Genomic DNA, 57,671 nt, shown 5'->3' with positions numbered 1-57,671 from the left:
CTCGTTGTTGTTGACCACCTGATAGTTTGGAAGGATATACATCTTCTTTTTCCTGCAACCCAACACGTTTCAACAATTGTGAAGCCATTGCTCTAGATTGTTGTTTTGTTTGGTTTTTCACGACAATTAATGCTTCCATTACATTTTCTATCACTGTTTTATGCGGATACAGATTAAATTGTTGAAAGACCATACCTGTATCTTGGCGAATCGCATGAATTGTTTTTTGACGAACCTTTTTCTTATCTGTCGCTTGTAGTAGATGATCATTGACAGAAACAGATCCACCAGTAATTGTTTCAAGTCCGTTTAAACAGCGCAAAAAAGTACTTTTTCCTGAGCCACTTGGACCAATGACAGCGACAACTTGGTGGGCAGGAATCGTCAATGAAATATGTTTTAATACCTCATGCTGATCATAGCTTTTAGATAAATCATTTGCTTGAATCACAACGTTCCCCCCTTTAGTAAACTGATAATCTTTTCTCTATTTTGTTTAATATAAATGTAAATGCTGTACTCATAATCCAGTACATCACAGCGATTGATATATAAAACGGCATATACACGTAGTATTGTGCTACTAATAACTGTGCCGAGCGCATTAATTCTGTAACAGCAATAACCGATACTAATGATGTTTCCTTTAACATACCTACAAATGTATTTCCAAGTGGTGGGATTGCGATACGAATTGCTTGTGGAATGACAATCCGTCGAATAGCCTGAGCCTCTGTCATACCTGTCGCAAGTGCTGCTTCTGTTTGACCAGATGGTACTGCTTGGATAGCCCCACGAAATACTTCCGATACATATGCACCAATATTAATACTTAATGCGATATATGCTGCTGTAAGTGCCTCCAACTCAATCCCATAATCTACAAGACCAAAATATACAATTACAATTTGCACAAGTGGCGGTGTTCCCCGAATAATCGATACATAAACTCTCGCGATTGCACGAAAGAAACGATTGCCCTTTAATCGAGCAATCGCTGTGATCAAACCGATAATCAAGCCGAAAAACATAGATACCACTGTAATTAATAAAGTATAATACGCCCCTTTCAATAAAAAGGGCAAATTATCAATGATAATATCCATTTAAACTTCCAACCTTCTTTACTCAGCATGTGGCTCTTCATCAAACCATTTTACAAAAATCTCTTTATACGTACCGTCTTCTTTCATTTCAGCGAGCGCTTTGTTTAATGCATCAACTAATTCAGTCTCCCCTTTTTTAACCGCTACTGCCGCTTTATCTGATTTAATTGGTTCTCCAACTGATTTCACTTTAAAACCATTTTCTTCGATAATTGGCTTTAATGCGTATACATTATTAATCGTTGCATCTACTCGACCAGCATCTAAATCTTTTAATGTGGTGATGACATCATCGTACGTGTTGATTTGGAAGTCTCCTACCTTTGGCATCAACTCTTTACGTAAGTACACTTCATCGTTCGTACCTAATCCAACACCGATTTTTTTGCCTTTGAAATCTTCTACAGATTGTATAGATGTATTATCTGCATTTACGACAACTTTTACTTCATTTGTAATATACGGTTCCGTAAAATCAATTTGTTTCTTTCTATCTTCTGTAATAGTTACTTGGCTTACCAAAATATCTAATTTATCTTTTTGCAAACTAGGTATTAATCCAGCGAAGTCTTGTGCGACAAATTTTGCTTTAACATCTAATCTTTTTGCTAATTCTTTTGCAATGTCTACATCAAAGCCATCGTATTCTTTATCAGCATTCATAAAATTATAAGGAGCATATGTCCCCATAATACCAACCGTTAATTCCCCTTTGTCTTGAATAGCTTCTAGAGAATTTTGAGCTTTTTCTACGTTGGAATCCTTACCACAAGCACTTAATAGTAACGCTGCTGATGTTAAAATTGCGACGATAAACTTACCTTTTTTCATGTTATTTTCCTCCTTAAATTACACTCCAAAAAAACCAAAAAATTCAAATTGCACGTTTTTTTCAACAAGCTCATCAATTTCCAATTGACGCCACTCATCGTCTATAGATTGAAATAACCATCGTGATAATACTCCCTCTAACAAACTCAAAACAAATACCGATTGTAATTCAGGGTCTATAGGGCGTGGCATCATATTCAGTTCTGAAGCTCTTTGAATATTTTGTGCAAAAGCTTCTTGCATATCTTTTTTATCGTTTCAACTTGTTGCTGTAAAGACGGTTGATGGTTCTCCATCGTACATATTCTCCCTAGACTGATTCATTAGTCAATCAAATCCTATAAGATTACTATAGATTAGTCAAATACTCTAACTTATTCAGATTTTTCAACCTTTTTGAGTTTTAAGGGAATGATTATAAATATAATTTCTCACATTAAGTTATACTGAATAACTCTACCTTAATTATTCCCCAGAACAATTTAAAATATCATCATTTTGTATCAAAATCTTTTCTTCATATGTACGTTTCTCTTTTATCTGAACAAACGTACAAAAAAAGACCTATCCAAAGAGGATAAGTCAATTTCTCAAACTAACAACGCAACGAAGAAAATGGTTTTATGCATCGAGGATAGACTCGTTCCTTTTGACACAAAATGTTAACTTCTAAAAAATTAACAAGAAAAAATAAAACGAAAAAAGAACACCTTATGGGATGCTATTCATTGTTATTTTCCTATTAAACTCACTTATCTTTACACGAAGAAAAGGCAAATCAAGAAAGTATTAAAAGTATGATACTAGCTGCAAAACAATAGTAAGCAAAATATTTTAAATTACCATCTCTCATAATCCCCATAAACCACTTCATCGCAATATACGTCATGATGATTGTAACAATAAAGGACATGATATACGGTAAAACCAAAGTACTTTCTACGGGTTCATTCATCAAATCTGAAATACCAAGAACTAATCCGCCTAAACTGATTGGAATGTATAGCATAAATGAATACCGTAATGCTGTTTCTTGTTTCATCCCTAATGCAACGGAGGCTATAACGGTAGCACCTGAACGACTAATACCTGGTACAAGTGCAATCGCTTGTGCTAACCCAACAATAAAAGCATCCTTTACTCCAATATCTTTGTCTCGTTTTACGCCCCTAAAGTTTCGAATGACCCATAAGGCTATACCGGTCACAAACAAGGTGAAGGCAATTGTTTTTATATTAGTAAGGAGATCTGAAATAACTTCGTTAAAAAGTACTCCTAAAACAGCTGCAGGAATTGTTCCAATGATGATATAAATAATAAATAGAAAATCACTTTTATACTTGCCATTTTTTGTTTGAACATATAACAAACAGTTCACTATTAAACGTACTAAATCCTTCCTATAGATAAAGCAAATAGCTAATAAGGAAGCGGTATTCGTTAATATGGCAAAGGTTAGACCACTTTCATCTAGCCCGAGTAAATGATTTGCAATAATGACATGACCACTAGATGATACAGGAATCGGCTCCGTAAAACCCTGTACTAACCCTAATACGACATATTTGAACAACAAGATTAATTCGCTTGTTTCCATCTCTTCCTCCCATACACCCTATTTTTCTTATTCTATCATCTGGTTATTTTATTTATGATTAATTCAAGTAAAGAAAAGTAAGAGAGAAATGAATCCCCTTTACACTCAACCTATCTTTCCATTAACCAGCAATTTTCATAAAAAAAACACCTCGTCAGAGATGCTTCATACTATTTTTATTGCCTTTTATTCAGAGTCGCTAGAACTTTGAAACCTATGATATGAAGAAAATTTGCAAACTAGGAGAAATTGAATCAAAGCATATCAGTTGGTTATTATATACTACTTTTAATTTGCAAAAACAAAATAATATTAATTTTGCTAACTTTGTTCATATATTCCTAAATATATAATGTTTATATGTGATAGAATAGAATTCGTTTGGTCGTTATGTTAGGGAACATTTCAGCTACAACATTTCAAGATATAAAACAACAAGGAGCATTTGTTTATGAGACCTACGAAATTATCGTATAGCATTATATTTATAATTTGCATCTTCTCAATTGGTTATTTTTTTATAAACCTAAAGGAAAATACTAAGGCAGATGTAAATCAAGAAGAGAAAACCAATGGAACAATAATAGAGTATTCTAAGTATCCTGGAGTAGATTTAATTACAGATATAACCGATAAAGAAAATTATCACATTGCCATGCATTACCCAAAGTTTAAAAGTAACAAATTGAACGCAGTTATAGAAGAATATGTGTCTACTACTAAAAAAGACTTCTTAATTTCTGTTAAAGATAATAAAGAGTTTATTAAAAATCATGTGGCCAATTTATCCTTAACTATGGATATCTATCTAACTGCTAATAATACATATTCTATTGTATTTTCTGAAGGAAGTTATGTGGTAGGAGCAAATGGTCAAGAAAAAGCAAAGATTTATCTGGTAGATGTAGAAAAAGGAACATTTATTCCACAAACTAAAATCTTTAAGGATACAAAACAGAATAGGGAACAACTATATAGGCTATTAAATGAAAGATTCAAAGAATCGGCAGAATATGCCCCATTATTATTTGAAGAAGATTTAAAGGAATGGACAATGAATGAAGAAAACAATTTTTCAAACCTGTATTTCACTGAAGAGTCAGCTGTATTTAAATTTGATAAATATGAAGTAACTGCTGGAGCAGCAGGCATGCCAGAAATCTCTGTCCCAATAGAAGAGATGCGAGATTTACTTACGGATGAATGGAAGGATAAATTACTACTGGATCATAAGGAAAAAGACGACAATGATGATGCAAATGAAAAACCGATAGCAAAAGAGGAAAAACCGGATGCTTCAACAAGTGGTAAACGAGTGGCACTTACATTTGATGATGGTCCACATCCAAAGAACACATTGAAAATTATTGATCTATTGGATAAATATGATGCAAAAGCAACCTTCTTTATGCTGGGAAACAGAGTTGATTTCTATCCAGAGATTGCAAAAAAAGTTGCAGATGAAGGACATGAATTAGGTAATCACACTTGGAATCATAAGGACCTTACTACCTTAAGTAAGGAAGAAGGAATTCAAGAAGTTGAAAAAACAAATGAAACTATAAAGAGTGCTACTGGGAGAGAACCGACTGCGTTTCGCCCACCGTATGGGGCTGTTAACGAACAAATCCAGAACTCCATCGGCAGCCCAACATATTTATGGACAATAGATACATTGGACTGGAAGTCGCATAATCCAAATGAAATATTAAAAATTGTTAAAGAAAATGTTAAAGACGGTTCCATCATTCTCATGCATGATATCCATGACACAAGCGTACAAGCAGTAGAACCTATCTTAAAATATTTAAAAGCAGAAGGGTATGAAATCGTGCCAGTTTCTGAACTATAAGTTCTAGTTTAAATGAACGGACAAATTCTTTAACGACAGATACTTTGCAAGTTCTCTTTCTTTTCTTGTATAAAGGTGCTTTATATATAAAATAAATATACTAAAAAAGCCCTTCTCGATTATGAGAAGGGCTTAATTTTATTACTTAAAATATTCTTTGGCTTGCTCCAGTAATGCTTTAGCATGTGTTTCATATTGAATATGAGTAGGTATCATATTAACCCACATGCCACCACCAAAATATTGATAATAGTTATCTTGCCTATCTGTCCATGACGTAATTCTTTTTTCCACATGATTCTTTCGTCGGTCTTTACAACAGAAGCAACTTTTTTTAGAGGAGGGAATACAGGTCTGTGTCCATCATGTAATTGAGCAGGCAGACTGTACGATGTTTTCAAATAATATTTTTTCTATTTTTGGGTGTGAAAATGGGTTGCGACTAATTTGGTAGAGGGCATCATTCCGCCCTGTAGTTCAACTTCTACCCAATCTATAATTTTACACAATCTGTTTGATCTTTAAAATCGGATTCAGACAAATTATCTAGCCATTCTAAATACCCAATCGCTTCTTCACGCGGACGTGTTTTTAACAACTTATTAATCAAAACTTCTAATTCAATTTCTGCTTTAGACTTTTCCATAAATAATATCACCCTTATTCCACAATTGTTACATCAACTATTTCCTCTAAAGTTATTGACAACAAACAAAATGGATCCTGTAATTCGATAGTTCTTCTAGTAAAATCCACACTCTCTATAGTGCCCCTATTATAATAAAACTCTCCATCCTTCCACAATTTTATTTTTGTATCTGCTTTACTTTTCAAGGCATTTTCCAGGCTTATTTGTAAGATTTCTAAATCCCATTCGTTTAGCTCTGGACGAGGTACTTTCTTTTGTTCATCATAATAATTCCTTAGCATCTCAACATGCTCTGGCAACATCATCGACATGCCCCACTTGTCATCACGATGTTTTAACTTTGCGGATTCGTATACCGCTGCAAATCGTTCATTAAATTCTGTGTTGCTCATCATATTACTGCACGCTCCTTCTTAATTACAGGAACAAATGCGAGTACGTTATCTATTTTAAAAGTCCGCTTTGTACAACGTAAAAAACAGTAAGCCTTGAATGAATCCTCTGTTACGCTTAATACTTTTATTCGCCTTTTAGTAATTTCACCATTGTTTTTCATATAGATCATTTCAGCAATTTGATCATGTTCTAATATTTTCAAAATACTTATACGCACATTTGTTTCCTCCTTTTAATTTCATTATACGAACATTAGTTTGTCTTTATAACTAGAAAATTACTCCAATTTCTTTCCTTCAGTTCTTTACAAAACAAAAAGAACGCCCGTGTGGACGTTCCCCTATTGTTACATTTATTCTTCCTTACTAATAACGTTCATTCCAATTAATAATGTAATCGCATCGGCATTTAAATAATGACGTATATCTCTTCTCACCAAAAGTTCAGGATTATTTTTAATTGACAGTTTTAATCCTCGAATATCAAAATTTGAAGCATATGAATTTATGGAATAAATTACGTTCATTTCTTTACGATTTAACGTGTTAATTACTGATTTCGTATTGTTATTAAGTATTTCAAATAATGACCTTGAGTTACTTTTAAGTAGATGCCTGTTCTGCCTTATTAACTCAATATTATCTTCAATTAATCTTCTGGCTGAAACCAAATCCATTTTATCCATATTTCCATTAATTTTTTTCATCAATTCACTTATATCCATAAGAAACTCCTTAATTCTTTTTATAATATAGTTATCGGTTCTAGAACATAATTATAAATATTAAAGTTTGCGATTTATAGATAAAAAGCATAGTTGTCACGCTTCAATGCTTGCTCACTTAATCCATTTATACCTGTTCATACTTCAAATTTATAGAACTTCTTCTTTTGTTCTTCTGTTCTGTATTCAACCATTCAATCAGTCCTTTCACGTTAACCATACGAGATATCGGATCATCTTACCCTTTCTCGATTCTGGGACCTGAGTCATCTAAGGAATATCATTCTTACTTTTATTTCTTACATTAAATATACCTTTCAAACTTTTGTAATACCCTTTATAATTTACAAGAATCAATTTCTATAAGGGAGTCATTAACTTGAAACGAATATTATCTATACTTATATGTACTTTGATCCTGGCTAGCTGTACAAATGGGAACAGTAACAATGAAATAGAAAGTACAGAAAAGACTCTAGAAGATCAAATGAAAGATGCCATCGTCTCCTATTTCGGCCATCGGGTTGAAACACCAGAGCAAGCTGTTGAAACTATAGAATTTAATGAAGAAAATGGAAAATTGAAATTAACAGTAACGACCTTGGTTTTTATGGATGAAACATTGGAAGAATTCAAAGCTGATATACTTTCTAGTTGTGTGCTCCTATTGCAAGAAATACAATTACAAGATGATGTACAGGAACTTTCGCTAGTAGTTGAAGTACCCTACGAAAAAGAAAATGGTGATGTAATCGATTATGGAATTTATATTATTGATTTCACACAGGACAACCTTTCAAAAATCAATTTCGAAGAATTAGATCCTCGGGACCTAAAAAAGAAAGCTGACTTTTATTTTGAAGCACCAATTTACTAATAAAAACTAGGCCATTTAATTGGTCTTGTTTTTTTTCATATACTGGCTGTGTCAAATATGCATTGCCAAAGTGACCACATCCTTTCGTGAATAATAAAAAGCCACACCCGATTGGATGTGACAATTTTGTAACAGTTATTCGTAAATGATATCCTCAAAATAATAAACATAACGTTCTCATACTACAGGTTTAAACCTTATACGTGCCCGCCTATAAATTTATCGACTGAACAGTGCATTCTTCATTGCAATCTTCTTGCGTCGTCACAATTGACGCAATATGCTGATTCGTGCTATCGGACAAAACGACTTTGTATTCATGATCTTCATCCGTTAACGTAAACTTAACTTTCCCTTAGTCTCCTTCTTGATATCCAAATAAATATTCAACATCTTCTGTAGCCTGTGCTTCTAATCATGCAACTCTTGAATATTCACAAACGAAGCAATAATCCCAAAGTCTTCTTTACCAGATCTAGTAAATGGTAATTAACCTTTTCCGAACCAGTATTTTAAGTCAATGTCAACCTGTAATAACTGCGTTTCGATAATATCTATCTTTCTACATAAATCAACATAGTTTTTGATTATTTCCATCCACTTCACCCCTTTTATTTGGCTCTGTTATCGTTTAATGTTGATTTTTTACCAAAAGGAAAACTCGACAAGATAAGAAAATAAATTATTATCCAATAAATTGTATTAGTAGCTGGTTGAACTTGTCTCGTTCTTCATAGAAAGGAGCATGGCCACTGTATTGAAATGGGACGAGCTGTGAATTTCTTATTAATTTGTTTGTTTCTTGTGCTTTATTAAAAGGAACAACTTTATCATGTATGCCGTGAATAATTAGCGTAGGAACTAATATTTTGCCAAGATCATTGTACACATTTTCATCTCTCAATGACATCATGACCGCAGCAGTCGACCAACCCGCTGCTTGTAAGCCTAGCTGAAAGAACCAGTCAGATAATGGCACAGTTATATACTGGAAGAAAAAAACATCCGTTAGTCCCCTCAACATTTTAGGGCGATCATTAAGTGTGTCTGTAATGAACGTATTTGCTACTTCTTCTTGTACACTAGACGGAGATTGAGCGTCTATTAGGACAAGTTTTGAAACGCCATAACCTTGATATCGAGCCATATATCGAATCGAGATAGCCCCTCCTGTGGAGTGCCCTGCAAGTGTGAGATCTTTTAACTGCAATGTACTTATTACTGCATGAACATCATCTGCCAATCTGTCAAAATTGTAGCCACTGATTGGTTTATCGGAATTACCGTAACCCCTCCAGTCAATGGCAATACAACGATATCCCATTGCTGGAAGAACATTAAACTGATATTCAAACTGATTATGATTTAATGGCCAACCATGTATAAATAGTATTGTTTTCTTTCCCTCTGGGTTTACATCCTCTACATATACTTTTACTCCCTGTTCTACTGTAACAAAGTATCCCATGTTATCCCCTCCAGTTATTTAAAGTGTTATCAACTATAAGATACTCTTCTAGGGAAACATAGGTGAATGCCTATACTATGGTTCAAACGCGATGCCGGGCGAAGAATTTTTAACAGGGACTTCTATTTATAACATCTGAATGTATCGTTAAAAGAGCTGAAATTAAAACCTTGCCAATCCATCATTACGTCATACTTATGTATTTTTATTAATGGAAGCAGATACCGATATGAAGTATATCCAAAAACAATTGGGCCATGGTAGCTACCAAATAACGGCTGACGTTTATGCCCATGTTTCAAGCAAAATAAAAAAGAAAAACACCGAACGAGTCAACTCACGAATGGACGATGTTTCAACTAATATTTTCACTCTATTTCGGGTGTAAAATGGGGGTACAAATAATTTTCGTGGTAGAAATGTGGTAGTGTTCAAAAGTCTTACCACGAATATCTGTTTTGAGTAAAAGAAAAGCGTTGGAAGCTTAGAGCCCCAACGCTTTACTATTAATACATTTTTAGATATTGTTCGCGTTCCCATGGGTGAACAGTTGTGCGGATTCTATACCTACACATTTTAACCCGTATTTAAACGTCATAAACCTCATTAAATAGTTAAATTGGTAATCTCATTGTCACTATTATTCACTACATATTAGACAAAAATGGGCAAAAATTGGGCAACTCCTTTTGTATGAGTTGGGCACCTTAAAAACTTTCGGTGGTCAATTAAATTGTAACTGATATTAATATATGTCTTTTTATCTTTATAATAGAAGGAACTAATACAATAAAAAAACCACCTTCCAAATCACTGGTTGGTGGTTTTTTTATTATTTACTATCTACATCTACATGGAGGATTCATCTTCTAATTTAGTTAGGGATATAGACATTTGTCTAACTGGTCTTTATTTTAGTATTTAAACCACACTTCAACTGTAGTAAGACAAACATAATTGAAATTAATCTGCTCCAAAATTTATTTAAAACAATAATTTTAATAAAAGATTGTCCACTGAGCATCAACCGCTTCCAAATGTCATAGGTTAGTTTAAAGGAGGATGTCATTTGGATCATTCGAAATTTAGAGGTAGTTATAAGCCTTATGTGTCGCCACGTGACCCTTGCCCACCCATTTTAGAAAAATTCTTTGTTTTACCTCCACAAATTTTTTCGAATTTCCAAAAACCTCCAATCTAAAGGTGACCCTATTGCCGATTTGTATGAAGATATCGCGGCAGAAGAAAAGGCACGCGCAACATATCAATGGTTAATCGACATTTCAGACGACCCAGGTATTAATGATGCTTTAGCTTTTTTAAGAGAAAGAGAAAATATCCACTCTCTTCGCTTCCGAGAAGCAGTTGAACTACTAAAGGATGAACGAGATCGAAAAAAAATATTTTAACCTCCCCCTCTAAGAACGTTAGTTTGATTTTACAACTAAAATAATTAATAATTTTTGGACAAATAAAAAAGCACCCATTCCAAAAATAGGGTGCTTTTTCCTTAGCTATTAAAGTAAGTAGAAACAAATTAATAAAAAAGTAACCAATCCATAAAATGAACAGCAGAAGCTACAAATACTCTAATTTCTCTCAATCCAGTATAGGGCGTGATATAATATCCTATTGCTCTAACTAACATTGCGATAATTATGTACTTAGCTAATGAATATATATGTGCTTTTATTAGCTCTATACTTGGTTCAAGCACACTAAAAAATAGATTATTCATTCAACCAGCTCCTTTTTTTACTACAATTCGACATCGATTTGTACAACTCCTTTTGGGCAAATAAAAAAACGACCAATCTAATTAAGAAGAGGTCGTTTTTTTATCATATTACTTACTTAATTTCTTCTCTTCTGCGTAATCCTAACAAACCCACTAACCCTAATAAACCTATCCAGCCCCAATCAGTATCATCGTCGTCATCCATATCGGAAGTTGTGTTAGTGTTAGTGTTAGTGTTAGTGTTAGTGTCAGTGTCAGGAATATTGTTTGTAGTGGTATTGGGTGTAGCAGAGGTAGATTCAGTAAATGAAAAAGCGATCAAGAATACAAGAAAAAGTCCAAGTAATTTTTTCATATTGTAGTTCCTCCTTTTTCCTTTTGAGTTGTTATTACAATCTAGTTATTGTCATAATCTAATCTAACTATACATTATGATTTTTTTACTAAAATAAAAAAGCCCCACCAACAATTAAGTGAGTAGGGCAATTAATTATTGTTTGTTTACCGCAATTGTATACTTAACCGCTAATCCTAATACATCAGCGTCTGTAATCTTCTTTTTTCTAGTTTGTCAGCCCATTCTTTATTTGCTCCTTCTTTTACAGCTGCATCTACAATAATTTGACGATGTGCTTTACTGAGCAAGGATGTTTCGGTTTCTTTTTTTAATGTCGGACTTGAAAATTCCAATTTGAAATCCTCTTTCTTTTCGATAGATACCGATTTCAAATCCATTTACACTAACTGTTGCAGCTGCTGTGCTTCTGCATTAATTGTTAAAACTAAGCCCATACCATTTTCATATTCAATTGGTGCAAGGTCTAATGTGACGGCATAAGCATTACCTGTATTTTTCGTAGTCGCTACGTCTGGATGCTTTACATAATCCGCCTTATGTGTCGCAAGAGCATTGGTACTAGCATTGATTAAATTGAGTAAATTACCTGCAACATCTCCACTTGTCTTTTATATCAACCTGATTGGTATTTCAAATTGAATCCGCATAGCCTATATGCTTATTCCATTACAGAGACGGCAGCAGTATTTACAGATATGTATGCACGTGGACTCGCTCCTGGAAATGAAGTTCGCGACAAACTAGGAATGTCTTCAATGGAAGGCTTGAATGAGTGTAATGTTAGAGAACTACATTCCAGCAGCAACTATAGGGCTTCAAAAGAAATTAATACAAGGGGGGATAAAGATGAGTGAAGTTCGCCTCCTCTTATACTTTTCTTGTCAGAGACAGGAAAAATCTTGTCTTTTTTTAATATCCATTGATTCCGAGTCTTCCTGGATCTATAAACCCAGTTTCGGCTCTATCCATTGCAAGTAAATCCAATTTCAATGGAGTTCGATTAGATTGATAAGATGCTATAACCATCCTCCCACATTTCTATGAGCCTCTCTATTCCGGCCGCTTCAAAGACTTTGGTCGAACTATGACGTTACAATATTAATACTATCTAAATCAACATAGTCAGAGACGTCTCATAATACAGACTTTCCTCTGTAACTGTTCCGTCTTCATGTAGTGTACCTTAACATATTTGACCTTGGGAGAAAACCACTACAAGCCTTCCCCAATTGGCCCAGGGAATATTTTCAGTAACTTCAAACGGAATGGTCTTGTCCATTTTAGAGCCTCCTTATCGCATCAAACTTAAGCAATACTTGAAATTTCCCATAGTCTTCTTTTATGTCACTTATTTGCTTCCATCCTCTTGTTTCATTTTCTGCAATCTTGTCCTCAATTTCTTTACGAGTTTGGCCTTTTTCAATTTTCTTATCACAGAAAATTCGCTGCATTCACTCTCACCCTTTTACAAGTATTAAAAAGCTCCGATTTGATAATGATTAGCTTGATAATAAAAGTGGTGAGATATCCAATTTAATTTTTATCTATATATACAATTTCAAAATTGCAGTTCGCATTATGGTCGTACTGTTAATCACTTCACTACTTGAGTCTTTGAAATACCTGTTTATTTACTTCATTTGCTCGATTAAAATGTAAGTGATACATCTCTTGTCGCACTTCTTCTCCAGATTCCTCACTACATACATTTTCAATAGTAAATTTTCCACATTCATTTATGACTTTAATTCAGTGAATTTCTTTACATCCATTATCACATTGGTAACATTTTTCCATTCCCCAAATTAACTCCTTTACTTCGATTAATGTGCATACGAATTACGAATTTAAACTTTGCTGTTTCTTAAATTTTCCATACAAATGCATAATCTTTTATACTCTGCACATCCTAGTACCTGTATGAAAAAAATTATGAGTAGCTAGGGAGGCCGATTATGGGAATATTAAGTGGAAATCCAAATGATGAACCTTTACATTATGGTGAAGTGTTCGGGATCTGGACAAATCTGGCAACAAACAATGGATTGATTGCTGCATATCAAACTTTTTTTAATCACACTGGTGACCAAGATTTACAAAAACTAATTGAAGAATTTATTTACAGTATGAAAGACGAAAATAAGCAATTAGAAAAGATATTAAAAGTAAATGGCGTCGGGCTTCCTCCTGCACCACCTGAACGTCCGGAAGCAAGATTAGAGGACATTCCACCTGGTGCAAGATTTTACGATCCTGAAATCAGCGCTTCACTTTCAATGAATGTAGCTGCAGGTTTAGTTGCTTGCAGCAAAGCTATGGGAATGTCCATTAGAGAAGATATCGGTTTAATGTATGGTCAATTCCATCTGAATAAAGCTCAACTAGGTGCCAAATTGTTACGATTGAATAAAAGTAAAGGTTGGCTTGTTCCTCCACCACTACATGTAGATTTTCCAGATAAATAATAATAATTCTACGGGCAATCTATATTTGATTGCCCTTTTTAATTTTCTTAGTACATAATATGTGTCTACGGCAACGTTTGGTCGTACTGTGACTTAAACCATATATATTGAAAAAAATATCGAGTATACTTATTTTTATGTATCAGGAAAAATATTCCAGTGGTTTTGACTTTAAAAATACACACTCTTAAAGCTGCTATGGAGCATCTAGGTGTCGAATCTTTGCCAATCCATTCAACACGTCATACACATGCAGTCATGTTGTTAGAGGCTGGTTGGTCCATGAAAGTGATACAAGAACGTCTTGGGCATGAATCTATGAAAACAACTTCTGATATTTACTCACATATTTCGGAAAGCTATGAACAAAAATCAATGGATCAATTTAATGATTTTATGAAATCTCTTGTAAAATAATTGGGCAAATCTAAATACTTGCCCAAAAATGAGAAAAAGAAACGAAAGAAAAAGCGTTGGAAGTCTAGAGCCCCAACGCTTTACTATTAATACATTTTTAGATATTGTTCGCGTTCCCATGGGTGAACAGTTGTGCGGATGATATACCGACCTGTTTTTGGGTGTCATTCAGTACAAATAAACCTATATATAGGTTATCGTAAATTTAGTTTATTATATGATTTCATGTTTTGTCTTAGCAAACGGGGTATTCATGGGGTGTTTGTGGGGTGAAAATTATACTCTTGATTCCATATAAAATATAGCGCCTGAAGAACTCTGTCATTACCTAGTAGCTGTAAATGAAGTAATTGTTAATTAACAATAAAACACATAAGGAGGGCCGCTTACAAAGAGTGGTCTTCTTTATGTGTTTTGCATTTGTATTAGACCCACTAGTTCAAATCATGGTAGCGATTAGTTTTCCAATAGCAAGTGTCATTATGATAGGTGGCGCATTCTTTTTCATGCTAGGAAACTCCGAAAAAGCATGGAAAACCATATTCAACGCTGGTTTAGGATATGTAATTATACAAATGTCACCTTAATTAACTTTTTGCGTTTGAATCCGTCAAAGGCTCAATATTAAACTGATAATCAATCTTAATTTCCATCTTCTCGAAAATTTTAATCCATTTTTTTTCATCCATTGGTTTTGAGAATGGTTTTAATGTATGAATGCCTAGCTGTAATGGATCCACATTCAATTCTTGCATCTTTTTTACTAGTTCTTGTGTTTGTTTTTCAAGATTGGATTGGATATCTTTTTTCAAATCTTCTAAATCCTTTGGGTCAAATAATTGCTTTTCTCCCCGGTATTCTTCAATTCTTGAGTCTATATTCACTGTATAGGTCATAGTAGACAAGCTTTTATTGATATCCACTTTCGTTTTAGACCTAACATGACCTAGAACAACTTCTAATTCTGGGATCGGTAAAACTGCTAAGTAGTGATTGTTGTTTAACAGCTGGAAGATACGATCATAAAAAGTTGTTATTATTTCAACTAGTTTATCATTTTGAAACAGGGCTGTACCTTCATAGCTGATAGCGTCATTTTCTATTTTGAATACAGGTAAGAAAGGATCTGAATAAGGAGTATATAACAAATTTTTAAATTCATGTAGATTAACGACACTTAATTCTCCCTGATTTTTTTCCTCATAGTGCTTCAGCATTCGGTAAAAAGAGTAATCAAGATTTTCTTGTTTGTCCAATTGATTTTCCAAGTATTCTTCAAAATTTCCTTTTACGATAACTAAATAGATTCTCAAAGAAATATCCGGATCAGTCAATAACACATTAATAATGGACATAATCCCCTCTTTTCCGAGGTCTTCATTAATTATCAGCATTCGCATTTGCCCAGATTTCATTTCCTGGTAGAAGTTTAAATTAAAATTCCTTAATCCCTCCTTTATTAAGCTTACTTCTTGCGTCATTACACTCTTTTTTTCTTTGCTTAGAGGAGCCAAAATCGTACTGATTTTTATTTTACCTTCATCCCCTTTACTAAGTGATAAAAATGTGACTGGAGCAAGCTCTTCAATAATGTTATTTTCAGTAAAAGGGGCACATCCAGTTAACCATAATGCCATAAATATGATTGACAATTTTTTAGCCATCTTCTTTCGTAGTCTCATGTTTATTAACCCCCTTTATCTTCATCACTACGATAATAATAATTGGAACCACTAAGTAACTTAAGCTTCCTGCTAAAATTTGAAGATTAAGTAAAATAACCTGCTTTTCATCTGACTTCCAAATCCATTCATTCACAAGAATCATTCCAATTAAAATAATGAATACACTGAATAAAAAGCCTACTCGACTGGGTGGTCTCTCCATTTTCCCATTAGCTATTTTAGATGCTCCATAAAACAACAGTAGAAAAATTGAAACCGCAAAGACGATGTTAAATAATTCCAAAGAAAGCATGACCATATCAATACGTTCAATTATTGGATTTTGAAAATAACGGGCCATAGTGACAATTGGAAATTGACCTTTGCTTAAATAATTGGAACCGAAATAGAATAAGGACGCCATATATAAGGATACATACTCTATAACGGTTAGAGCATTGCCATAAGACAAATAGCGAAATGTCTTATTATTTGTTTTAAACCACGGTCCCAAAAATACCAGAAATTCAGGCCCTGAAAATGAAGATAAAATTAAAAATATTCCTTTCCAGGAATCCCCGCTTAATTCCATTGGAATAATCGGATACAAATCGGTGAGTTGAGCTATTGGAGGAAAGAAGAAAAAAGCAAAGAATAAGAACATCCAAAATGTACACAAAAATGAAATCACGACAAAACGTATAGTTTTTTCAACGCCCTTCCATGCTACATACAAACAAGACAACAGAATAAAAAAGATAAGCCAATTTGAATCTGTAGCTGGAAACATAAATATTTGAATCATTTCCGAGAATCCTAACATAATCACGAAAAGTTTAAGCAGTATAAAGAACAACCCAATGAATGAGAGGAGACGTACAAGTTTTTTTCCGAATAATTGGACAAATCCGTTGTATCCTTCGCTAGAAAACCGGGTTAAAAACCATTTGGATATAAGAAGAATGTTTAGTTGAGACAATATGCCGACCGCTATAATCACCCAAATCATATATGAATGGATCAAAAACCTTGGCATAATCAAAAAAAAGTAAAGCATTTGGAGGCGATTTACCATCAACATGACATAGAACCCATTATAGGTTTCATTCTTATTAAATAATTGAAGGGCTACCATCAGTTCATCTCCTAGTTGGATATCTCTTCATCTTCAGCGGTTTAAGATGTTCTGGACGCTCTTTCATTTTGACTAAAGGCCCTCGAATGAATAGGTCAAGCCAATCTTTACCGTAGAAAGGGGCAACAGGGGATAAATATGGCTGCTTGAGTGAAGACAAGCCATTAAGGTGGGCTAAAATGATAATCATTGCCAGAACAATCCCTACTATCCCAAGAAACGAAGAAAATACAAGTAGAATGAATTGAATCAATGAATTCGCCTTTGTCACAAGGTAATTAGGAACAAGAAAGGATCCGATAGTTGAAATCCCTACCATGACAATTAACACCTTACTTGCCAAACCAGCCTCAACTGCTGCTTGACCAATTACAATGCCCCCAATAACCCCAAGCGTTTGACCAGTCTTTGTTGGCATCCTTAAACTTGCTTCTTTTATAATTTCAATAAAAATCAACATGATAAATGCTTCCCAAAAAGGAGTGAACGGAAGCTTGCTCCTTGACTCCACCAAGACGAAAAGTGTTTGTAAAGGAATCATTTGATAGTGATGAGTTGTTAATGCCACGTAGAATGGGATCAATGTGATAGACAGAATAAAACTTACATATCGGATGATGCGCAAAAAACTGGCAACTACCCATCGATTAATATAATCCTCTGGTGATTGGAACAAATGAAAAATAGTAATTGGGGCAACGAGAGCAAAAGGTGTATTGTCTACCAGAATCGTAATTTTTCCTAATCCCAGAGAATAAGCAACAACATCAGGTCGGTCAGTTTGCTGAAACTGAGGAAAAATACTATCTTGATGTTCCTCCATGAATGCCGCTACTTGAGAAGAATCAAAGAAGAGATCATAATTAATTTCCGAAATCTTCTTTTTGGCGGTTGAAACAAATTCTGGATTGGTCAGCCCTTCTATGTACAATAAGACCACATTTGTCTCACTTAAAGAACCAACGGTGAACTTCTCTGTTTTCAGATCATGTGTTGGAAGACGTCTACGAATGAGCGTAATATTTTGTTCTAGCTGTTCACTGAAGCTGTCTTTTGCTCCTAAAAGGATGGTTTCAGTATCGGATGGTTCAATTGCACGTCCAAGTGGATTTTTTAAAGGGATAGCGAACCAAAGGTTTGATGAAGAGTCAAATAACAAGACTGATCCTTTAAACAGCTGCTTTTTTGCCTCTTTAAAAGTGGAAATGGAGTTTATTGTTGAGTGAACATTGCATTCCTGAATGGATTGTTTGGAACAGTTAGATAAAGGTTTTACAATGCTTTCATTTAATCTTTCTTGGTCAATCAGGGTTCTTACGTAGATAAGATCAACATTTTGATTTTCAGAAATGTTGATTTCCACAAATTCCGCATCATCCATTTGAACGAGGGCTTTTTTTAGAGCTTCTATTGATAATTCTGATTCTGCGTTTGATTGAGAAACAGGCTTATTTTCATTTGATTGTTTTTTCCCAAACATGTACATCCCTCACCTCTATATGTAAAAAAGCATTTTTGGAAGAACGGTAAAATTCCATATTAATTCCATTGTTCTCTTTTTAAGTTTAAAATATACGAAATTAAATTAATAAGATGCAGAGGCACACCCTTAACCACCCAAGAAATCAAAGGCGATCCATAAAACAAATGGAAGGACAAAATTTAAATTTGCTCACTATCTCAAGCAGGATTCACTCCCTTACGTACCCATAATTTTGAAGAAGAATGAGTGTTTTAGCATCTAAAAGGATAATCGCATAAAAAAACGGTCATCTCTAAAATGAACTGAGCCCTTATATTAGGACAGTTTAATAAAAGAAACCTTGCAGCTTACGTTGCGATAAGATGACTTCGGTACTGTGCCGGAGTCATCTTTTTTAAATTCCACTGTTTACATGTTGTATTATCACCCTGACTATCAAAAACGTGTGAAACCAATGGCTTTTATCCAGTGCATGTCACGACATGGAAACTCCCATTATTAATTCAATAGGAAAGCATCACCTCCTAAGAGATGATGCTTTTTTGCACATCCCTTTCAATTAGAAAGGGATTATTGCATTCATTTTGAAATAGCACGAGAAGGGGTAAATATTGCGATAACCACAAACGAATCTCCTCAATGTGAAAAAGGTGATTTGCGTAATAAAGCCTTACCTATACATTCTTTACGCCACACATATGTAGTTTTATTGATGGAAGCAGAGACAGATATCAAGTATATCCAAAAGCAGTTGGGTCATGGTAGTTATCAAATAACAGCAGACGTATACGCCCATGTTTCCAAGAAAATAAAAAAGAAAAACACCGATCGAGTCAACTCACGACTGAACGATGTTTTCAAGTAATATTTTTTACCTATTTTTTGGGGTGAAATTGGGGTGCGAATAATTTTTAAGAATTCTTCCACTTATAACACCCCATAAAACTGGTGCATAAACCCTGTTAAATCAAGATTAATACATTTTCAAGTATTGTTCACGTTCCCATGGGTGAACAGTTGTGCGGAACATATCCCATTCGATCTCTTTTGCTTCTACAAAGTTAGCATAGATATGCTCCCCTAGTGATTCGCGGATTATTGGGCTCTTACCAAGCTCTTGAATAGCTGCATATAATGTTGGTGGTAAGTTGTAAATACCATTTTCATTACGTTCTTCTTCTGTCATCACATAAATGTTGCGATCAACTGCTGGTGGTGGTGTTAATTTATTTTTGATACCATCTAGACCAGCTTGTAGAATTACAGCCATTGCAAGGTATGGATTTGCAGCTGGGTCAACAGAACGAACTTCGATACGTGTACTTAATCCTCTTGAAGAAGGAATTCGAATTAATGGACTTCTGTTTTGACCAGACCAAGCAACGTAGCAAGGTGCTTCATAACCAGGAACAAGGCGTTTGTATGAATTTACTAAAGGATTTGTAATTGCTGTAAAGCTTTGAACATGTTTTAATACTCCAGCCATAAATTGCATAGCTGTTTCGCTTAATTGTAGGTCAGCTGATTCGTCGAAGAATGCATTTTCTTTTCCATTAAATAAAGAAACGTTAAAGTGCATTCCTGAACCATTTACGCCAAACAGTGGCTTTGGCATGAATGTTGCGTGTAAACCATGTTTACGAGCAATTGTTTTTACTACTAATTTGAATGTTTGGATGTTGTCACAAGCAGTGATTGCATCCGCATATTTAAAGTCGATTTCGTGTTGACCTGGAGCTACTTCATGGTGAGATGCTTCAATTTCAAAGCCCATTTCTTCTAGCTCAAGCACGATATCACGACGACAGTTTTCACCAAGATCGACTGGTGCTAAGTCAAAATAACCACCGTGGTCATTTAGTTCAAGCGTTGGTTCACCTTGTGCATCTAATTTAAATAAGAAGAATTCAGGCTCTGGCCCTAAGTTGAAGCTTGTAAATCCTAATTCTTCCATTTGTTTTAACACACGTTTCAAGTTACTGCGTGGATCTCCTGCAAATGGAGTTCCGTCCGCTTTATTTACGTCACAGATTAGACGAGCAACCTTCCCTTTACCTGTAATCCAAGGGAATACAACCCAAGTATTTAAATCTGGAACTAAGTACATATCAGATTCTTCAATTCGAACAAATCCTTCAATAGAAGATCCGTCGAACATCATTTTATTATCGAGAGCTTTGTCGAGCTGACTCACTGGAATTTCTACGTTTTTAATCGTCCCTAGTATGTCTGTAAACTGAAGACGAATAAAATTCACCTCGTGTTCTTGAACGAACTTTTTAATATCTTCTTTTGTATACTTGCCCATTTTATTCACTCTCCCAAAAATTTTATTTTATATGAACCTCGTTCTAACGATAGAATCGAGATAGGTCCCCTTGTCGTAAAGATGCTCGTTGTTGTCTCTGCGCGAGTTGCATCTCTTCTTTTACAATTGCACGCAATTCTTTGTCGGAAATCACTTGTCGTACATCTTTAGAAGCTGCGGGATTATTTTTCATTTCAAAAATTTGCTTTATACCAGCAATATTCACTCCTGTTTTAAGCAAATCTTTTATTTCTAATAATACATCGATGTCATCTAACGAAAACATACGCTGTTTACCTTCCGTACGTGCAGGCTGAACTAAATCTTGCTCTTCATAATACCGAATTTGTCTAGCAGTTAAACCGGTTAGCTGCATGACAATATTCATTGATAGCAGTGGCATGGAACGTCTCCATTCCTTTTCCATCGCTGCACCTCCTAGTTGGTTATAAAAGTAGTATATGTCATGTTAGCTAACATGTCAACTCCATGTTATATAAACTTACATGTAAATTATTAGAATAGGAAAGCCACTTTCTTTTTAATTAGAAAGTGGCTCTACGTCTATCTTTTTAATGATTGTACTGCTCCTAAAATGGCATATTTCACATGCTCATACGTTAATCCACCTTGAATAAAAGCGGTAAAAGGGGGACGAATTGGTCCATCCGCTGTTAGCTCCATACTTGATCCTTGTATAAATGTCCCTGCAGCCATAATCACGTCATCCTCATACCCAGGCATATACGCGGGCTCTGGAGCAAATTGAGCGTTTACAGGAGAATGCATTTGAATCGCCTTACAGAACTGAATCATTTGTTCAGCTGTTGAAAAGGAAACCGATTGAATAAGATCTGTTCTTTTTTCCGAAAAATGCGGTTCAGTCGTCATACCAACTTCCTCTAAAACAGCGGATGTAAAAATAGCACCTTTAACAGCTTGTGATACCACATGAGGAGCTAGGAAAAACCCTTGATACATATCCATGAGCGTGTTTAATGAAGCACCAGCCTCCGCTCCAATACCAGGTGATGTCATACGATAAGCACATTTTGTAACGAATTCGCTTTTCCCTGCAATATAGCCTCCTGTTTTAGCAAGACCGCCACCTGGATTTTTAATAAGCGAACCAGCCATTAAGTCGACTCCTACAATGGTCGGCTCTAATTCTTCTACAAACTCTCCGTAGCAATTATCAACAAATATAATGGCATCTTCTTTAATGCCTCTTATTTTTTGGACCATTTCCTGGATTTGATTGATCGTAAAGGAAGGTCGCACAGCGTAACCCTTCGAACGTTGAATAGCAATTACTTTTGTATTACTTTTCACTGCCTGTTCCACAGCATCCCAGTTAACCGCTCCAGTCTCCAGTAAATCTATATGCTTATACGATATCCCGAAGTCTGCAAGTGAGCCAGTATCTTCTTCTCCACCACTTACAATCGATTGAAGTGTATCATATGGTTTTCCAGTTATGTATAGTAGCTCATCATTTGGTCGTAAAACGCCAAATAAACTAATGGAAATTGCATGCGTTCCTGAAATAATTTGCGGGCGTACTAGTGCAGCTTCTGCACCGAAAGTTGTTGCATAGACTTTTTCTAACGTATCGCGGCCTTCATCGTCATATCCGTATCCAGTGGATGTTTGGAAATGATGATCGCTTACATGATGCTCTTTAAAAGCGTGTATTACTTTTTGTTGGTTATAGAAAGCGATTTTTTCTACTTCCTTATGGTAACTAGCGATTTTAGTCTCTGCTTTCATAGCTAGATCTAATACCTCGTCGGATAATGTTGTTGTAAAATTCATGTCATACTCTCCTAATCCATTGTTTCCAAATTGCAAATAGAAAAGACTAATCTCAAATGAATGAAATTAGCCCTTCTCTATTAAAATTGTAACTCGCCTTCCCAGCTCATCATTCCACCAGCAACGTTTGTTACATTATAGCCATTTTCCTCTAAAATTTCGCAAGCCATTGCACTTCGACCACCGGCTTTACAAATGATGTAATGAGGAACGGATTTATCCAGTTGATCCATACTTGCTTCTACTTGACCTAGTGCAATATGTTTTGCTCCTGGAACTATACCAGTTGCTACTTCATCACTTTCACGTACATCGATGATGCTAATATCTTCTCCAGCATCTATTTTTTGCAAAAGTTCATCTGTTGTTATAACATTCATTTTTTAACTCTCCACTTCATGTTTAGTCCTTCAAAGCATAATAGGAGCTAGTTAATCTGTCAATTTATCGAACTTATTCTTCTGTTAATTTTACTGGTTTTGATGGAGCAAATGTGGAAATTGCATGCTTGTATATTAACTGTTGCTTTCCATCTGACTCAAAAAGTACTGTAAAATTATCGTATGACTTCACACACCCTTTTAACTGGAAGCCATTTAATAAATATACCGTTACAAAAATGTCATTCTTTCTTAACTGATTTAAATAATTGTCTTGAATATTCATAGGTTTCATCCCAATACCCCCAATATACATTTTGCCTGTAAAAAAATATCTCTACCTCTTTACTATTCGCTATAATTATTTATTATCCTGCAAAAATCCAATAATTTCTTTTATAATTCTTTCCGAATCTAAAAATGGATTGTACCAATGAATGTCCATTTTATTGCGGAAATAAGTTAGTTGACGTTTGGCATATCTTCTAGAATTTTGTTTTAGATTTTCAATAGCCGTTTCTAAAGAGATGAGACCATCTAAATATGCATAAATTTCCTTATATCCAATTGCTTGAATAGCTTGAACGTCACGTATCCCATTTGCATGAAGTCGCTTCACTTCGTCTAGCAACCCTATTTCCATCATGAGGTCGACCCGTTTATTAATACGCTCGTATAAAAGGTCCCGATCGATGGAAAGCCCGATGATATAATGCGGGTAAACCCTTTCATGCCCTTGATTCTGTTCGATTTCATTTTTTTGTTTACCAGTAAGCTCCACCCGTTCAATTGCACGTATAATACGTTGCACATTGTTGGGGTGAATTTCTTGTGCAGCCTCTGGATCGCTCTTTTCCAATCGAGCATATAGTTCTTCAGGAGATAGTTTCTCCAGTTCTTCGATGATTTTGTCATCCGTTTTTTGCTGCTCTGTAAAACGAAAGTCATATAATACCGATTGAATGTAGAGACCTGTTCCACCGACAATAATCGGCAGTTTTCCTCTTGAAGCGATGTCTTCGATTTTATCACGTACGAGCTTTTGGTACTCCGCAACCGAAAAACTATCTGTAGGATCTTTAATGTCTAATAAATGATGAGGAATTCCATCCATTTCTTCCTCCATTATTTTAGCTGTTCCTATGGAGAGCTCCCGATAGATTTGCATAGAATCTCCATTAATAATTTCTCCGTTACATGCTTTTGCAAGCTCAATACTTAATGCAGTTTTTCCAACAGCGGTTGGTCCTACAATCGCTATTACTGAAGGCTTGTTATTCATCTTTCATCATCCAATTTGCGATTATATCAAATGTTTGCTGCTTATTTACTTCATTTAAGATTTCATGCCTTGCATCTTCTATTAATTGTACGGTTACATTTTTCATTCCTGCTTTTTTCAAACCCTTCGCTACTTTAAAAATATCTTTTCCATCTTTTCCGACTGGATCTATTAATCCACTTATCAGGAAGACAGGTAAATCTTTTCTAACTTTATTTATTTCCACTTTTTGATGAATTGTTTTTAAACCACCAAACAAATCGATGTAAAACCTATTGGAAGGTACAAAGCCACACTTCGGATCGTCTATATATTTCTTCACTACTTCTTCATCGCTACTCAGCCAATCAAATTCTGTTTTAGCATCTTTAAACTTTTTATTGAATCCTCCAAAAGCAAGCTGATTTAATAAGGCACTCTCGGCTTGAGGAGTTTGTAATCTAGTAGCAATTTTTCCAATAAGCGTACCCGCATCCCCCATCAGTCCAGGGCTAAATGTTGTACCGCATATTACCGCCTTCGAGAGGGAGTCACTGTATTTTTGCATATATCTTCGAGCAATAAAGGATCCCATGCTATGACCAAATAAAATAAGCGGAATATCATGCATATTTTCTCGAACTTGCCCTAATACTTCTCGAACATCCTCCGTTACTCGATTAAATCCATCTTCGTCAGCAAAATAGCCTAATTGTCCGTTTTTCTCGGCAGTTTTTCCATGACCACGATGATCATGACCACTTACTAAAAATCCTTTTCCAACTAAAAACTGTGCAAATTCATCGTATCGATCGATATGCTCGGCCATTCCATGCAAGAGATGTACATGCCCGATCGGTGCTTGTTCCGGTTCATACTGTACGATATGAATAAGGTGACTATCAGACATTTTGCCTTCTAAGATTATTTTCAAAGAATGTCCCCGCTTTCAGATAAAGTAGCATCCACTAAACATATATCCAGTTGTTTTTGATGGGAAGCTGTTTCTTCTTCCGTATAGTTTAGTAGTTGCTTCATAACTTTTAACACATCGTCTTTATACAGTTTAAATTGATCAATCTGGAAATAAAGCATTCCTGTTCTTCTAACTAAGAAGTCGACAGGAGAATAGGTCATCTCATCATGAACCGCGTAATAAATTTGCGCTAGCAGACTTAACGGTAAATTTGATGGAACCGTTCCTAGGATATGCGCGTATTGAAATACTTTATCTACATTTGTTCCATAAAATTTAACTAATCTTCTGCCTTCTTCTCTTGTTAATCCGTAAGAAGGTGCAATCTGTTCTTTCATTGCTATAAAAGCTTCGAATTGATTGGATCCACCTAATTCTCCACCAGATAGAGTTAAATGCTTTGTCACGCAAGGTCCATACTTTTCCTCGCCTAATTGTTTGGAGATTTTATCTACAATTGTCTCGGCCATTTTACGATAGCCCGTTAATTTACCACCAGCTATTGTAAATAAACCTGCTTCAGACTGCCAAATTTCGTCCTTCCGAGAAATTTCCGATGGATCTTTGCCCTCTTCAAAAATTAATGGACGAACACCTGCCCAAGTAGACTCCACATGTTCTTTCGACACTTGAACTTGTGGGAACATATAGTGAATTGCATCTAATAAGTAATCTACGTCCTTATGTGTTGCTACAGGGTTTTTAATATTCCCCTCGAAAAAAGTATCTGTCGTTCCAATATATGCTTTTCCATCGCGAGGAATAGCAAATACCATGCGTTTATCTGGTGTATCGAAATAAATAGCTTGTCTAAGCGGGAAGACAGCCTGATCTAGTACAATATGTACACCTTTTGTTAGTTTTAATTTTTTCTTATTTTCAATTGAATCTAATGCACGTACTCCATCCACCCATGGCCCAGTTGCATTGACAACTTTTTTAGCATGAATGTTAATCCGTTTATTGTTGATAGTATCTACAACTTCTGCGCCAATCACTTTATTTTGGTCGTTATACATAAAGGATCTTGCTCTCGCATAATTCAAACATACCGCGCCTTTTTCAATTGCTTTTTTAATTATTTCAATCGTCAGCCTTGCATCATCGGTCCGATATTCTACGTAGTAGCCTCCTCCTAAGAGGTCTTTCGTTTTTACAAGCGGCTCTTTTTGGCTTGTTTCTTCTGGAGAAAGCATATGACGACGTTCTTCTTTTTTTACACCAGCAAGAAAATCATAAATCTTCAAACCTGCTGATGTGCTTAATTTTCCAAATGTACCCTTTTTGTGAAAAGGTAGTAGCATCCACATCGGCTCCGTCACATGAACTGCATTTTCATACACAAGTTCTCGTTCTTTCCCAACTTCGGCTACCACTTTAACATCGAATTGCTTTAAATAACGAAGTCCACCATGCACAAGCTTTGTCGACCTACTGGAAGTCCCTGCAGCAAAATCCTGCATCTCCACCAATGCTACTGACATCCCTCGAGTAGCTGCATCTAGTGCTATACCTGCACCAGTAATACCTCCGCCAATTACTAGGACATCAAACTCATAATAATTTAACGTATTTAAGATTTGTTCTCTTTCCACAGAAGACTTCATTTACTCCACCTCTTCATCTATAAGTTTGAATACTCTAGTTGCTTCTACTGCTTTCGTCCAACCTTTGTATAATTTATTTCGATTATGGACATCCATCTTTGGTTCATACAGTTTTTGACTTTCTCGCATATCGGAAAGCTCTTGTTCATCTTTCCAAAAGCCAGTTGCGAGACCTGCTAAAAAAGCTGCTCCTAACGCTGTTGTTTCGTTGAGCTTTGCAAGTTCTATAGGTAAATGAAGCATATCACTTTGAAATTGCATAAGAAATTCATTGCTCACTGCTCCACCGTCCACACGAAGGACTTCTACATGAACTCCTGAATCCTCCACCATCGTATCAAGAACATCTTTCGTTTGATAGGCAAGTGATTCTAATGTGGCACGAATGAAATGTTCTTTAGTAGTCCCACGAGACAAGCCGAATACAGCTCCTCTTGCATCTGAATCCCAATAAGGTGTTCCGAGTCCTACGAATGCTGGGACGATATATACACCTTCCGTAGTCTCCACTTTTTTTGCATAGTTCTCAGATTCGGCTGCATTCTTTACCATACGCAGCCCATCTCGTAACCACTGGATGGCAGACCCTGCAACAAAAACACTACCTTCTAGTGCGTACGTCACTTTTCCATTCAAGCCCCATGCAATCGTTGTCAATAAACCAGAGGGCGATGTAATGGCCTCTTCCCCGGTGTTGAGCAGCATAAAGCAGCCCGTTCCATACGTATTTTTAGCCATCCCTTTTTCAAAACAACACTGACCAAAAAGTGCCGCTTGCTGATCACCAGCTGCACCTGCAATATCTATTTCTTTCCCGAAAAAGACGGAAGGGTCCGTTTGCGCATATACTTCGGAAGAGGAAGCAACTTTTGGCAGCATGTTCATAGGAATGTTGAGCTTGTCACAAATTTCTTTGTCCCATTGCTGATCATATATATTATAAAGCATGGTTCTCGAAGCATTAGAATAATCCGTTACATGTGCCTTCCCATTAGATAATTTCCAAATTAGCCAAGTGTCGATCGTACCAAAAAGTAATTCACCCGCCTCGGCTTGCTTTTGAGCACCTTTCACATTGTCTAAGATCCACTTTACCTTTGTAGCAGAAAAGTATGGATCAAGCATTAACCCTGTCTTTTCCTTAAAAAAGGTTTCTAGTTTTTCTTTTTTCAGTTCTTCAATGATAGATTGCGTCTGCCTAGACTGCCAGACGATAGCGTTATATACCGGTTTCCCTGTTTTTTTGTTCCATACAACCGTTGTTTCACGCTGATTTGTAATTCCAATGGCATGCACATTCTCTGGCTGATTCCCACTTTCCGTTAACACAGAAGCTAAAACGGATAACACAGATCCCCAAATTTCCATTGCATCATGCTCCACCCAGCCTGATTTTGGGAAATATTGTTTGAATTCTTTTTGCGCCGAATGAACAATATTGCCAGCCTTATCAAATAAAATAGCCCGTGAACTGGTCGTACCTTGATCGATCGATAAAATATATTCTCCCATAAGACCCCTCCTACATAACTCGTTTAAACATCTTCTCTACTTCATATGAAGAAAAATGAACGATAACTGGTCGACCATGTGGACAAGTTAATGGATGCTTTGCATTTTTTAAGCTCTCTAGTAGCTGCTCCATATCCCTTGTTGTCAAATAGTGATTAGCTTTTATGGATAGTTTACAGCTCATCATAATAGCCGCTTCTTCTCTTAGCTTTTTAATGTCTGTTTTTCGGTTCGTTAGTACTTGTTCGATTAAACTTTCAATAATTTTTGTTTCATGCCCTTTTGGAAACCAAGTTGGATACTCTCTTACTACGAAACTGGAGGAGCCAAACTCCTCTAAAAATATACCGACATCTGTTAATTCTTCGATCGATTCTTTGATTCGGTACGCTTCGTCTAACGAATAGTGGAACGTAAGTGGAAGTAATAGAGCCTGTCGTTCACTTGCATTCACTTCGCCTACTTTTTCTTTATAAAATTCATATTTTATGCGTTCTTGTGCTGCATGCTGGTCAATGAGATAAAAACCATCATTGCTTTGCGCAACAATATATGTTCCATGAATTTGTCCTACTACATGTAAATCCGGAAATGGCTTTTTTTCCTCCACAATTTCTTCCACATATTCTACATAATCTTCAACAAGCACTTCTTCTTGAAGGGGTTCTCTCTCCTCGTATACAATCGTTGATTCCACAGGTTCTACCATATTTGGAATACTCGGCGGCTCTGGCACCTGATAGGTTTGTTTAAAGAAATCAAATTGCACACTTGGTTGTTTTTTTTCTACAGGTTTTTCGGTAACTTTAGGAGGTTGTTGCACCCGGTGCATAATGGAACGAATGGTTTGTCTTACAAGTTCCATTAGCTCCTTTTCTTTGCTTAACCTAATTTGATGCTTCGCCGGATGCACATTCACATCCGTCAACATTGGATCTGTTTCAATGTTTAAAACAACGATCGGATATCTGCCAATTGGAAGTAATGTGTGATAAGCATCCACAATCGCATTATTTAATCCATAATGTTTAACCCAGCGTCCATTGACAAGTATCGTCATATAATTTTTCGAAGCACGCGTAATCTCTGGTAGTGTCGCAAATCCTGAAATATGAAAATCAGAGGACTCTTTTTCGAAGGCTACCATTTTTTTCACATTGGATACGCCATAAATAGAAGCTAGAACCTGTCTTAAATCTCCTCTTCCACTTGTTTGAATAATGGTTTGGTTATTGTGCGTAAGCTTAAATGCAATAGACGGAAAACTAAGTGCCAATCTGTTAATCAAATCAATTGTATGACCTAGTTCTGTTTGGATTGTTTTTAAATACTTTAAGCGTGCAGGTGTATTAAAAAACAACTGCTTTACGACAATATCGGTTCCTCTTCGAATAGGAGCAGGTGTACAAGAAAGTACTCTCCCACCTTCCAGTTCCACTTTCGTTCCCATATTTTTTCCGTCTGATGTCCATAAACTGATCTTGGAAACAGAAGCAATAGACGCAAGAGCCTCCCCGCGGAATCCTAAAGAACGGATTCTAAATAGATCATGCTCGGTAGTGATTTTCGATGTGGCATGTCTAGCAAAGGATTGGACAGCATCATCCTCGTCCATTCCTTTTCCATTATCGGTCACTTGTATTTTTGCTAAACCAGCTTCTTCTAATATAATTTCAATTGATGTACTTTCCGCATCAATTGCATTTTCTACTAGCTCTTTTACGACAGAGGCCGGGCGCTCTACTACTTCTCCCGCCGCAATTTTATTGGATAGAAGCTCGTCCATTACGATGATTTGTCCCATTGTTGTTCACCTGCCTTTTAGGTTATTCAAGTTCATTTTGCAACTCATATAAAAGCTGTAATGCTTCGAGTGGAGTTGTTCCTGATATATTTATTTTTTTTAGCTTTTTCACTATTTTGTCAGCAGACTTGTTTACCTCTACTTTAGGTTCGACTGGCTGTACCATCTGTTCATCAAAGAATGACAATTGTGTATCATTTACTTGATCTTGGCTTGGTTCTTTTTTCTCTTGCAGTTCAAACGTCTCTAGTATTTCTCGCGCTCTTGTAATAATTTCTTCTGGAAGTTGGGCAAGCTCAGCAACATGTATCCCATAGCTTTTATCTGCTGGGCCATCCTTTAATTTGTGAAGGAATACGACTTTACCATCTTTTTCTGTAGCGGAAACATGTACATTACGTAATTTAGATAGCGTTTGTTCCAAATCAGTTAACTCATGATAATGAGTAGAGAATAGGGTGTTTGCCCCAATATTGTCATGAATATATTCCATCATGGCCTGCGCTAAGCTCATCCCATCATACGTAGAAGTTCCACGCCCAATTTCATCGAAAAGAAGCAAACTTTTACTTGTTGCATTTGTAATTGCATGTTGTGATTCCATCATTTCAATCATGAACGTACTTTGCCCACCAGCTAAATCATCGGCAGCACCGATTCGAGTAAATATTTTATCGACAATTGGTAAAGTTGCAGATTCTGCTGGTACATAGCAACCAATTTGAGCCATGATAACTGTTATCGCGACTTGTCTCATGAAAGTACTTTTACCTGACATATTAGGTCCAGTAATAAGAAGCATATTTTCCTCTTCTGTTAAAACGCAGTCATTTGGTACGTATAGCTGATTGTTCATCATCTTTTCAACTACAGGATGTCTTCCTTCTTTAATAATCATCGCATTTGTTTCATGGAATACAGGTTTTGTAAGCCTGTGGTTTTCCGAGACTTGTGCAAATGCTATATACACATCTAGCTCACTTATTTGTTTAGCTAATCGTTGCACACGAGGAATATAGGCTTTAATTTCTTCTCTTAATTGAGTAAACAACTCATATTCTAATACTAAACTTTCGTCTTCAGCAGAAAGAATAAGTGATTCTTTTTCTTTTAATTCGTCTGTAATATAGCGTTCCGCATTTGCAAGTGTTTGTTTTCTCACATATCTTGCTTCATCCGCAAAATGGATATTGGATTTTGTTAACTCTATATAATAGCCGAATACTCTGTTATACCCTATTTTTAAGTTTTTCGATCCTGTAAGCTCTCTTTCCTTTTGTTCCAGTTCCGCAATCCACTTTTTCCCGTTGACTGATGCATCTCGAAGTTGATCTAAGCGAGCATGATAACCATTATTAATCACTCCACCATCTTTTACTGCTATTGGGGGATTTTCACTAATCGCTTCTTCTAACTTTCTCCAAATATCTGCACAATCTTCTATCACTTCGCCTAATGCTCTTAATGCGTCATTCGTCGACTCCAATAAAAGCTGTTTAATCAATGGAATTTTAGATAGTGATTGTCTAAGTTGTGCAAGGTCTCTTCCCCCTGCACTACCAAATCCAATTCTCCCGACTAATCGTTCTAAGTCGTACACTTCTTTAAATGATTCTTTTATTTCTTCTCTTAACATAAAATCATCTAAAAAACTGGTGACGATTTCTAAGCGTGCTTCAATCGCTTTTTTATTTGCTAGCGGTTGGTGAATCCATTGCTTTAGCTTTCGTCCTCCCATGGCAGTTACTGTTTCATCGAGTAACCATAACAATGTACCTTTTTGATCGGCATTTCGAATGGAAGAAATCAGCTCTAAATTTCTTTTGGAATGATAGTCCATTGCTAAAAAGGAATCTCTTTGTTGAAATGTAAAAGGCTGTATATGCAACAAAGAACGTTTTTGCGTTTTTTGAATGTATTGTAATAAGCGTTTTACTGTTCGATGCGTTTCAATCGGATGATTTTCCACATATTTTGCCGTCTCATGATCACTTAACTCTTCTTGTTCAATTGATAATGTAAAATCATGCATGGCAGATGTATCATTAATCAATACATACATTTGTTCACTTACTATTAATTCCTTTGCCTGTAGGGACAATAATTCCTGCACGACCTCTTTCTCGTCTCCATTTATTATCGTAGTAAAACCATCTCCTGTTGAAACATCTAAATAGGAAAAAGCCACTTCATTGGGAGATATTAAATCGGCAGAAGCAATATAGTAATTGGTTTTATTGTGCATTGCTTTTCCTTCTATTAGCGTTCCAGGCGTTACGAGACGTACTACTTCCCTTTTCACAACACCTTTAGCTTGCTTTGGATCCTCCACTTGCTCACAAATGGCCACTTTATGTCCCTTACTAATAAGTGTTTCAATGTAGTTCTGTGCAGCATGGTGCGGTACACCACACATAGGAATGTTATCCTTTCTGCTCGTTAAGGTTATTTCCAATATAGCAGCCGCTTTTACAGCATCATCATGGAATAACTCATAAAAATCACCTAAACGGAAAAATAAAAAAGCATCTATGTAGTCTTTTTTAATATTTAAGTATTGTTGCATCATTGGAGTATGTGTTGTCATGTTCTATCCTTCTCTCTTCTTTACTCTATAGCTATTATAACAAATTTACATAAAAAAAAAGCCGGAAGAACTGGCCGGCTTTGTTAAAGTGATGAGGAACCGTGTTGATCGCTAGAGGAGCTTGATGAACTGGAGGAACTAGAAGAACTAGAAGAGCTTTCTTCATTAATTGCCCATTCTTCTTCAAAATCCGTATCATGCACTTGAATAACTACGGTTGTTTCGCCAACTACTTCTGCAAGTAGCTCTCTTTCTACTGTTACCTGGAATTGCGTTCCATGGGCAATAATAATTGCTTCTGTACAATTTGGCTGTTGAATAACACGCACATGTACTTCTCCACCAGTAGAATCTTTGTCGCGGTAATGTAATCTTATTCTGTCTTTGTAATTAATAGTTTCCGTAAAAACAGATGTTTTGGAATGGTCATGATGTGCGTACCAAACGTTGATATCAAATTTTCCGGTTACTTCTACATATTTCCCAACTTTCTTGGACGAACAAGTGTGATTAATCACCCAGCAGCCTAAAATACTGGATGGCGCATTTGGTGGTCGAAGAATTTCACAGGATTCCGTTCTCTTTTTCCCTTTAGCCACAACAGCTTTCGTCACTATTTGTCGTAAGTGTTTCATTTTTTTCCTCCTTGTATTCAAGTCATAACATCATATGCACCATTAGCCCAATCGGTTCATCTCTTAAAAAAATTCTTTGCGTACTCAGCGTTTGCAGGTTACACGAATCGAATAAAAGGATATTTTACTTAATTTGTCGTTTTCTGTTTGTATTTCATGTACCGATTGTGTGGTTCAGGTATTGTTTTGTCTTGTACAGGATTATTTTTCCATAACAAAAGAGCTATCTTAATTGAGATACCTCTTTCCTGTTATTATTTATGAAATTTACTTTTGAGTACATATACCACATCATATTCTTTGATTTCATTTAAGTGCTTATCCAAATCTGTATAAAAATCGGAAGAAAGTGAACTCCTTCCATGTCCGTTTGCATACGAAATACTGGCTAAAGTCGCAGTCTCCTCTAACGGAATATTTTCCATCGGATTACTTCCCCATGTACTTTGTTCTGTTGATTTTAACTTTTGCACCACTCTACTACTACTTGACCCTTTATCACTTGAAACGATTATAGTAAAAATCGTCTCAATTCGTTCATCTGGTATAGGAGAATTTGTAAAAATAATCGTTCCATTATGTTCAATATCCGTTGTCATCTCGCTAATTTTCTCATCCACGAGTTCTCCGAATTCATATTTATCCACCCATATAGTGATTTGTTTATATTCCTCTCCAGTCTGAAAATCAAATACAAAGGATTGATCACTTACACTAGAAATTAATACTTGTTCTCGTTCTGATAACTCAGTTTCTGCAAGTGTATTTTCCTCATTACAAGCAGATAAAGATAAAAATAGTAGGCTTAAAGTAAATAAAATCAAAATTCGTTTCATTTATTCACCCCATCTATAAAGTTAATTTTAAGCTTTGTCCAAATAGATGCCCAATTCTTTTTTAAAATTCGTTCCTTGTAAATAGCTGTTAATTCTTTGTTCATCCGAAATCTAGGTGTTGGGTTTACATGTAAATGTATGACATCCTCTATTCCATGTGGGGCAGTCAATAGTAGATTGTCTTCTTTGTCTAACTTCACCCCTAGCGCTGTCACCGTCTCTGGGAAATTAGCTATGCCATCAACTGCAGAGGAATAGGCTGGGAGATTGTTTATTACATGCATCCTTGCTTGATTTTTCACAGACCAAGGAATTTTTGGCATCCTTCTTTGTAGCTGTTCTTCTAATTTCTTGTCCACTAATTCATTTGTGTTAGTAGGATCAAAATAAATCACATCAATATCTGCTATTTGGGTTCTCTCATCAATATCATGTAACACATCCCAAATTTTCGAACGGACAAACCCGGCGCAAATCCACCAATCCGGGAGATCTAATGTTTTTGCAGCCTTTAATATGTCCATCATCCATTCATCTGCTTTTATCCATCTACATATATCATCTTCTGTATGGGTTTTCATACTTCCATCTCCTTCCTCAACTTTTCGAAAAAGTCACTTTCCACCCGATAATAAGTCCAAGAAGAAGGATTATTGCATATCCAACTAGTCCGTATGGGAGTATCGAAGCCACAAAATGCAACCCCGCCAATAAACCAACTATTAACATACTTCCAAAAACCTTTAAAGTGCTACCATCTTGCGTATGCTCGTGTGAATTAGTAAAAGGATAATCGTCTTTATCAAATATCAAATAGGAAATAAGCGTCAGAACTATTGCGACAAGCAATATAACAAACAAATCAAGTAAAATTCGAACAGAAAACATCCAAAGAAATATCACACTTAATAAGAGTAAAATCGGAATGAAGAAATTAATTATACTTGCTTTTAAAGTTGCGCTATATACAAGTCCTTTATGTCGAATAGGAGCCGCATAGAAAATCCATTGTCCTTTATAGTTACCAGAAAACTGGAGCATTTGAACAACAGAAGGAATCATTATCAAGCCAAAATAGATAACCATATAAGAATTTCCTTTTATCACTTCTTCATATGAATCCATTCTTACGTTATTATATAAAAATATGAATGGAAAGATAAACGCAAAGCCTAACAGTGGATACATTTTTAGTTTTATCTCTCTCTCTTCCTTCAACATGAGAGAAGAAAACTTATAAAAAGTTCGTTCTTCTTTCGTTCTACATAAAATCTTCGCCCAAAACTCCTCGATTTTACGATTCCTCTTTTTCTTTCTATTAGCATCACTTTGCAATTTCGATAGATTTCTTTCAAAAGCTGGCATCAGTCGAATATAAAGTACAATTGCAATAATTGGAATTAACAAAGCAAGCAGTGATAACACAATAATATGAGTAGAGAAATCTTTATTTAGAATCAATTCAAACGGGGCAGCAAACCAAATAGGAGGTAATGCAGTATGCCACCATGCAAAGGTGTATGAAATCTCTATATTAATAATTTCAAATACACGACCTATTAGTTGATAACTAATAGCCATTCCGATTGCTAATATAATTTGCACATAGTTGATAATGTCCTTTAGCTTTTCTCCACTAAAGAAACGAAGTATAAATAAATAGATAAAGGCAGTTAATACAACAGCTAAACTACTAATGAGAATAACTTCTATTAAAAATATGAGCGCAAATACAATACCATGCTTAAATATACTTACGATCAAAGGGATTGCTACAAATGAGCCTGTCAAGAGAATCATATAAATCAGAATATGAACGATTTTCGCTGCATTTAATGTCTTTCCGCTAATAGGCTTAGGATGGAGAATATTTTTATCCCGGATATCAAGTAAGACGGCCGAGAAATCAGAAACCATAGATGTCATTAATATAATAAATAAAACGCTAAACATGATAGAAAGTGAAAAAAGAAACTCATTTCCTAAAAATAGAAGAGGCGTCAAAAAGAGAAGTCCAAAAAAAGCGTACAACCACAATGATTTTAGAAACTGATTTCCTTCTTTTTTTACCTTAGACCCACTGAAAATAGCTGGCATTCTTCTACTATCCATAGTAAGTTTCAACTGAATAATCTTTCTCATAACGGCATAGTCGATATTTAACTTATGAAAAACGCCTTTAAGACGATCTAATATTCGAAGAGAAATAAAATCATTCATTGTTATGTCCCTCGCTAACTAGGTCGACAAACCTCTCCGCAATTTGTTCATGCTCAGTAAAACCTGTTAATTGATTGAAAATTCCCTCTAGTGACCCCTCTTTATTTTGCATTTTTAGTTCTTCGAAAGTTCCATCTGCTACTACTTGGCCGTCTACCAATAAAACGATTCGATTACTAATCTTCTCAACTACGTCCATGATATGAGAGGAATAAAAGATTGTCTTCCCACGTTTTGCAAGCTGAGCAAGTATTTCTTTAATGACCATCACACTATTTGCATCAAGTCCACTTAGTGGCTCATCATAAAACAATAAATCTGGATCATGCAGCAAACTAGAAATAATTAATACTTTTTGCTTCATCCCTTTTGAAAAAGAAGATAGTCGTTGATGAAATGCAGCTTCCAAACCAAATTCTTTCATTAATTCATACGCTTTTTTCTCCGCATCCTCAGTTGCTAAACCGTACAACTCTCCTGTAAAGGACAGATATTCAAAAGCCGTTAAATTTTCATATAGTTCTGCTGTTTCAGGAACATAGCCGATTCTCTTTTTATAAGCATAATCACTTTTGATAATGTTTTCCCCAAAAATTTCAATAATGCCACTATGGCCTTCTATTAAACCTAGCATTAATTTAACGGTCGTACTTTTACCGGCACCATTTGGTCCAATATAGCCAATGATTTGACCTTTATACACATCTAAATTGACCCCATTTAACACTTTTTTATTGCCAAAGCTTTTCGATACATTTACTAATGATAAAACCTTTTCGTTTCTCATAAAGTTCCCCCTCTTCTACTAAAAACATGTTAACTTCCAAAAATTCACTTTCTATCCTAATTATACATTAATTAATTTGTATATTCTCACTATCCAAGGAAATATATCGCTAGATGAGTATTCCTTGAGGCACTCTATGCATAGGTGCTTTTGGAGTGCTTGGAACTGAACGAGTTCTACACTATTACCTGGTTTTCTTGATGGGGCTGTCCTAAAGTCATACATAGACTGAGAGATGGCCCCTTTTCCAATGTATTGATTTCCGTTCCAGACGGACGCTTTCCGCGGGCATGGCTTCAGTCTCCTCAGGCCAACACGATGTTGGTCACGAAGGCGTTGCCACACGAGGTGGCGTTCTTAGCCTTCGTTCCTTTATTCGCTCCTGCGGGGCCTTCAGCTCATGCACCTGCCGCTTCGCTTTCGGTGCAGAAAACATCTGCTATTCCCGCTGGAGTCGCCGTCTTTCACTACAATCAATTGCCTACAAAAATAGTAGTTTTATTAAAAAGTAAACAAAAAACAGGTGTAGAAAAAGACTCTTTTTTCTACACCTGCTTCAATTGATGGTCTTATTGGCCAGCCCCATTTTTTCGATAATTGTGTGGTACTCGTTCGTCCGTCACTCTCCATAGCTACTTGTAATAGAAGTGCAAAAGCTTTTGAAAATGAAAGAATAGCCACTTTCCTATTTATACAATAAGCAGCCTAAGATGCAATTTTGGCCGCTCAGTCCTTCTCTATCGTATTTCCACCTTTTCAATTGGCTTCGCAAAAATAAGCAACGAACGCATGATAGAAAGTGATGAGTGCCCGAAATTGCATCTTCGGGCACTTCCACTCTGAATAGAAAGGTAGCTCTTCTTTCATTTTCCAAATCAATTTCGGTTTTCTTTTGAGCATTGTAGGTACGTAACGGACAAATATCCACAACAGGATTATCGAAAATAGTGTAGCGATCATATCGCCCAAAGCGAACCAAAAACGTACAAGTGCAAAATGGGTTCCTTGCGCATTTCTTGTGAAATTTTAATGGTGCAAATTGGATAATCAACACCTGTGCCTTAATATCTTTCTATTGAACTTTTCTATTAAAGAGTGTAGGATTTTCTAGTACTGACTAACAATTTTTTTATGTGAGGAGGGAATTCCCTTGGCAACTATTAAGGAGAGAAAAGGAAGCATCCTATTATTAATAATCGGAATTATTTTTGTGTCTTCCACACTTAGGGCCCCACTTACTTCCGTTGGACCTATTATTTCATACATACGAGATGGACTAGCTATTTCTAACGTACTTGCAGGATTTGTAACAACCATTCCTCTTTTAGCATTTGCAGTTATTTCTCCATTTGCACCTAAAATTGCGCGCCGTTTTGGAATGGAATTGACTTTGTTCTACGCTATCTTATTATTAGCAGCGGGCATTATCATTCGCTCTTTAGGAACTACAGCTTTCTTACTTATTGGAACTTCGTTAATCGGAATTGCCATTGCTTTTGGAAATGTTTTATTGCCGAGTTTAATAAAGCTAAAATTCCCTTTACAGGTTGGTTTATTGACTGCGATTTTCACAGTTTCCATGAATCTATCTGCTGGAATAGGTGCTGGGATAAGTTATCCTATTGCTGAAAGCACAATTTATGGATGGCAAGGTGCACTAGGCTGTTGGTCCATTTTTGCCATCATTGCTAGCATCATTTGGATTCCCCAAATTAAGAAAAGAAAAGAAATGACAGAATCACAGATTGAAACTACAATAGACAAACCTAAGTCGATTCTAGCTTCTCCCTTAACATGGACCATTACATTATGTATGGGATTTCAATCTCTTATTTTTTATACGACTGCTGCTTGGATACCTGATATTTTACAATCTCAAGGTATGGAAGCAGATCAATCTGGGTGGATGTTGTCCATTATGCAATTCGCTCAATTGCCAATGACTTTTATTACACCAATCATTGCGGGGCGCTTAAAAGATCAGCGAATACTTGTAGTAGTATATACGGCTTTGTACTTAATCGGTTTCATTGGATTATTAGTAGGTAGTAATTCGCTTGCAATTGTATGGATGATTTTCCTTGGTTTAGCAGGGGGTGCGTCATTTAGTCTGGTCATGATGTTTTTCTCTCTTCGCTCTCGAACGCCTATGGAGGCCGCTGAGCTTTCTGGAACAGCACAATCAATCGGTTATCTTTTAGCAGCAGTTGGCCCAGTTTTCTTTGGTTATATTCACGATGCAACTGGAAGCTGGCATACATCTATTATTTTGTTTATCGTAACCGTTGTACTCTTATTCTTTTCAGGAATGCATGCAAGTAGAGATCGATATGTAACCGAAGAAACTTAAGATAAAAGTGCTCAGCCGTTTGCGGAGGCTTTAGACTGCACTTGTTTATATTAAAAAAGGGGCTGTCCCTAAAGTCATATGGTGACTGAGAGATGGTCCCTTTTCCAATGTAATGATTTCCCTTCCTGACGGACGCTTTCCGCGGGCATGGCTTCAGGCTCCTCAGGCCAACAGGATGTTGGTCACAAAGGCGTTGCCACACTAGGTGGCGTTCATAGCCTTTGTTCCTTTGTTCGCTCCTGCGGGGCCTTCAGCTCACTCTACTCCCGCCGGAGTCGCCGTCTTCCACTACAATCAATTGCCAACAAAAAATAGTAGTTTAGTAAAAAGTATTCAAAAAGCAGGTGTAGAAAAAGACTCGTTTTTCTACACCTGCTTCAATTTATGGGCTTATTGGATAGCCCCTTTTTAATATGGTAAAGGTTGATAAGAATAGTTAGGTGTTATCTTTTCATTATTGTATGGCTTTTGAAAGATATGCGTGGTTGCTGGTGACATTGGAGGTATAAGCCATGTCCAGTTTCCAGTGACATCACGCCCTGCATCCTTTTCAATCTCTTCAAATTTCTTAAATTGCTGTGCTGCTGTATGGTGATCTACAATACTGACCCCGTCTTCTTTGAAAGAATGTAAAACCGCTGCATTCAGCTCAACTAGTGCACGATCCTTCCATAGAGAAGCATTCGATTTTGTGTTAAGCCCCATATGCTGTGCAATCGTCGGCAACATGTTATAGCGGTAATCATCTGCTAGATTACGTGCACCGATTTCTGTACCCATATACCATCCATTAAATGGAGCAGCTGCATAAGTAATGCCACCAATTTCAAGTTTCATGCTGGAAATCATCGGCACTGCATACCATTTCAATTGTAGTTCTTGAAACCAATTATATTCTGGGTGACGGATAGGAACTTCAAATATATATTGCTCAGGAATTTCGAAAATTTTTGCAGGTCGATCCTTTACTTGAATGACGAGTGGCAAGACATCAAAATTTGTTCTGTTTCCTTTCCAACCAAGTTCCTCACATACTTTTGTAAAAGCAATCGAATCGGAATCTCCAATAATTCCGTCCTTCGTCTCATATCCTGCATAACGAATCAGCTGATGATTCCAAACACGGACATCTTGTGGTGAAAATATCGTAATCGTCGGTCTGATTCGCCCTTCATTGGTGGCAAACTTTATATGTTCCAGTAAAGATTCAAAGATGACTTCCTCTGTATGTAGTTCCCTTTTATCTATAACGGTTAAGCTTTGCCAAAATAAACGACCAATACATTTATTACTATTACGCCACGCCACTTTAGCACCGTATGCTAGCTCCTCTGTCGTATGTTCATAGGAACCATTTATATAAATCTGCTCCTCGATCTCTTTTAATCGAGCAACCATTTCTTGTTCATCTCTACCTGTTTCCTTATAAAAAAGATGTATAAACGCTTTCGCTTCATTTAACATACCTCTCGTCCCTTCCACTACACCTTCCATCTTAGTAGAAAGACGCCAAGCCAAACAAGTACCAACCCTCCAAAAGTTGTGAGGAATTTATGACACTGTTACAAATAGTAAGCGTTCCCTGTGTTACGCACACCCTGAAAACTATTCTGAATTTTTAGTAATAAACATTAAATTATTTGTAGGTTTAAAAAATGGCTTCAGATTTAGATGAACTGATGTAGTCATATACCTTCTCGCTACATTGAAAAAGATAAGTAGATAGAAACCGGTATTCGACCTTTGAAACTGCAAACTCCTCACTCTTTTTATATACTGAAAGCTGGTAGAGTCGCAAAAGAATACACGGAGCAATTAACTATTTAACCCCCGATGAAGATAAAAATTATGTGCAGCAACAGTCTTTTAATTTCCAGAGTGGCGTTCATTTGCTTTATGTTAGATGGCACGAGCACATGAATGCGTACAAAATGGATGAAATTAATTCAAGTGTAATAGTGAATCTATAATATATATATATTTTCACCTATATAACAAATAATTTAATTTCTATATCACTTATTATCATACTGGAATAGAACAAGGAATAATATTGTTATAGTTAATGGAGGTGGAATATATAGAGAACAAAATTGAAATGCTTATTCGAATGCTATTTTTCGGAAATATATTCAAGTGATTTGATACCTGCATAATAAAGTACAATCCAAAAGGCGCCTACTTCATGGGCCGATTTTAGCTACTTCCTTCCATTCTGATTGTCAATAGAAATTGAGTTATTCGAGTTTTCCGAGACTCAATAGCAAGTAGTATATCTGCTGAGATTATCTTTAATTAGGTTGATAGTCTAATAATTGCACACTGGAAGGAGAATCGAATGTTAGAATATCATCAACAATCATCACTTGAAATCATGAAGAGATTGGACGTCACAAATCAAGGTTTGAATGATTATGACGTCCAAAATAGAAAAAAAATATACGGTTCTAATAAATTGGTGGAAGGAAAAAGAACAAGTACATTCGCCGTTTTCTTTGGACAGTTTAAGGATTTATTAGTCATAATATTAATCATCGCTGCTTTCATTTCATTTCTATTAGGTGAAGTAGGAAGTACTATTGTAATCATGATTGTCGTTATATTAAACGCAATCCTGGGTACTGTACAGCATGTGAAGGCAGAACAGTCTTTGGATAATCTGAAAGCTTTGACCACTCCAGTTGCAAAAGTGATGCGAAATAATCAGATAGTAGAGATTTCTTCAGAAGATATAGTGGTTGGAGATCTTCTCTATTTGGTGGCTGGTGATTATATAAATGCTGATGGAAGATTATTAGAAAGCCATAATCTGCATATAAATGAAAGTTCGCTGACAGGTGAATCATTCGCTGTTGCGAAAAGTACCGAACCAATCAATGAAAATCATGTATCCATTGGGGACAAAAAGAATATGGTTTTCACTGGGGGTTTTGTCACTACTGGCCGTGGTACTATAATTGTTACAGCTATTGGAATGGAAACAGAAATCGGAAAAATAGCAAATTTACTGGATACTGCGAAAGAAAAGAAAACACCTTTACAAGTAAGTCTAGATCATTTTGGGGAAAATTTAGCTTTGGGGATCACGATGATCTGTGTAGCTATTTTCACGATTGATCTTTTTCGGGGGAGGGAGTTAGTAGAGTCGTTTATGTTTGCTGTTTCGCTGGCAGTTGCAGCAATTCCAGAAGCATTAAGTTCGATTGTTACCATTGTACTGGCTTTTGGGACACAGAAAATGGCGAAAGAGAATGCCATTATACGAAAGCTTTATGCTGTCGAAAGTTTGGGAAGTGTATCGGTTATTTGTTCAGATAAAACGGGAACATTAACCGAAAATAAGATGACTGTACAACAAGTTTATACTGATCAAAAAGTCATTCCGAAAGATCAACTAAATACAGAAATTGCAATTGAAAAAAATCTTATCTTAATGGCATTATTATGTAATGATGCTTTGGAAAGAGATAATATAGAAATCGGTGACCCTACTGAAATCGCACTCGTAAAATTAGGGAAGCAGTACGGTCTTGATGAGTTAATCGTAAGAAGCAACAATCCTAGAGTGGCGGAAATTCCTTTTGATTCGGACAGAAAGTTAATGACGACAGTGCATCGGTCTAATCTTCAATCAATGATGATTACCAAAGGAGCAGTTGATGTTCTTTTACCTAAGATTGCGAAAATCGAAACTTCTACAGGTGTACGTACTATAACGGAAGAACATCGTAACAAAATTGAAGAAGTGAATCGTGATTTTTCGATGAATGGATTAAGAGTAATAGCTATAGCTTACAAAGATATACAGGTACATCAATCAATCGATGCCTGGGGTGAAAGAGATTTAATCTTTGTCGGATTAATTGCAATGATGGATCCTCCGAGAAAAGAGTCAAAAGCATCTGTTGAAAGCTGTATAAAAGCTGGTATTAAACCAGTTATGATTACAGGTGACCATAAAATAACAGCAACTGCAATTGCCAAACAAATTGGTATTTTAAATGATCCTTCAGAAGCGATTGAAGGCTATGAAATAGAAGGATTAACTGATCAACAATTACAAGAAAAGGTTCAAGATATCTCTGTTTATGCCCGAGTGACACCAGAGCATAAAATTCGAATCGTGAAAGCTTGGCAGGAAAAGGGACATGTCGTGGCGATGACCGGAGATGGTGTCAATGATGGCCCAGCCTTAAAACAAGCCGATATCGGTGTAGCGATGGGGATAACTGGTACCGAGGTAGCGAAAGATGCATCCTCAATGATCTTAACAGATGATAATTTTTCAACGATCGTCAAAGCAATTTCGAATGGAAGAAGCCTTTATACGAATATTAAAAACGCCATTCTATTCTTATTATCAGGGAATACAGGTGCTATTTTTGTTGTTTTATATGCTACCGTATTAGGTTTACCCGTTCCCTTTGCACCTGTGCATCTATTATTTATTAACTTACTTACCGATAGTCTGCCAGCAATTGCAATAGGTTTAGAGCCGAATAATAAAAATACAATGAAGGACAAGCCTAGAGACATTCAAACCCCGTTATTAAATAAAAAGTTTACTATACAAGTGATGCTCGAAGGTTTATTAATTGCTATCTCTACGATTATTGCTTTTCGAATCGGATTGCAGACAGGAGATACTCTGACAGCAACTACAATGGCATTTACCACATTATGTTTGTCCAGATTAGTACATGGCTTCAACTCCAGATCGAAAGAATCGATTTTCACAATTGGTGTATTTTCGAATAAATATACTTGGCTAGCATTTTTAATAGGTTTTTTATGTTTACATTTAGTATTATTTATCCCTTCGCTTACAGGTGTGTTTGAAGTCGCGACATTAAGTGGAGTACAACTAGTTATTATTTATAGCTTGTCTTGTATGCCTTTTCTAGTTAATCAGTGGTATAAACTATTGTTCGTGAGAAGTACAAAATAGTTAGTGTACCCTGTGTCATGCATAACTCAGAAATTATTCTGAATTGTTCGTGACACAAGGTTTCTAACTCAATGCTCGTTTAATATTAATCCTATAGCAGCATAAATAATGACAGTGCCAAAAATGAACATCATATGGAATAAAGAGTATACAAACATACGGTTCGCCCATTTCTTCCCTTCCTTCTTATGATAGCCCATAATACTCATCGATAGCCAAATTGCACCTAAAATAACCGAAACAAATGTGAGCCCTAAGCTAAGGGGTAAAAATAAGAAGCTCGTTAATATTAATAGTACTAAGTAAATGTTGGATTGAATATACGTACGACGCTCACCTTTTACTACAGGAAGCATTGGGATATTCGCTGCAGCGTAATCATCCTTTTTCCGAAGAGCAATCGCGTAAAAGTGCGGCATTTGCCAAATCATGACGATAATGAATAATGCCCACGCTGCAGGATGCCAAATATCTGGTGCTACTGCTGCCCAACCAATAAGTGGTGGCATTGCCCCTGAAATACTGCCAACTTCTGTGTTCCAAATGGTACGGCGTTTCGTCCAAATTGTATAGGGTACAACATAGAAAAATACTCCGAGAAAACCTAAGAATGATGCAAGTGGTGTCGTTAATGCAAGTAATCCAATTCCGATTAAAAGTAAAGTGATTCCAACGACCAAGATAAGTTTCGGAGATAATTCACCTGTTACGGTGGGACGATTTTTCGTACGCTGCATCACAACATCAATGTCACGATCGTACAAATTATTAAAAGAACCCGCAGCAGCAATTACTGCCGCCGTTCCTAAAATTGCATAAACAATATTCGAAAGATTGTCTCGGAAACTTAACTCATATGTGTATAAAGCTAGCATCAGACCTGCTACCATCGGAATTAAATTAGATTTAATAATACCTGTTTTTAGAGCCATTGCCCATAAATTAAAGTTAGATTGCTTTTGCATGTTGTTTAGTTTAACACTCCTTCATTTTCCTGTACGACATTTCTTATTTCTCGATATTGTTACTCTTCTAAATATAACAGAATTATTGAATTCGCCACCCTTACAAAGTGGCAATCTGCTGACATATCCACCAGGTATCCCTCGCACAACTCATACACTATTCTGAATTGAATCTATTTGTTGGAGTGTTTAAAGTAATTTCAACAAAAAAATGCACGTAATCACGTCAACGTCAAATAATGCCCACCTAGTCGCTAGGCGGGCATTATTTGACGCTTACATATGTTCAATAGCTTGATTCCCTATAATCTCTTTTAGCTAATACGCTTCTGTTAACTTACCTCACTCTTCTTTTCCTATTTCATTAGCTACCTTAGTTATTCTTTCTAGCATGGTTGGATGAGAATATCGAAACCATTTTACGAGTAATGGAGGATTTACTTCACTTAATCCAGCCTTCGTAAGTTCTTGAAAAGTGCTCACAGCAGCCTCCGGGTCGACTACTAGCTCTATAGCATACTGATCAGCTCTCGTTTCTTGATATCTAGATATGTAGTTGGAAAGTGGACTTGAAACGAATAACAGAAAAGATGTAATAAGTAAAAACAATGGAAGCGAGTGAATAGCATTTATTCGATTAATTTTTAATACACGTCCATGGCGGGCGATGATCCTACGCATTAGTTTCGCTGTTAACCAAAGCCCAACAAGCATCGTTAATATATAACCAGCGATTCCGAAATAAATATGTTTTTCCACATAATGCCCCATCTCATGAGCCATGATGAAGAGAATTTCATTTTCTGATAAGCGGTTTAACGTCGTATCCCATAACACTATTCTAGAATTACTCCCAATCCCCGTAACATAGGCATTTAGCGCATTTGTCTTTTCCGCCATATTTACTTCATACACTTGCTCTGTTGGAATATTTGCTTGCTCAGCCAACGACAAAATTTTCGTCTCTAATTCTTTATTAGTTAGTGGATAGAAATCGTTATATAGTGGGTCGATTAATACTGGTTGAATAAACATGAGGAAAATGGAGAAAGGAATCATTAATAACCATGCGTTAAGCCACCATTTCTTTGTGCTTTTATTAATAAGCCAATAAAGAACGGTCACAATCACTACAGTTGTTCCGAAGTTAACCCAAAATTCAATGACATTATCGCGCATCCAAGAATTGAAATTTTGGGTACTAATCCCATAGTATTTACTTAAAGAATACCTGTAATATTCTAAAGGAAATAACACGATAAACATAAGTAAAGATAGTAAAAATAAATAGACTGCATTTTGCCAAATTGCCCATCTGTTTTGCAAAGGGATCCATCTTTCAAACGCTTGAGAAATCCCAGTAATCAATATAAAAAATAAGATAAGCCATTCAAACGGTGCTGCTACAAAAAAGAGGAAATTCTTTATTTTTGAATACTCCTCACTTAGGTACAATTCACGCTCCGACATAAAGACGTGTGGATCTGCAACAGTCCCTTTCAAAGCTGTTGGTATACCCCCACTATCACTATGAAAGATATAAAAATACATCCCTAACGCATATACCCCAAAAAGTAAAAGTGCTGTAATTCCCCATTTTTTCGCCAAATCCTCTTCACCTCCATTCTCTGTCCTACATTTAGTGTAATCAAAAACAAGAAAGATAGAACCAATTGCTTCAATTTGCTTTTTCCCTACTATCTAAATAAGTAAAGCGCATAGCATCGTTTAGACACAAAACCTGTTCATAGATGTTTCCGTATTCCTTTGGAATGGACTTAACTACGTCATTTACGGAGCGATTTTTAGGAGAATATATTTGTTGACGAAAATCGCGAGACTCCTGTGGAAAAACAGGCTGCCAAGACCCCGCAAGGAGCTTATAGGAACAAAGAGGCTGTCCTTAAAGTCATATAGTGACTGAGAGATGGTCCCTTTTCCAATGTATTGATTTCCGTTCCAGACGGACGCTTTCCGCGGGCATGGCTTCAGTCTCCTCGTCGCTTTCGCTCCTGCGGGGCCTTCAGCTCATGCTATTCCCGCTGGAGTCGCCGTCTTTCACTACAATCAATTGCCTACAAAAAATAGTAGTTTAATAAAAAGTATACAAAAAACAGGTGTAGAAAAAGACTCGTTTTTCTACACCTGCTTCACTTTATGGGTAAATCATCATGTACCACAGAAAGTTTGGTAACGACTGTTGGATTCCGATGGGAGTGTGTTGTATTCATTCTGTTCAGGAGTATACGCGTAAGGAATTCTAAGTACATCAACTAGCTGCTCCAACAGACTATAATCTCCTTGACTCACTGCTGCGTCAAGTGCTTCTTCTACACGGTGATTACGAGGAATTACAGCAGGGTTACTATTCCGCATCAACTCAGTTGATAAGTCTTTGGATTCCTTCTGTCTACTCAATCTCGTTTGCCATATCTCGTACCAATCTATAAATTCTGGAGTAGCAAATAGGTCCGTATCCTCCAACTGATCTAAGGTTAGTGTTCGAAATGTATTCGTATAGTCTGCGCTATATTTCTCCATCATATAAAGAAGGTCCTCAATAAGGGAAATATCTTCTGTCTCTTCATTGTAAATCCCCAATTTTGCTCTCATACCTTTGAGCCAGTTAGATTGATACAACTCGGAATAATTTGTCATCGCATCTTCGGCCAGCTTTATTGCTTGCTCTTGTTCTTCATGTATAAGAGGCAACAAGCTTTCAGCAAATCGAGCGAGGTTCCAACCGGCAATATTAGGCTGATTACCATAGGCGTAGCGCCCATGTTTATCAATAGAACTGAATACTGTCTTAGGGTCATATATATCCATGAATGCACAAGGACCATAATCAATAGTTTCTCCACTAATGGCCATATTGTCCGTGTTCATCACCCCATGAATAAACCCAACCAGTTGCCATTTGGCAATCAACTCGGCTTGACGCTTGATTACTTCTTGCAGAAGTGAAAGGTATCGGTTCTCTTTTTCATCAATCTCCGGATAATGTCTTTCTAACGTGTAGTCTGCTAAAGCGCGAAGATCTTCGATAGTTCCCCAATTTGCAGCAAATTGAAAAGTTCCTACTCGAATATGACTTGCAGCAACTCGAGCCATAACTGCACCAGGTTGTTCCATTTCACGAATGATGGATTCACCGGTTGTCGCCACGGATAGGCTGCGTGTTGTAGGGATACCAAGTCCATTCATCGCCTCGCTAATTATGTATTCACGAAGCATCGGTCCAAGTCCTGCTCTCCCATCTCCCCCGCGAGAGTATGGCGTTCTACCTGAACCCTTTAGCTGAATATCAACTCGGTCTCCTTGGGGAGTAATCTGCTCGCCAAGTAGTAGAGCACGGCCGTCCCCTAACATATTAAAATGTCCGAATTGATGACCTGCATAAGCTTGAGCAAGAGGCAAACTATCTTCTGGTGGATGATTACCTGCAAGCTCCTCCACACCTCGTTCACTTTCTAGTGCCTTGGTATTTAAACCTAGAGATGTTGCCAAAGAATTATTGAGGATGACCAACTTCGGTGAGCGTACAGGATTTAAGTCCATAGTCGTAAACAGTAATTTCGGAAGACCAGCATAACTGTTTTCTATGTTCCAACCAGTAGTGTTCTCTTTTGACATAATATCTTCCTTTCTCCGTCATAGAATAAAATGGTGATACTTCTAGCAGTTCAATTTATCATCTACTTCTTCTATTTTATTATACCCTTCCTAGACGAAGATACACTTTACCTGTTTTAGGTTAGTTGATTTCAGGTACTTCGATGTAACATTATGGATAATATCACGTCAAATATTTTAAAGGAATTATAAAGGTGGGTATTTATGAAGAAATGTATTTCATTCTTGTTAATCATTTTTTTGTTGAGTGGTTGTAATACTGAAATACCTATCGTTAAAGAGCAAGTACCGAGTGAAAAGGGAAACATCACAGAAACTATAAGCGAGAACGAACAGTTCATTTTGACAGTGCGAACAGAAAAGGAAGAATACCAAGTTGGCGAGCCATTAGAAATCACTGCTACGCTTGCTTATAAGGGAGAAACAGACACGGTTACAGTGGCACATAGCGGAACGCCAATATTATTTGAAACGACAAATTTAACGAAAGACTATCAATTCGGGTGGGCTATGAATACACCTTTGTATATCGAGGATTTTAAGAAAAACGAGCCTTATAAAACTGTTTATTCTTTTTCTGGTGGAAGCTATCATGAGGGGATGCCTGGTGAGCCTTATAGTGACGATGAATATAGGGAAGTTGCAAAAGGGAATCTTTCCCCGGGGAAATATGAAATTAAAGCGATGACTAAATTATCAGTGGGAGAAAATCCAACACTAAATAAAGTAGAATTAGAAGCTAACATTATTTTTACAGTCGTCGAATAAGCAATACAATTTATGTTAAGTTGGTCAAACCTAGTGTCCACCAATTGCTAGTTAACCTCTGTTAAACGATTCTGTTGTTATGGACGAAAATCCCCTCGCTTTCGCTTTCCGCGGACGAACAGCCAAGCCTCCTCGGCGCAACAGGATGTTGTTGCCACATGGATGTGGCGATCTTAGGATTTGTTCCTGTAAACTCGCTATGGGGTCTTGGCACCCCGTTTTTCCACAGGAGTCTCACGGATTTTCGTCACAAAATATATGCTTCTAAAAAACAACAGCCTAATTTTAAATAGCTTTTTATTAAGACAGGATTTTTCGAAGTGATTTAACGGACTCCTCACTACTCACTTCTATAAAATGACCTAACAGATAGTCCCTTGCCGCTTTTTTTTCCATGTCGATACGTTCAATTTTATTTCTGCTTGCCCAAGAATCATACGTCTCAAAAGCTGTACTGCTCCAGCCATTCTTTTCTCCCTCTATATTTTTCTTGTCTTGTGTACCTGAAATGACAATATCCATTGTTCCTTGTAACTCTAATAAAGCATTTTCAAATAATTTCTTTTGATCCTTATGAGTTAACCCCCCTTAGTACCCTCGTATCAATTCCCTCTTCTTGTCTAATCAACTTATAGATAGTTAATGCTTCTTTTGTTACCATACCATCAAAATAACGATCTTCAACCGATTCAGTGTAGCCAAGAACTTTTTTTACATATGGTAGTAACTGACGAGATACTAAGATGGATTTTTTCTTCATAAACTTCCCGTACCCTGCAATACCATCAGTAGGAAATTTTGTTCTCCAAATCCAAGGATCTAACTCTGTATCGGAATGCCAAGAGTCTGGTGAGGTGATGCCATGTAAAGAAGGAAAGCCAGGTATTAAAGGAGCGAGTGGAAGTAATCCTATCTCCTCAACTACTTTTATAGCTTCTTCATATGTTTTCACTTTATATTCCATCACTTATTGCCCCCTTAAAACAATCATTTTTCTTCACTAGTTATCCACGAAGCCACCTAAAAGGAGAGCCCTCACTGAAGGCTCTCCCTCATTTGTTATACAAATAATCGTTTATTTTTAAATGCAATTAAACTTACTGCGGCTAATAGTATGCTCGACACGATAAATACAGCACGCACTCCAAGTAAATCTGCTAATATTCCAATAAATAACGAAGAAATCCCAAATACACCTGTTACAACTGCTCCCATCGATGTATATACAGTTACAAGTTTTTCAGGTGTAACGCTTCGTTGAATTATTGTTCCTTGTGGGATATTTTTAAGTTGGCCAAACATACCAATGCCTGCTGATAGAATTAGTGCTATCACAGGATTACTTGTTGTACTAAATAATATAGTTAAGATACTTGAAATGAAGGCTCCTACGAATATAAAACGGTACTTATATTGGTCAACAAGATGAGAAAATTTCAAACAATATAGACTACCTATTAATAAGCCAATGAAAAACGCTCCATTTATCAGGCCCCACCATTGTTCACCGACATGTAGTGCTTGCTCGACAAATACATAAACAATAGCAGCAATCCACACCGTTCCAGCAATTGTCTCTAAAATATCCATTTGAATCGTTGTTTTCAGCACTGGAGTTGTACCAATACTCTTCCATCCTTCGGTAAGTCGTAGCCAAAAATTTTGTTCTCTTTCCTCTATATGATTCACATGTGGAAGGAAGCTCAAAAATAGATACGACAATACAAAAAGAAAACATACAATCCAGATTAATTGAATTGTAGTAATTACAAGCAATAACAGTCCTCCGAAAAACCATGCTCCAATTTGAATTATTTGAGTAGTAGATTCAGCTATACTATTAGCCTTTACTAACTTTTCATCCTCCACATAGTAAGGAAAAAAAGTATGCATTATCGGATTCGCACAGCCGTCTAGAAGCGCTATTCCGGCAATGAAGAAAAAGATGAAATAATAATTCGTATCTTGTAAAAACAGAAAAACAAAAGAACCTAGTCCGATTAATAGTATTGTTTTTCCAATTTGTGATCCTACTAATAACGTTTTTAAACGCCACTTTCCGATTACTAAAGGTGTTAACAAACTCGAAATAAACATCGTGGAAGCAATCGTAAAAGGAACAAACGCGGCAATAGCGGCAGAACCTGTTAACCCAAATAATATACTAATAACACTTACAATATAAAATACGTCCCCTAAATTTGCGACGGATTGACCTAGCATTAACAAAAGAAAGTTCTTGTTTGACTTCATTATTATCCCCCATATTTAATTAATGATAATCATTAAAGTGATTTAAGGGATCAAATTGGACAATTCATTGAAAAACTCCTTTAACTGAAAGCAAGTAGAAGAACCTTTGGGGGATTTAGAAGTTTTTTCTACCTGCATTATTTTTATATCCATATTATAACAATTTTCTGTTTAATCCACCATACGTTTTCTATAAACAACATTATATAAAAAAGGGGCTGTCCCTAAAGTCATATAGAGACTGAGAAATGGTCCCTTTCCCAATGTAATGATTTCCGTTTCAGACGGACGCTTTCCGCGGGCATGGCTTCATTCTCCTCAGGCCAACACGATGTTGGTCACGAAGGCGTTGCCACACGAGGTGGCGTTCTTAGCCTTCGTTCCTTTGTTCGCTCCTGCGGGGCCTTCAGCTCACGCTATTCCCGCTGGAGTCGCCGTCTTTCACTACAATCAATTGCCTACAAAAAAAGTAGTTTAATAAAAAGTATACAAAAAACAGGTGTAGAAAAAGACTCGTCTTTCTACACCTGCTTCAATTTATGGGCTTATTGGAAGCTCCCTTTATGCTAAGCTACGACTATTGATTTATCATTTTCTCGTGTTAAGTATTGAATTGTTAATAATATTGCAAAAATGATTAGCCCCGCGATATCTGAATAGCCTTCTGGATAGATAAGTAATAGTCCCGCACCAACTGCGAATATTCTTTCAATCCACGTTACTTTTCGATACCAAAATCCAACAATTCCTGCACCGATTGAAATCATTCCGGTCATCGCAGTAAATACAACCCAAATTATCTCCGGTATGGTTGTATCTATCATTAATAATGTTGGTGAGAATACAACCATATAAGGGATAATAAAAGCAGCTATTGCTAACTTCGAAGCTTCTATTCCGGTTTTTATTGGATCTCCACCTGAAATACCAGATGCAGCAAAGGCGGCGAGGGCAACAGGTGGGGTTATATCCGCGATAATTCCGAAATAGAACACGAAGAAATGTGCGGATAATAACACGACTAATGGTACAGCGCTTTGTGGAACATCAGGTGCTAACAATGCGATAATAGCTGGCGCTGCAATCGTCGAAGTAATCACGTAGTTAGCTGTTGTAGGAGCGCCCATCCCTAAAATAAGAGACGCAATCATCACAAAGAACAATGTTAATATAATACTTCCGCCAGCAAGTTTTACTAAGCTCGTTGCTAAACTTAAACCTAATCCAGTTTTAACAACAACTCCTACGATAATCCCAGCACATGCAGTAGCAGCTACAACTCCTAGAGCTGTGCGTGCACCATCAACCAATGCATCCAATATATCTAGAGGGCCTATTCGCGTTTCTTTATTAATCATACCTACAACGATACACGCGAGTATGCCGTATAATGCAGAATGAATGACAGGAACCCCTACCATCATCAAAACAATAATTAAGAAAATCGGTAAAATTAAATAAAGCTTTTTTAAAATTTCTTTACGGTCTGGCATTTGCTCATCCGTTAAACCACGTAGTCCTAAGCGCTTTGCTTCAAAGTGCGTCATAATCCAAATGCCAGCAAAATAAAGTAAAGCAGGAATTGCAGCGGCTTTAGCTATATCCCAGTATGTCACGCCTCTTCCGATAAATTCAACCATTAAGAACGCTGCTGCTCCCATAATTGGTGGCATCAACTGTCCACCAGTGGATGAGGACGCTTCTACTGCACCAGCAAACTCCTTTTTATAGCCAAGCGATTTCATCATCGGTATCGTATAAGCACCTGATGTTACTACGTTTGCTACAGAGCTTCCTGAAATCGTTCCTTGCAAGGCAGATGAGAAAATCGCTACTTTCGCGGGACCACCTATTAGCTTGCCTGCAACCGCAACAGATAAATCATTAAAATATTCACCAACGCCGGTTTTCATTAAAAACGCACCGAATAATAAGAACGCGAAAATATATGTCGAAGAAACGGCAAGTGGCGTTCCTAAAATTCCGTCCGTCGTATAGAACATTAAATTAACGATATTATCAAGACTTTGCCCACGATGCGCCATAAAAGCCGGGAAATAGCGCCCGAAATATGCATACACTAAAAACAAAATAGCAATAATTGTAATTGGCAAACCTACAGCTCGTCTTGCCGCCTCTAAAACGAGTACGATTGCAACTAATCCTACGAAAAAGTCCATTCCCTCTAGCGCGCCTAAGCTCTGTACTAAACGATGATAATTAATCGTCCAATAGCTTCCAACCAGGATCGCTCCTGCTGCTAAAATAAAATCGTAAAATGGAATCTTTGTTTTCGAAAGTTTTCGCCGTGCTGGAAATAGTAAGAAAACAAATACTAACCCGAATCCTAGATGGACTGTTCGTTGAATTTGCGCTGGAAATTGACCAAAAATAGCGGTGTACAGCTGAAATAAAGAAAATGCCATTAAGCCAATGTAAATAACATATTTTAATACCCCACTTAAAGTACGTGTATTCGATTCCAGGTCGTACTTTTCTAAAATTGCCTGTTGTTCCTCTGCTGACAATTCTTCAAAATGATTGTCTTGAAGTTTGGAGTTTTTCTTATCGTCCATTCAATTTGACTCCTTTCATTTTTTCATATAAAGAAAGTTTCTTCACTTCGAACAAATATGACTTACCTCTTACAAGCTCCTCTTTTAAATTAAAATACTTTGCCCCATATATAAAATTCAACCTATAGTCGACATCACCAATATGTAAGGTAAAATTCGGTAAAATTGCTTCATTGTATTGCAACGTGTAAATCCCATCCTCATATAGTAATGTTTGACCCTCCTCCGCATAACTCGGCATACCAATTGCGACATCGCTGTATTTCATCGACATTAAACGAATTTCCTTCGAATCTAGCACTTTATAACTTTCAATAACATCGGTCAGATGAATGGAGTGGGTAAAAACAATCTGAAAATCTTTAACGTCATTTAATGATATATAGTGAAGGCTTGGGTTTTCATTTCTTGTTTCCGTAAAGGTAAACGCCGTCCAAAATGGAATAAAGAAGAAACAAATCACGAGAAAGATGAAAAGCGTTGCAAGTTTTTTTTTCACGTAGTGACTATACCCCACTTTATCAAAAAGAGGCTCGAAGCTATTCGCAACAGAGCCTCTCATTTACTGTTTAATTATTTGTTTACTTCATCAAAATATTTTTGAGCACCTGGATGAACTTCAATATTGATACCGTTTAATCCAGTTTCAGCTTTTATAAATGTACCTTTTGCATGGCTAATTTTTTCTGTGTTATCATAAATCGCTTTTGTCATTTCGTATACAAGGTCTTCAGGAAGATCCTTTTTAACCGCTATCATTGCAAGTACAGATACTGTTGGCACTTCAGCTTCTAATCCGTAAGTCCCTGCAGGAATCACATCTACCGCATAATATGGATACTTTTTGATTAATGCTTCTGCTTTGTCAGCACTTACTGGGATGATAGATACTTTATTTGTAGCGTTTAATGCTTCCACTGCACCTGTTGGATAACCTGCTGTTATGAATGCAGCGTCGATTTGTCCCGATTGGATTCCTTCTGTTGACTCTCCAAAGTCTAGGTTTTGGGCTTCGATGTCATCTTCAATTGATAATCCATGAATTTCAAGTAATTGTTCTGCGTTTGCATAAGTACCAGAACCTGGTGCCCCTACAGAAACTTTTTTGCCTTTTAAATCTTCGAATGATTTAATACCTGAATCAGCTAAAGTTACTAACTGTACTGTCTCTGGGTAAAGCGCGCCTAAAGCAGATATAGTATCAATTTTTTTACCCTCAAACATTAAAAGACCTTCCGTTGCATAGTAAGCAATGTCCGTTTGTACGAAAGCAATTTCACCTTCGCCACTTTGCATCGCTGTCATATTCGCAGCTGATGCTTGAGAAACTTCGGCAGTAGTTTTAATTCCTGTTTCTGTTGAAATTAAATCCGCAAATGTCCCTCCAAGTGCATAATAAGTCCCTTGTGTGCCACCAGTTAATATACTTAAAAAATCATAATCCTCTTTAGTTTTTCCAGATCCTTCTCCAGAACCACTATCAGTTGAATTACAAGCTGATAATACTAATAGAGCAATTACACTTAGGACTGTTAACCATTTAAACTGTTTTTTCCTCAAACTATTTTCCCCCTTTATAACTATTTTTCCCACCCAATATTAATTTTACCACACCTCTCAACTAAATTGTCAAACTATTAAATTAATCAGTATATTTTGACGAATAAAAAATGGATACTATGTTAATGTACTAACATAGTATCCATCGGTTTAAATTTAATTAAGAACAGCTATCATACGTTGTATTTTTTACTTTCGAGCCCGTTTCGCCTCTAAGTAAGTCGCCTTCTGTCGCTTCAATGATTTGGTTTGTTACATTGTTTGAAATAGAGTTTGCAACTAATTGTAGAAGACTATTGACATCACCTTGTGATTGTTTAAATTCTTGTACAATTGGAAGATTATCAATTTCTTCTTCAATTGCTGTAATCTTACCTTCGATCATATTTAAAGCTTTTTCTTTACCTAAATGTTGGAAGTTCACCGCTTGTTTTTGTAAACTTTTTAGGCTAGCAATTTTTTCTCGCACCGTTTGATTTTCATTAATTTGTGCTTCTGCACGTTTAAAGAACTCAACTTCTTCTGTATTTGCAATCATTGTCGCAATTTCTTTTGCTTTTTCGATAATATCGTCTCGTGTATATTTAGTAGTCATTATATTTCCACCTTTTGTCCTTTTGGCATTTCAACTAGTTCACCAGTAAGTGACCATGTTTTTGCCTCAATAATTTTTACTTGTACTAGCTGACCAATAATTTCCTTTGGTCCAACAAAGTTTACTAGCTTACTTTTTCTTGTATAGCCTGCAAGTACTTCCGGGTTATTTTTACTTTCACCTTCTACAAGCACTTCTACAATTTGACCATCATGCTTTTTCATTGCTTCTGCAGACATGTCGTTTACTAACTTATTTAAACGCTGTAATCGATCTTTTTTCACTTCCATCGGCACATTATCAATCATTTTTGCAGCTGGTGTACCTTCTCGAGGAGAATAAATATACGTATAAGCAATTTCGAAACCTACTTCTTTATAGAGAGACATTGTTTCTTCGAATTGCTCATCTGTCTCATTCGGGAATCCTACAATAATATCTGTTGATAATGATGCATTTGGAATGGCAGCTTTAATCTTACGAACTAGTTCTAAATAATGCTCTCTTGTATATTTACGGGCCATAATTTTTA

At 36.4% G+C, this 57,671-nt stretch carries 56 protein-coding genes and 2 pseudogenes (2 of these 58 running past the window's edge); 12 read left to right on the top strand and 46 right to left on the bottom strand.

The features are described from left to right. The 5 genes from MHH81_RS06845 to MHH81_RS06825 all read right to left on the bottom strand — a co-directional run. Positions 1–451: the 5' portion of an amino acid ABC transporter ATP-binding protein gene (locus MHH81_RS06845; RefSeq protein ID WP_340919408.1), read on the bottom strand. It extends 296 nt beyond the left edge of the window; the window shows 451 of its 747 coding nt (coding positions 1–451); it begins with the start codon at positions 449–451; the stop codon falls past the left edge of the window. Between the two features lie 13 nt (positions 452–464). Beyond that, positions 465–1,106 (bottom strand): amino acid ABC transporter permease, encoded by a 642-nt coding sequence (locus MHH81_RS06840; RefSeq protein ID WP_340919406.1) that lies wholly within the window; start codon positions 1,104–1,106, stop codon positions 465–467. A gap of 18 nt (positions 1,107–1,124) precedes the next feature. After that, entirely contained in the window at positions 1,125–1,937 is an 813-nt protein-coding gene (locus tag MHH81_RS06835; RefSeq protein WP_340919404.1) for a substrate-binding periplasmic protein, read from the bottom strand. 18 nt (positions 1,938–1,955) lie between these two features. Next, positions 1,956–2,180: a hypothetical protein gene (locus MHH81_RS06830; RefSeq protein ID WP_340919402.1), complete on the bottom strand. Its 225-nt coding sequence runs from the start codon at positions 2,178–2,180 to the stop codon at positions 1,956–1,958. A gap of 535 nt (positions 2,181–2,715) precedes the next feature. Then, entirely contained in the window at positions 2,716–3,534 is an 819-nt protein-coding gene (locus MHH81_RS06825) for an undecaprenyl-diphosphate phosphatase (protein ID WP_340919400.1), read from the bottom strand. 451 nt (positions 3,535–3,985) lie between these two features. Between MHH81_RS06825 and MHH81_RS06820 the strand changes: the two genes are divergently transcribed. Next, complete coding sequence (locus MHH81_RS06820) at positions 3,986–5,386, top strand: polysaccharide deacetylase family protein (RefSeq protein WP_340919398.1); 1,401 nt, start codon at positions 3,986–3,988, stop codon at positions 5,384–5,386. A gap of 141 nt (positions 5,387–5,527) precedes the next feature. Here MHH81_RS06820 and MHH81_RS06815 read toward each other — a convergent pair whose 3' ends face one another. From MHH81_RS06815 to MHH81_RS06795, 5 genes are all read right to left on the bottom strand, one after another. Beyond that, positions 5,528–5,680: a hypothetical protein gene (locus MHH81_RS06815; protein ID WP_340919397.1), complete on the bottom strand. Its 153-nt coding sequence runs from the start codon at positions 5,678–5,680 to the stop codon at positions 5,528–5,530. Positions 5,681–5,879: 199 nt separating this feature from the next. Continuing rightward, positions 5,880–6,032, bottom strand: coding sequence for a hypothetical protein (locus MHH81_RS06810; RefSeq protein WP_340919395.1), 153 nt, complete (start codon positions 6,030–6,032; stop codon positions 5,880–5,882). Between the two features lie 14 nt (positions 6,033–6,046). After that, entirely contained in the window at positions 6,047–6,430 is a 384-nt protein-coding gene (locus tag MHH81_RS06805; protein ID WP_340919393.1) for a YolD-like family protein, read from the bottom strand. Beyond that, positions 6,427–6,648 carry a transcriptional regulator gene (locus tag MHH81_RS06800; protein WP_340919391.1) on the bottom strand — a complete coding sequence of 74 codons (222 nt, stop codon included), beginning with the start codon at positions 6,646–6,648 and terminating at the stop codon, positions 6,427–6,429. Before MHH81_RS06800 ends, MHH81_RS06805 begins: the two co-directional genes overlap by 4 nt. 135 nt (positions 6,649–6,783) lie before the next feature. Continuing rightward, positions 6,784–7,155: a hypothetical protein gene (locus tag MHH81_RS06795; RefSeq protein ID WP_340919388.1), complete on the bottom strand. Its 372-nt coding sequence runs from the start codon at positions 7,153–7,155 to the stop codon at positions 6,784–6,786. 379 nt (positions 7,156–7,534) lie between these two features. Between MHH81_RS06795 and MHH81_RS06790 the strand changes: the two genes are divergently transcribed. Further along, on the top strand, positions 7,535–8,032 hold the full coding sequence (locus MHH81_RS06790) for a hypothetical protein (RefSeq protein ID WP_340919386.1): 498 nt from the start codon (positions 7,535–7,537) through the stop codon (positions 8,030–8,032). 685 nt (positions 8,033–8,717) lie between these two features. Here the strand turns inward: MHH81_RS06790 and MHH81_RS06785 are convergent. Next, positions 8,718–9,500: an alpha/beta fold hydrolase gene (locus tag MHH81_RS06785; protein WP_340919384.1), complete on the bottom strand. Its 783-nt coding sequence runs from the start codon at positions 9,498–9,500 to the stop codon at positions 8,718–8,720. Positions 9,501–9,711: 211 nt separating this feature from the next. Here MHH81_RS06785 and MHH81_RS06780 point away from each other — a divergent pair, with 211 nt between their 5' ends. Further along, the gene (locus MHH81_RS06780) at positions 9,712–9,888 is read left to right on the top strand and encodes an integrase (protein ID WP_340919382.1); all 177 of its coding nucleotides are present in this window, start codon (positions 9,712–9,714) and stop codon (positions 9,886–9,888) included. A gap of 802 nt (positions 9,889–10,690) precedes the next feature. After that, positions 10,691–10,909: pseudogene (locus tag MHH81_RS06775) on the top strand (manganese catalase family protein); the annotation flags it as partial. A gap of 128 nt (positions 10,910–11,037) precedes the next feature. On the opposite strand, the gene MHH81_RS06770 reads toward MHH81_RS06775, so the two are convergent. From MHH81_RS06770 to MHH81_RS06760, 3 genes are all read right to left on the bottom strand, one after another. Beyond that, positions 11,038–11,238 (bottom strand): hypothetical protein, encoded by a 201-nt coding sequence (locus MHH81_RS06770; protein WP_340919380.1) that lies wholly within the window; start codon positions 11,236–11,238, stop codon positions 11,038–11,040. 112 nt (positions 11,239–11,350) lie between these two features. Continuing rightward, positions 11,351–11,593 carry a WGxxGxxG family protein gene (locus tag MHH81_RS06765; protein WP_340919378.1) on the bottom strand — a complete coding sequence of 81 codons (243 nt, stop codon included), beginning with the start codon at positions 11,591–11,593 and terminating at the stop codon, positions 11,351–11,353. A gap of 176 nt (positions 11,594–11,769) precedes the next feature. Further along, complete coding sequence (locus MHH81_RS06760; RefSeq protein WP_340919376.1) at positions 11,770–11,928, bottom strand: hypothetical protein; 159 nt, start codon at positions 11,926–11,928, stop codon at positions 11,770–11,772. Positions 11,929–12,231: 303 nt separating this feature from the next. Here MHH81_RS06760 and MHH81_RS06755 point away from each other — a divergent pair, with 303 nt between their 5' ends. Continuing rightward, the gene (locus MHH81_RS06755; protein ID WP_340919373.1) at positions 12,232–12,450 is read left to right on the top strand and encodes a hypothetical protein; all 219 of its coding nucleotides are present in this window, start codon (positions 12,232–12,234) and stop codon (positions 12,448–12,450) included. A 426-nt stretch (positions 12,451–12,876) separates the two neighbouring features. Here MHH81_RS06755 and MHH81_RS06750 read toward each other — a convergent pair whose 3' ends face one another. Then, positions 12,877–13,047 (bottom strand): hypothetical protein, encoded by a 171-nt coding sequence (locus MHH81_RS06750; RefSeq protein WP_340919371.1) that lies wholly within the window; start codon positions 13,045–13,047, stop codon positions 12,877–12,879. Between the two features lie 504 nt (positions 13,048–13,551). Between MHH81_RS06750 and MHH81_RS06745 the strand changes: the two genes are divergently transcribed. The 3 genes from MHH81_RS06745 (at position 13,552) to MHH81_RS06735 (ending at position 15,065) form a co-directional block, all read left to right on the top strand. Further along, entirely contained in the window at positions 13,552–14,061 is a 510-nt protein-coding gene (locus MHH81_RS06745) for a DUF3231 family protein (RefSeq protein ID WP_340919369.1), read from the top strand. Between the two features lie 159 nt (positions 14,062–14,220). Then, positions 14,221–14,478 (top strand): tyrosine-type recombinase/integrase, encoded by a 258-nt coding sequence (locus tag MHH81_RS06740; RefSeq protein WP_340919368.1) that lies wholly within the window; start codon positions 14,221–14,223, stop codon positions 14,476–14,478. 407 nt (positions 14,479–14,885) lie between these two features. Next, positions 14,886–15,065: a hypothetical protein gene (locus MHH81_RS06735; RefSeq protein ID WP_340919366.1), complete on the top strand. Its 180-nt coding sequence runs from the start codon at positions 14,886–14,888 to the stop codon at positions 15,063–15,065. Here the strand turns inward: MHH81_RS06735 and MHH81_RS06730 are convergent, their stop codons facing one another. From MHH81_RS06730 to MHH81_RS06720, 3 genes are all read right to left on the bottom strand, one after another. Then, entirely contained in the window at positions 15,066–16,160 is a 1,095-nt protein-coding gene (locus MHH81_RS06730) for a Ger(x)C family spore germination protein (protein ID WP_340919363.1), read from the bottom strand. Beyond that, positions 16,135–17,178: a GerAB/ArcD/ProY family transporter gene (locus MHH81_RS06725; protein ID WP_340925150.1), complete on the bottom strand. Its 1,044-nt coding sequence runs from the start codon at positions 17,176–17,178 to the stop codon at positions 16,135–16,137. The genes MHH81_RS06730 and MHH81_RS06725 overlap by 26 nt, the downstream gene beginning before the upstream one ends. A 103-nt stretch (positions 17,179–17,281) precedes the next feature. After that, positions 17,282–18,757 carry a spore germination protein gene (locus MHH81_RS06720; protein ID WP_340919360.1) on the bottom strand — a complete coding sequence of 492 codons (1,476 nt, stop codon included), beginning with the start codon at positions 18,755–18,757 and terminating at the stop codon, positions 17,282–17,284. A 658-nt stretch (positions 18,758–19,415) separates the two neighbouring features. Here MHH81_RS06720 and MHH81_RS06715 point away from each other — a divergent pair. Continuing rightward, positions 19,416–19,625, top strand: coding sequence for a tyrosine-type recombinase/integrase (locus tag MHH81_RS06715; protein WP_340919357.1), 210 nt, complete (start codon positions 19,416–19,418; stop codon positions 19,623–19,625). 108 nt (positions 19,626–19,733) lie between these two features. Here the strand turns inward: MHH81_RS06715 and glnA are convergent, their stop codons facing one another. From glnA to MHH81_RS06635, 16 genes are all read right to left on the bottom strand, one after another. Then, entirely contained in the window at positions 19,734–21,068 is a 1,335-nt protein-coding gene (gene glnA / locus MHH81_RS06710; RefSeq protein ID WP_340919355.1) for a type I glutamate--ammonia ligase, read from the bottom strand. 43 nt (positions 21,069–21,111) lie between these two features. Continuing rightward, entirely contained in the window at positions 21,112–21,495 is a 384-nt protein-coding gene (locus MHH81_RS06705) for a MerR family transcriptional regulator (RefSeq protein ID WP_340919353.1), read from the bottom strand. A gap of 137 nt (positions 21,496–21,632) precedes the next feature. Further along, on the bottom strand, positions 21,633–22,883 hold the full coding sequence (locus tag MHH81_RS06700) for a methionine gamma-lyase family protein (protein WP_340919350.1): 1,251 nt from the start codon (positions 22,881–22,883) through the stop codon (positions 21,633–21,635). Positions 22,884–22,963: 80 nt separating this feature from the next. Next, positions 22,964–23,263, bottom strand: a complete 300-nt coding sequence (locus MHH81_RS06695) for a rhodanese-like domain-containing protein (RefSeq protein ID WP_340919349.1) — start codon at positions 23,261–23,263, stop codon at positions 22,964–22,966. Positions 23,264–23,336: 73 nt separating this feature from the next. After that, a complete protein-coding gene (hfq, locus tag MHH81_RS06690) occupies positions 23,337–23,558 on the bottom strand; it encodes an RNA chaperone Hfq (protein ID WP_340919347.1) in 222 nt (73 codons plus the stop codon). Positions 23,559–23,624: 66 nt separating this feature from the next. Continuing rightward, positions 23,625–24,545, bottom strand: coding sequence for a tRNA (adenosine(37)-N6)-dimethylallyltransferase MiaA (gene miaA, locus MHH81_RS06685; protein ID WP_340919345.1), 921 nt, complete (start codon positions 24,543–24,545; stop codon positions 23,625–23,627). Beyond that, the gene (locus tag MHH81_RS06680; protein WP_340919343.1) at positions 24,538–25,458 is read right to left on the bottom strand and encodes an alpha/beta hydrolase; all 921 of its coding nucleotides are present in this window, start codon (positions 25,456–25,458) and stop codon (positions 24,538–24,540) included. Before MHH81_RS06680 ends, miaA begins: the two co-directional genes overlap by 8 nt. After that, positions 25,455–27,107, bottom strand: coding sequence for a glycerol-3-phosphate dehydrogenase/oxidase (locus MHH81_RS06675; protein ID WP_340919341.1), 1,653 nt, complete (start codon positions 27,105–27,107; stop codon positions 25,455–25,457). Before MHH81_RS06675 ends, MHH81_RS06680 begins: the two co-directional genes overlap by 4 nt. Further along, the gene (gene glpK, locus MHH81_RS06670; RefSeq protein WP_340919338.1) at positions 27,108–28,619 is read right to left on the bottom strand and encodes a glycerol kinase GlpK; all 1,512 of its coding nucleotides are present in this window, start codon (positions 28,617–28,619) and stop codon (positions 27,108–27,110) included. It lies immediately after the preceding gene. Between the two features lie 10 nt (positions 28,620–28,629). Then, complete coding sequence (mutL, locus tag MHH81_RS06665) at positions 28,630–30,423, bottom strand: DNA mismatch repair endonuclease MutL (protein WP_340919334.1); 1,794 nt, start codon at positions 30,421–30,423, stop codon at positions 28,630–28,632. A 22-nt stretch (positions 30,424–30,445) separates the two neighbouring features. Then, positions 30,446–33,010: a DNA mismatch repair protein MutS gene (gene mutS, locus MHH81_RS06660; RefSeq protein ID WP_340919332.1), complete on the bottom strand. Its 2,565-nt coding sequence runs from the start codon at positions 33,008–33,010 to the stop codon at positions 30,446–30,448. Positions 33,011–33,093: 83 nt separating this feature from the next. Next, positions 33,094–33,645 (bottom strand): outer spore coat protein CotE, encoded by a 552-nt coding sequence (cotE, locus tag MHH81_RS06655; protein WP_340919330.1) that lies wholly within the window; start codon positions 33,643–33,645, stop codon positions 33,094–33,096. 254 nt (positions 33,646–33,899) lie between these two features. Next, on the bottom strand, positions 33,900–34,481 hold the full coding sequence (locus tag MHH81_RS06650) for a hypothetical protein (RefSeq protein WP_340919328.1): 582 nt from the start codon (positions 34,479–34,481) through the stop codon (positions 33,900–33,902). Further along, entirely contained in the window at positions 34,478–35,062 is a 585-nt protein-coding gene (locus tag MHH81_RS06645; RefSeq protein WP_340919326.1) for a nucleotidyltransferase family protein, read from the bottom strand. Before MHH81_RS06645 ends, MHH81_RS06650 begins: the two co-directional genes overlap by 4 nt. Before the next feature lie 16 nt (positions 35,063–35,078). Next, positions 35,079–36,701 carry a hypothetical protein gene (locus MHH81_RS06640; protein WP_340919324.1) on the bottom strand — a complete coding sequence of 541 codons (1,623 nt, stop codon included), beginning with the start codon at positions 36,699–36,701 and terminating at the stop codon, positions 35,079–35,081. Continuing rightward, a complete protein-coding gene (locus MHH81_RS06635; protein WP_340919322.1) occupies positions 36,694–37,488 on the bottom strand; it encodes an ABC transporter ATP-binding protein in 795 nt (264 codons plus the stop codon). The genes MHH81_RS06640 and MHH81_RS06635 overlap by 8 nt, the downstream gene beginning before the upstream one ends. A 1,150-nt stretch (positions 37,489–38,638) precedes the next feature. Between MHH81_RS06635 and MHH81_RS06630 the strand changes: the two genes are divergently transcribed. Next, positions 38,639–39,838: a CynX/NimT family MFS transporter gene (locus tag MHH81_RS06630; protein ID WP_340919320.1), complete on the top strand. Its 1,200-nt coding sequence runs from the start codon at positions 38,639–38,641 to the stop codon at positions 39,836–39,838. A gap of 408 nt (positions 39,839–40,246) precedes the next feature. Here MHH81_RS06630 and MHH81_RS06625 read toward each other — a convergent pair whose 3' ends face one another. Then, positions 40,247–41,302 carry a nitric oxide synthase oxygenase gene (locus MHH81_RS06625; RefSeq protein ID WP_340925148.1) on the bottom strand — a complete coding sequence of 352 codons (1,056 nt, stop codon included), beginning with the start codon at positions 41,300–41,302 and terminating at the stop codon, positions 40,247–40,249. Between the two features lie 874 nt (positions 41,303–42,176). Between MHH81_RS06625 and MHH81_RS06620 the strand changes: the two genes are divergently transcribed. Next, a complete protein-coding gene (locus tag MHH81_RS06620; RefSeq protein ID WP_340919318.1) occupies positions 42,177–44,786 on the top strand; it encodes a cation-translocating P-type ATPase in 2,610 nt (869 codons plus the stop codon). A gap of 68 nt (positions 44,787–44,854) precedes the next feature. Here the strand turns inward: MHH81_RS06620 and cyoE are convergent, their stop codons facing one another. From cyoE to MHH81_RS06605, 3 genes are all read right to left on the bottom strand, one after another. Beyond that, a complete protein-coding gene (gene cyoE / locus MHH81_RS06615; protein WP_340919317.1) occupies positions 44,855–45,751 on the bottom strand; it encodes a heme o synthase in 897 nt (298 codons plus the stop codon). Positions 45,752–46,093: 342 nt separating this feature from the next. Beyond that, entirely contained in the window at positions 46,094–47,359 is a 1,266-nt protein-coding gene (locus tag MHH81_RS06610; RefSeq protein ID WP_340919315.1) for a M48 family metallopeptidase, read from the bottom strand. Between the two features lie 561 nt (positions 47,360–47,920). Continuing rightward, positions 47,921–49,387 carry a protein adenylyltransferase SelO gene (locus tag MHH81_RS06605; RefSeq protein WP_340919314.1) on the bottom strand — a complete coding sequence of 489 codons (1,467 nt, stop codon included), beginning with the start codon at positions 49,385–49,387 and terminating at the stop codon, positions 47,921–47,923. Between the two features lie 204 nt (positions 49,388–49,591). Between MHH81_RS06605 and MHH81_RS06600 the strand changes: the two genes are divergently transcribed. Beyond that, positions 49,592–50,155: a membrane lipoprotein lipid attachment site-containing protein gene (locus tag MHH81_RS06600; protein WP_340919312.1), complete on the top strand. Its 564-nt coding sequence runs from the start codon at positions 49,592–49,594 to the stop codon at positions 50,153–50,155. 300 nt (positions 50,156–50,455) lie between these two features. On the opposite strand, the pseudogene MHH81_RS06595 reads toward MHH81_RS06600, so the two are convergent. The 8 genes and pseudogenes from MHH81_RS06595 to miaB all read right to left on the bottom strand — a co-directional run. Further along, positions 50,456–50,680 (bottom strand): annotated as a pseudogene (locus tag MHH81_RS06595) (AlkZ-related protein); the annotation flags it as partial. Positions 50,681–50,726: 46 nt separating this feature from the next. Next, entirely contained in the window at positions 50,727–51,119 is a 393-nt protein-coding gene (locus MHH81_RS06590; RefSeq protein WP_445678127.1) for an AlkZ-related protein, read from the bottom strand. Between the two features lie 95 nt (positions 51,120–51,214). After that, on the bottom strand, positions 51,215–52,408 hold the full coding sequence (locus MHH81_RS06585; RefSeq protein ID WP_340919304.1) for an MFS transporter: 1,194 nt from the start codon (positions 52,406–52,408) through the stop codon (positions 51,215–51,217). Between the two features lie 566 nt (positions 52,409–52,974). Then, positions 52,975–54,984, bottom strand: coding sequence for a TRAP transporter permease (locus MHH81_RS06580; protein WP_340919301.1), 2,010 nt, complete (start codon positions 54,982–54,984; stop codon positions 52,975–52,977). After that, on the bottom strand, positions 54,974–55,483 hold the full coding sequence (locus MHH81_RS06575; protein ID WP_340919299.1) for a DUF1850 domain-containing protein: 510 nt from the start codon (positions 55,481–55,483) through the stop codon (positions 54,974–54,976). The genes MHH81_RS06580 and MHH81_RS06575 overlap by 11 nt, the downstream gene beginning before the upstream one ends. 74 nt (positions 55,484–55,557) lie before the next feature. Beyond that, the gene (locus MHH81_RS06570; protein ID WP_340919297.1) at positions 55,558–56,544 is read right to left on the bottom strand and encodes a TAXI family TRAP transporter solute-binding subunit; all 987 of its coding nucleotides are present in this window, start codon (positions 56,542–56,544) and stop codon (positions 55,558–55,560) included. 160 nt (positions 56,545–56,704) lie between these two features. Next, a complete protein-coding gene (locus MHH81_RS06565; protein ID WP_340919295.1) occupies positions 56,705–57,139 on the bottom strand; it encodes a RicAFT regulatory complex protein RicA family protein in 435 nt (144 codons plus the stop codon). Beyond that, positions 57,139–57,671: the 3' portion of a tRNA (N6-isopentenyl adenosine(37)-C2)-methylthiotransferase MiaB gene (gene miaB, locus MHH81_RS06560; RefSeq protein ID WP_340919291.1), read on the bottom strand. Its footprint extends 1,015 nt past the window's final position; 533 of the gene's 1,548 nt are visible here — the last part of the coding sequence; the start codon falls outside the window, past its right edge; the stop codon is at positions 57,139–57,141. Before miaB ends, MHH81_RS06565 begins: the two co-directional genes overlap by 1 nt.

The sequence above is a fragment of the Psychrobacillus sp. FSL H8-0484 genome (genome assembly GCF_038005325.1).
Classification (GTDB): Bacteria; Bacillota; Bacilli; order Bacillales_A; family Planococcaceae; genus Psychrobacillus.
The sequence above is the reverse complement of the archived record's forward strand: the minus strand, read 5'-3'. Positions and strand labels throughout refer to the sequence as shown.

Bases quoted from the DNA above. Each gene is read 5' to 3' on its own strand.
- MHH81_RS06840 (WP_340919406.1), bottom strand. From the start codon at position 1,106: ATGGATATTATCATTGATAATTTGCCCTTTTTATTGAAAGGGGCGTAT.
- MHH81_RS06835 (WP_340919404.1), bottom strand. From the start codon at position 1,937: ATGAAAAAAGGTAAGTTTATCGTCGCAATTTTAACATCAGCAGCGTTA.
- MHH81_RS06830 (WP_340919402.1), bottom strand. From the start codon at position 2,180: ATGCAAGAAGCTTTTGCACAAAATATTCAAAGAGCTTCAGAACTGAAT.
- MHH81_RS06825 (WP_340919400.1), bottom strand. From the start codon at position 3,534: ATGGAAACAAGCGAATTAATCTTGTTGTTCAAATATGTCGTATTAGGG.
- MHH81_RS06820 (WP_340919398.1), top strand. From the start codon at position 3,986: ATGAGACCTACGAAATTATCGTATAGCATTATATTTATAATTTGCATC.
- MHH81_RS06810 (WP_340919395.1), bottom strand. From the start codon at position 6,032: ATGGAAAAGTCTAAAGCAGAAATTGAATTAGAAGTTTTGATTAATAAG.
- MHH81_RS06805 (WP_340919393.1), bottom strand. From the start codon at position 6,430: ATGATGAGCAACACAGAATTTAATGAACGATTTGCAGCGGTATACGAA.
- MHH81_RS06795 (WP_340919388.1), bottom strand. From the start codon at position 7,155: ATGGATATAAGTGAATTGATGAAAAAAATTAATGGAAATATGGATAAA.
- MHH81_RS06785 (WP_340919384.1), bottom strand. From the start codon at position 9,500: ATGGGATACTTTGTTACAGTAGAACAGGGAGTAAAAGTATATGTAGAG.
- MHH81_RS06780 (WP_340919382.1), top strand. From the start codon at position 9,712: ATGGAAGCAGATACCGATATGAAGTATATCCAAAAACAATTGGGCCAT.
- MHH81_RS06770 (WP_340919380.1), bottom strand. From the start codon at position 11,238: ATGAATAATCTATTTTTTAGTGTGCTTGAACCAAGTATAGAGCTAATA.
- MHH81_RS06765 (WP_340919378.1), bottom strand. From the start codon at position 11,593: ATGAAAAAATTACTTGGACTTTTTCTTGTATTCTTGATCGCTTTTTCA.
- MHH81_RS06750 (WP_340919371.1), bottom strand. From the start codon at position 13,047: ATGCAGCGAATTTTCTGTGATAAGAAAATTGAAAAAGGCCAAACTCGT.
- MHH81_RS06745 (WP_340919369.1), top strand. From the start codon at position 13,552: ATGGGAATATTAAGTGGAAATCCAAATGATGAACCTTTACATTATGGT.
- MHH81_RS06735 (WP_340919366.1), top strand. From the start codon at position 14,886: ATGTGTTTTGCATTTGTATTAGACCCACTAGTTCAAATCATGGTAGCG.
- MHH81_RS06730 (WP_340919363.1), bottom strand. From the start codon at position 16,160: ATGAGACTACGAAAGAAGATGGCTAAAAAATTGTCAATCATATTTATG.
- MHH81_RS06725 (WP_340925150.1), bottom strand. From the start codon at position 17,178: ATGCCAAGGTTTTTGATCCATTCATATATGATTTGGGTGATTATAGCG.
- MHH81_RS06720 (WP_340919360.1), bottom strand. From the start codon at position 18,757: ATGTTTGGGAAAAAACAATCAAATGAAAATAAGCCTGTTTCTCAATCA.
- glnA (WP_340919355.1), bottom strand. From the start codon at position 21,068: ATGGGCAAGTATACAAAAGAAGATATTAAAAAGTTCGTTCAAGAACAC.
- MHH81_RS06705 (WP_340919353.1), bottom strand. From the start codon at position 21,495: ATGGAAAAGGAATGGAGACGTTCCATGCCACTGCTATCAATGAATATT.
- MHH81_RS06700 (WP_340919350.1), bottom strand. From the start codon at position 22,883: ATGAATTTTACAACAACATTATCCGACGAGGTATTAGATCTAGCTATG.
- MHH81_RS06695 (WP_340919349.1), bottom strand. From the start codon at position 23,263: ATGAATGTTATAACAACAGATGAACTTTTGCAAAAAATAGATGCTGGA.
- hfq (WP_340919347.1), bottom strand. From the start codon at position 23,558: ATGAAACCTATGAATATTCAAGACAATTATTTAAATCAGTTAAGAAAG.
- miaA (WP_340919345.1), bottom strand. From the start codon at position 24,545: ATGAATAACAAGCCTTCAGTAATAGCGATTGTAGGACCAACCGCTGTT.
- MHH81_RS06675 (WP_340919341.1), bottom strand. From the start codon at position 27,107: ATGAAGTCTTCTGTGGAAAGAGAACAAATCTTAAATACGTTAAATTAT.
- glpK (WP_340919338.1), bottom strand. From the start codon at position 28,619: ATGGGAGAATATATTTTATCGATCGATCAAGGTACGACCAGTTCACGG.
- mutL (WP_340919334.1), bottom strand. From the start codon at position 30,423: ATGGGACAAATCATCGTAATGGACGAGCTTCTATCCAATAAAATTGCG.
- mutS (WP_340919332.1), bottom strand. From the start codon at position 33,010: ATGACAACACATACTCCAATGATGCAACAATACTTAAATATTAAAAAA.
- cotE (WP_340919330.1), bottom strand. From the start codon at position 33,645: ATGAAACACTTACGACAAATAGTGACGAAAGCTGTTGTGGCTAAAGGG.
- MHH81_RS06650 (WP_340919328.1), bottom strand. From the start codon at position 34,481: ATGAAACGAATTTTGATTTTATTTACTTTAAGCCTACTATTTTTATCT.
- MHH81_RS06645 (WP_340919326.1), bottom strand. From the start codon at position 35,062: ATGAAAACCCATACAGAAGATGATATATGTAGATGGATAAAAGCAGAT.
- MHH81_RS06640 (WP_340919324.1), bottom strand. From the start codon at position 36,701: ATGAATGATTTTATTTCTCTTCGAATATTAGATCGTCTTAAAGGCGTT.
- MHH81_RS06635 (WP_340919322.1), bottom strand. From the start codon at position 37,488: ATGAGAAACGAAAAGGTTTTATCATTAGTAAATGTATCGAAAAGCTTT.
- MHH81_RS06625 (WP_340925148.1), bottom strand. From the start codon at position 41,302: ATGTTAAATGAAGCGAAAGCGTTTATACATCTTTTTTATAAGGAAACA.
- MHH81_RS06620 (WP_340919318.1), top strand. From the start codon at position 42,177: ATGTTAGAATATCATCAACAATCATCACTTGAAATCATGAAGAGATTG.
- cyoE (WP_340919317.1), bottom strand. From the start codon at position 45,751: ATGCAAAAGCAATCTAACTTTAATTTATGGGCAATGGCTCTAAAAACA.
- MHH81_RS06605 (WP_340919314.1), bottom strand. From the start codon at position 49,387: ATGTCAAAAGAGAACACTACTGGTTGGAACATAGAAAACAGTTATGCT.
- MHH81_RS06600 (WP_340919312.1), top strand. From the start codon at position 49,592: ATGAAGAAATGTATTTCATTCTTGTTAATCATTTTTTTGTTGAGTGGT.
- MHH81_RS06590 (WP_445678127.1), bottom strand. From the start codon at position 51,119: ATGGAATATAAAGTGAAAACATATGAAGAAGCTATAAAAGTAGTTGAG.
- MHH81_RS06585 (WP_340919304.1), bottom strand. From the start codon at position 52,408: ATGAAGTCAAACAAGAACTTTCTTTTGTTAATGCTAGGTCAATCCGTC.
- MHH81_RS06580 (WP_340919301.1), bottom strand. From the start codon at position 54,984: ATGGACGATAAGAAAAACTCCAAACTTCAAGACAATCATTTTGAAGAA.
- MHH81_RS06565 (WP_340919295.1), bottom strand. From the start codon at position 57,139: ATGACTACTAAATATACACGAGACGATATTATCGAAAAAGCAAAAGAA.